This is a genomic window from Streptomyces sp. NPDC048392 (assembly GCF_043200575.1).
Lineage (GTDB): Bacteria > Actinomycetota > Actinomycetes > Streptomycetales > Streptomycetaceae > Streptomyces.
In genome coordinates, this window is record NZ_JBICYB010000001.1 from 1 (window position 1) to 53,535 (window position 53,535).

A 53,535-nucleotide genomic window follows, 5' to 3' on the forward strand; every position below is an offset into this window, starting at 1 on the left:
GCCCCTACCACAACGGCCGCACCGAGGGCGTCAACACCCGAACCAAACGGATCATGAGACAGATGCACGGCCGAGCCGGGTTCCCCCTGCTCCGCCACCGCATCCTCCTCCAATGATTACTACGCAGCGTTACCGCCGATTACGGGCCAGAGCCGTTCGTTTGACAGACCCGAAGCCGGCGGACTGGTCGAGGTGAAACGGCGAGCCCGCGTGAGTGGGCATCCAACCCCGTCGTAGAGCGGATGCAATGGCATTGGCGACATCGGAGGGCAGTACCGGGTTACCCAGGCCCCCGAGCCAGTTGCTGAGGTGAGGCTGGTTCGTGGTGACGACGAGAGTCGTCCCAGGAGCATTCGCATGCTCCACGGCGTAAGTGCACGGCGACCAGCACAGTGCCTGGCTGTAGGTGGGTCTGCGTCGCAGCCGCCAGCGGTAGGCCGTGCCGTCGACGACTATGCGCCGTGCTCCCTTGCGTCCCAGTGCCATGCCTGTCCCTTCGACCCCAGGATGCTAGCGAGCCCAACTCGACGGAGGAGCAGTGCGATTTCGGGCCGCCTCTGGGCTATCCAGGATCACCCGACTCCGGCCGCCAACGACAGAAGCCCACGGCATCCGAACTGGTCGGAGTCGTGGGCTTCTTCCGGCCCGCCGGTCAGCGGGAGCGGTGATCAGTAGACCGGCTGTCCAGGCGGTGACCGCGGCTGGTCGCAACGCGGAGCGTGTCCCGTAGAGCTCCGGTCAGGTCCTTCGTCAGGAGTCGCAGGTCGTCGGGGTCCGTCTCGGCCTGGGCGAGGATGTCTAACGCTTGGTCCAGGAGGTCGGTTGCCATGCCGAGTCGCACTGACTCGATGTTGTCTGCCAGGCGGGACATGTGGCCGCCGTTGTCGTCGGTGCTGAGGAAGCACGGCTTGCCGTCGGGGCCCGTCCAGGGGAGGAGCCGCAGTTCGTTTGACGTCGTCATGCTTCCGCGGGCCTCCCGTCGATCATGTGGTGAGTGGTGAACACAGCGTCGGCGCGGTCCCCCGGTAGCACCAGGAGGGCCGCCTCGACCACGCGTCCAGCGACGTCGGTCGTCTGGCGGGTGATGGCGAGGACTGCCAGGGCGGAGCTGATCCGGAGCGTGGATGCCTCCTCCGGTGTCGGGAGGCGGACGCTGATCTCCTCCCGGACTTCAGCCAGCGGCGGGCGAAGTTCCATCAGGCCCGTCACGATCTCCTCGTACGGGAGTGACTCGCGGAGTGCGGCGGCCGGCGCCAGGTCGCAAGGGACGTAGATGCGGGCCAGGCTGTGAGGCCCCTCGCCCTCATGGCCGAGACAGAGGATCTCCGTCAGAGGACTGCCGGTCGGCATCTTCAGCAGGGCCGCGAGATGCCCGCGGGCCCTGACTTTGGTGGTGCGGACGCTGACGCTCAGGGGCGCTAGATCCACGATGTGCGTGTCCGGTGTCCGGCCCCCTCCCACGTACGTGATCCTGCGGACCGGACGGCGAATGAAGTTCCCCTTGCCGTGGACCTTCTCGACGAGGCCTTCCGCCTGGAGCACGGCGAGGGCGTTCCGCAGTGTCGGTGTGCTCACCGTGTACTGGGCGGCCAAGTGCGCCTCAGAGGGCAGGCGGTCGCCGGGCTTGAGCCGACCGGTGACGATCCGGTCCCGGAGGTCATCGGCGATGGTGTCGCGTCGCGAGGGCATGGGCTGGATCACCGCCTCTTACTCGCACGAGCCGCAGGGCCACGAGCCGGGTCATCGTGTGGATGGTCAGCAACTCACCCGAGTCGAAGACGAGTCGCTTCGCTCCGCCGGGCAGTTGGAAGAGGTCGCTCACCCGGCACTGCTGGCCTCCGACCTGGATGATGTCGCCGCGCTGCACGCTGGCCGAGGTGATCTCGACAGGGGAAAGCACCGCGCCACCGAGTGCCGTTACCTTCACCGTGCCGCCTCCGTCGGTACGGGGCACCTGGCGATCGTGTGGCACGAGCAGTCGCAGGCTTCGTAGATCACTGGCACATCGACCGGCGCGGTGGCCGGGGACGACTCCGCGCAGGCGTGGTGCGTGCCGATCCGGCACGAGGTTGACCGGTAGGAGTCAGGCCCCGGCACGTGAGGCTGTTGGCGGGGCGGCATCAGTGGTCACCTGCCGAGGCGTACCAGGGAGCGGCGAGGGGGGCGCAGCTCACGGGCGCCGAGCGGTGCTGTGCGCGGGCCTCACTGGCCAGGACGTACGGGCGGACGAGCGCCGTTTCCTCCCCCACGAGAAGGCCCGTGTGCTCGCGGTGTCGGCGCAGGAACAGCACCGCACCGTGGGCGACTTCAGGGGAAGCGGCCACGGGCCGCACAGGCGTTGCGGAGCGGCGGTGCCGGCCCTTGTAGAGGTACCGCTCCCTGAGGTGCGAGACGGTACGGCGGATACGATTGAGCACGGTGTTCAGCTCCTATCGCTGATGGCCCGGTCCCCCGACATCGCCCGTCGCGGGGACCGTTTTGTGTAAGACCGCCCAGAGGGTGCGGTCGTTCGAACTGGTGGCGAGGAGGCCGAAGCGGTCAGCCGTAGCCACTGCCTCCAGGACCTCCCGCCATGACTCGGCGGAGAGTGGTTCCGACACCTCCGCCTCGATGGCCGTGCAGTCGTCGTGCTCCTTCACGCGCGTGGCGAGCCCGACGGCCGATAACCGGGCTGCGATGGCCTCCGCGCGCACCTTGGAAGCAGGCACAGGGCAGCCCTCCGGTTAGCGGCGATCACTTTGAGTGAAGCTAGTTAACTAGATTAGAGCTAGTGGACTAGATTTTCCATATGCCTGAGCAACCGCCCTATCTCCGCATCGCCGACGAGCTTCGGCGGCGGATCGCGGAGCACGAGTGGGAGCCGGGGGACCGACTGCCCTCCCGCGCCCAGATCGGCCAGGAGTACGGCGTCGGCGACAACGTGGTGCGCCGGGCACAGGAGTTGCTGATCTCCCAAGGGATGCTGGAAGGCCGCGCCGGTTCCGGCACCTACGTCGCCGAGCCCAGGCAACGCGTACGGGTGGTCCGGTCGTCGGCGCGCGAGCAGCCCAGCGGTTCGCCGTTCCGCGCGGACATGAAGGCCGTGGGCAGGCAAGGCGACTGGGAGAGCCGGACCGAGGCCAAGGTCCCGGCACCGGCGGAGATTGCCACGCGTCTGGGCATTGCCGAAGGTGAGCCGTGCGTCCGGACCGCGTACGAGTTCCTCGCCGACGGCAGGCCGGTGCAGCTGTCGACGAGCTGGGAGCCGTACGACCTCACCGCCGGCACGCTCGTCGTCCTCCCCGAGGGAGGGCCGCACGCCGGGACAGGGGTCGTGAACCGCATGGCGGAGATCGGCATCACCATCAGCCACGCCGTGGAGCAGCCCGAGCCCCGGCAGGCGACCGCCGAGGAGACATCACTCCTCGGCGTCCAGAAGGGCGCGCTCGTCACACACATCCGTCGGACGTACTACAGCGATGAGGGGCGGCCCGTGGAGACCGCGGACATTGTGGTGCCCGCCGCACTCTGCGAGATCGTCTACGAGATTCCGATCAACCGGTAGCCGGTGCAGCCGGCCCGCATTGCATCAGTCCGCGTCGGGTCGGCCGCCCTCATGCTTCCTGCGTGTGCGTCGCTGTCCACCAGACCGTGAGGCGATCCGCTAGCCCGTCCACGCCGTAGGGCTGACTCAGGCCGAAATGGTCGGTCAGTTCGTGATGCAGAAAGCCACGCAACTCAGCTCGGTCGGCGCCGTTCCGGAGCCGGTTGAGGAGCGGAGCGATGAGGCAGTCGTACTCGTCCTCCACCAAGTCGGCGACGCCGATCGGATCCCACTCGTTGAGCAGGTGTCGTAGCCCGTCGTGCGCGTCCGCTGCTGTCATGGCGGCAGGATGTCACGCCCGGGGCGTCATCCCTGTCGGGCCGTCTCTGGGCCGTGCGAGGGAGCCCGAGGGCACTCGACGGCGACCGACGGCGACAGGAGACGTGCTCTAGCCGTCAGCGAAAGCCCAGGTCGGAGGCCCCGGACCATACGGGTTTCCCCCAAGGGGTGGCGGTCGGGCAAGATGGGGTGTATCTGCCCACTGCCTGATCAAGCTGCCGGACGGTTTCTCTTGGCTGAGTACATTTACACCATGCGCAAGGCGCGCAAGGCGCACGGCGACAAGGTGATCCTTGACGACGTCACCCTGAGCTTCCTGCCCGGCGCGAAGATCGGTGTGGTCGGACCGAACGGCGCCGGCAAGTCGACCGTTCTGAAGATCATGGCGGGGCTGGAGCAGCCGTCGAACGGTGACGCGTTCCTGTCGCCGGGCTACACGGTGGGCATCCTGCTGCAGGAGCCCCCGCTGAACGAGGAGAAGACCGTCCTGGAGAACGTCCAGGAGGGTGTCGCCGAGGTCAAGGGCAAGCTCGACCGGTTCAACGAGATCGCCGAGCAGATGGCGACCGACTACTCGGACGCGCTCCTCGAGGAGATGGGCAAGCTCCAGGAGGAGCTGGACCACGCCAACGCCTGGGACCTCGACGCGCAGCTGGAGCAGGCCATGGACGCGCTGGGCTGCCCGCCCGGCGACTGGCCCGTCGTGAACCTCTCCGGTGGTGAGAAGCGGCGCGTCGCCCTGTGCAAACTGCTGCTCGAGGCGCCCGACCTGCTGCTGCTCGACGAGCCCACCAACCACCTCGACGCCGAGTCGGTGAACTGGCTGGAGCAGCACCTCGCCAAGTACGAGGGCACCGTCGTGGCCGTGACCCACGACCGGTACTTCCTGGACAACGTCGCCGGCTGGATCTGCGAGGTCGACCGCGGCCGCCTGCACGGCTACGAGGGCAACTACTCCAAGTACCTGGAGACCAAGGCCACCCGCCTCAAGGTCGAGGGCCAGAAGGACGCCAAGCGGCAGAAGCGCCTCAAGGACGAGCTGGACTGGGTGCGGTCCAACGCCAAGGGGCGGCAGGCCAAGTCCAAGGCCCGTCTGGCGCGGTACGAGGAGATGGCCGCCGAGGCCGACAAGATGCGCAAGCTGGACTTCGAGGAGATCCAGATCCCGCCGGGCCCGCGCCTGGGCAACGTCGTCGTCGAGGTGAACAACCTCAGCAAGGCCTTCGGCGAGAAGGTCCTCATCGACGACCTCAGCTTCACCCTGCCGCGCAACGGGATCGTCGGCGTCATCGGACCCAACGGCGCGGGCAAGACGACGCTCTTCAAGATGATCCAGGGCTTCGAGGAGCCGGACTCCGGCAGCATCAAGGTCGGCGACACCGTCAAGATCTCCTACGTCGACCAGAGCCGCGAGCACATCGACCCGAAGAAGACGCTGTGGGCCGTCGTCTCGGACGAGCTGGACTACATCAACGTCGGGCAGGTCGAGATGCCCTCCCGCGCCTACGTCTCCGCCTTCGGGTTCAAGGGGCCGGACCAGCAGAAGGCGGCCGGGGTGCTCTCCGGCGGTGAGCGCAACCGGCTGAACCTCGCGCTCACCCTCAAACAGGGCGGCAACCTGCTCCTGCTCGACGAGCCGACCAACGACCTCGACGTCGAGACGCTCGGCAGCCTCGAGAACGCGCTGCTGGAGTTCCCCGGGTGCGCCGTGGTCGTCTCCCACGACCGGTGGTTCCTCGACCGCGTCGCCACCCACATCCTCGCCTACGAGGGCGAGTCCAAGTGGTTCTGGTTCGAGGGCAACTTCGAGTCGTACGAGAAGAACAAGGTCGAGCGGCTCGGTGCGGACGCCGCCCGCCCGCACCGCGCCACCTACAAGAAGCTGACCCGGGGCTGATCTTGCGGCACATCTACCGCTGCCCACTGCGCTGGGCGGACATGGACGCGTACGGCCACGTCAACAACGTGGTCTTCCTCCGCTACCTGGAGGAGGCCCGTATCGACTTCCTGTTCCGCCCGGAGAAGGACTTCAAGCAGGGGTCCGTGGTGGCACGCCATGAGATCGACTACAAGCGGCAGCTCGTGCACCGGCACCACCCGGTCGACATCGAGCTGTGGGTCACGGAGATCAGGGCCGCCTCCTTCACACTCACCTACGAGGTCAAGGACGGCGACGAGGTCTACGTCCGCGCCTCGACGGTGATCGTGCCGTTCGACTTCGAGGCCCAGCGGCCCCGCCGGATCACCGCCGAGGAACGGGAGTTCCTCGCGGAGTACACGGACGACAAGGAGGAGGCCGTCGCCGCATGACGGTGCTCCACCTGGCCGACCGGGGGGAGGCCGCGGATCTCGCGGCCTTCCTGTCCCGCCTGCTCCACTACGACCGTTCGGCCGCGGTGCGCCTCCAGGCGGCCGGTACGGCCCTCGCCGTCTTCGGGCGGCCGCCCTCCTTCGAGGTGCTGGCCGTGCGCGCGGTACGCCTGGCCAAGCCCTACGAGAACGGGCTCGACGTCACGCTGGACGTGACCGTGTCCGCCGGTGAGCTGCTGGAGACGGTGGACGAGCGGGCGGTGACCGCCGGTGTCCCGGGTGCGGTGACCGGGCCGCCGTGGGCCGGGGTGCTGCCCCCGCGCGGTGGCTGGCGGGCCGAGCCGGGACTGCCCGCCCCGGACGCCCTGCGCGCTCTGGTCTCCGCCGCGGTGGCGGAGTTCCGTACGCGTACGGGGGAGCTGGCACCCGAGGCCCGTACCCGGGCCGAGCTGGACCGGATCGGGCGGGAGATATGGTCCCGGACGGTCGGGGACACCGGGCTGCCGGTGCGGGCCGTGCACGCGGCCCAGTCCCTCGGCTTCCTGCGGCCGCCCGGAGCGCCGGGCTCCCGCGAGGACGCGCCGAAGCTGTTCTCCTCCGGTCCGTGGCTGCGGCTGCGCACGCCTTTCGGATCCGTCGCCCTGCGGCGGGCGGGCGCCGGGGCCCTGGGCATCAGCGTGCGCTGAGCCCGCGCCTGCTGACGCCCGGGAGGGGCCCGGCCGCTCAGGGGTGCGTTTCGCTGTCGTCCGGGCGTACGGCGATGTGGTCCGACTCCAGTTCCAGGGCGACGCGGTCGCGCATGCCGAGGGCCGCGGTGTAGTCGGCGGGCAGCTGGAGCCGGCCGGCGCGGTCGAGCATGGCGTACTCGCGGGCCACCACCGTCTCGTGGCCGGTCTCGGCGTCCACCTCGCTGCGGCGCAGGACCTCCGTGGAGGTGCGGCCGTCGCGGATGGCGACGGTGCGGCGGACCTCCCCGGCCACCGCCTGGTCGTGGGTGACGATGACGATGGTGGTGCCCAGGTGCTCGTTGGCGGTGCGGAAGGCGGCGAAGATCTGTCCCGCGGTGTGGGAGTCCAGTTCGCCCGTCGGCTCGTCGGCGAGCAGGACCGAGGGGGCGCCCGCGAGGGCCACGGCGATGGCGACCCGCTGCTGCTGCCCGCCGGACATCTGCCGCGGTCGGCGGTCGCGGCAGTCGGCGACGCCCATCAGGTCCAGGAGCTCCAGCGCGCGCTCGGCACGCGCCGCCCGGCGTCCGCCGGTGCCGGCCAACTGCATGGGCAGCGCCACGTTCTGGGCGGCCGTCAGGTAGGGCATGAGGTTCCGGGACGTCTGCTGCCACACGAACCCGACCACCGCGCGGCGGTAGGCCAGACGGTCCTTCGCCGTCATCGTGAGCAGATCGCGCCCCGCGACCCGGGCCGCCCCGGCGGTCGGCGTGTCCAGGCCGGCCAGGATGTTCATCAGCGTGGACTTGCCGCTGCCCGAGGCGCCGACCAGCGCCATCAGCTCACCCTCACGGACCAGCAGGTCGAGACCCTGCAGGGCCTGCACCTCCACCCCGCCCGCGCTGAAGATCCGGACCAGGCGGTCGCAGGTGATCAGGGCGTCGTGCCCGTAGGCGGGGCGGTCCCGGGACGCGGTGGCGCGGTCTGCCAGGTCGGCGAGGGTGGGGTCGCTCGTCATCGGGGTCTCCTCCATGTCTGAGCGCGGCGGCCTTCCGCCGTGGTCGTCGTCGGCGGCTTCCGCGGCCGCCCCTCGCGGCTCACCGCGCGTCGCCCGCCCGGAGTTCCGCCACCGCCCCGCGTCGGCCCGACCACCACGCCTGGAGCGCCGCCACCCCCACCGCGAGGACCAGCACCGCCACCGCCGGGACGGCCAGCGACCACGGGTCGGTGCGCAGCTCCGCGCGCCCCACCGGGGACGTCGTCGACGACAGGGCGATGGTCGTCAGGTCGATGCCGGGAGAGAGGAGCCGGACGGCCGCCCACCCGGTCAGGACGCCGCCCAGCGTGGCGGGCAGGGCCTGGGGGAGGGACTCCAGGACGAGCAGGCGGCGGCCCTGGGCGCGGGTGAGGCCCATGGTGCGCAGCCGGGCCAGGAGGGCGGCGCGCTCGGGCGCGGTGCCCGCGAGGGACAGCAGCAGGGCCAGGGCCGCGTAACCGGCGCCGGCGGCCACGGCGGCCGCGTAGATGTGCTCCGCGCCGGACTGCAGCGGCGAGTCCACGTACCTGCCGCGCTCCACGGAGCGCAGACGGAGGGTGCCGACGCCGTCCGCGGCCCGGCGCAGCGTGCCCGCGTCCAGGTCGTCGCCGGTCAGCAGCAGTACGTTCGGGCGGGCGGCCCGGTCGGACAGCCCGGCCCGGTCCACGACGAGGAAGTCGTCGCCGTTCACGGCCGGGGTGTGGTCGCGGACCAGCACGATCCGCAGCGTGGCGACGCTGCCGTCGGCCAGGCGCAACGGGAACGCTCCGCTGCCGAACCGTTCGGCGACCGCCGGGGAGGCCAGCGCCGGCAGTACGGCGTCCGCGGAGCCGCCCTGGGCGCCGTCCGGCCGCGTCAGCCTCCCTGCGGGGAACGCGCCGAGGCCCGTCCGCGCCGCCAGCGCCGCGTAGGCACCGGGGTCCACACCCGCGACCGGCAGCGTCTGGCGGCCGTTCTCCGTCCTGGCCTGGTAGTCGACACCAACCCCGGTGATCTCCCGTACCCCGGACGCCTTCCCGAGACGGTCGGCGAGGTCGGAGGGCAGCGCGTCGGCGGCCTCCACCCGGGCGTCGGCGCCGACGGCGAACAGCGCCGCCCGGTCGCGGGCACCGGCCACGCCGCTGAGCACCGAACCGCCGAACGCCGCCACGGTGAACGCGGTCAGCAGCGCGAGCAGGGGCAGCACGGCGGAGGCGGAGGTACGGCCGGCCCGGGCCAGCGCGAGATGACCGACGGCGCCCCGCAAGCGCCGGGCCGGCCGGGCCAGCCCGCGCAGCGGCAGCGGGTACAGGCGCACCAGCACCAGCGCGGCGATCACCCCGACCAGTACCGGCGCCAGCGCCACCAGGCCGCCGGAGCCCTCCGTCGCCCCGCGTCGGCGCAGCATCTCGACGGCGCCCAGCGCGAGGACCACGACCGTCAGTTCGGCGACCGTACGGCGCCGGGACACCCGCGGCGACGCCACGTCCCGTCGGCCGTCGTGGACGCGTACGGAGCGGTGTGCGACGGCGGCCCGCAGCGGCAGCGCGAGGCAGGCCACGGCGGTCACCGCGACGGCGGCCCAGAGCGCGGGAAGGAGCCGGGCGCCGGGCAGCGCGAGCAGCGCCACGCCGAACCCGAGCCCGCCCGCGGGCACGGCCACGACCGCCGTCTCGGCCAGCAGCCGCCCCACCAGTCCCCGTACGGAGACGCCACGGGCCCGCAGCAGGGCCAGTTCGGCCCGGCGCCGGTCGGTGGCCAGGCCGCCCGCCATCAGCAGGACGACGGCGGCGACCGTGCCCGCGCCCGACGCGGCGACGACGACCAGCGGGCCGACGTCGCCGCGGAGCCGCCCGTACGTGGTGAAGACGTCGTCGAGGCCGGTCGTGACGTCCGTCAGGGGGCCGACCGTCCAGTGCAGCCGCTCAAGGCCGGGGCCGGACTCCAGGGCGGCCACGGCGGAGGCGAGTGTGTCGAGGTCGCGGCTGTGCAGCGTGTCCGGGTCGGGTGTCAGGTGCCAGTAGCGGACCACGGGGGTCGAGCCGAGCAGCGCGGGGCCCGCCCCGGGGGCGAGCAGCAGGCCGCCGACCCAGTAGGTGGGGCTGGGCGCGCCGGGCGGTCCCGGCGTGCGCCGCAGGGAGGGCGTGCGCAGCACGGAGTCGACGGACCAGTAGGCGCTGCCGGGCCGTTCGGGCGTGACGATGCCGGTGACGCGGACGGTGAGCGCGCGCTCCGCCGGCACATGGATGACCGAGCCCGCCTCGATGTGCAGCGTGCGGGCCGTCTCCTCGGTCACCGCGGCCTCCACCTCGGTGGTCGAGGTGCTCGTCCGCCCGCCGGTGACCTCGGGCAGCCGGCCGGAGCGCAGCCGGGCGTGGCCGGCGAGACCCTGCGGGGCGGCGAGGACCAGCTCCGCGGGCAGCCCGTCGGGCCGGGGCAGCCACTTGTCCGACGCGGGCAGGCTGCCGACGACGCGGACGCCGTAGGAGGACTGCTCCTCCTCGACGGCGAGCGGGCGTTCGAGGGTGTCGAGGACGGACTGGTAGGCGCTGGTGAGGCGCTCGGGCCGGACGCTGTCCTCGGCGGCCGCGAGCCCTTCCCCGGGGTCGGGACTCGCGTACACCAGGACACTGCTCTCGTCGGCCGGGGCCCGCTCGACGGCCTGGCGCAGACCGTCGTCCGTGTACCGGTCGAGCGCCCGGGGGAAGGCGGCGGCCAGGCACGAGGTCAGCGCCACCAGCACCGCCAGCGCGACGGCGGCGCCGGGGGCGGTCCGCAGCCGGGTGCGTACCCAGGGGGCGGTCACGGCCTTCACCGTCCGGCACCTCCGTGCTCCTTGAGGGTCACCGTCGTATCCGTGCGGCGCCGCGCCAGTGCCGCCGTGACCAGCAGGGGTACGACGGCCATGCCGGCCACCAGCAGGGCGATCCGGTCACCCGGCAGGGTCACGTGCACGTCCGGCACGGGCCGGGTGGCCTGCGGGGTCAGTACGGTCAGCGGGATCACCGCCCGGGTCAGGACCGCGCCCAGGGCGGCGCCGGTCAGCAGCGCCAGGCCGGTCAGCACACCCTGCTCGACGGCGACCGCGCGGGCCAGCCGGCGGCGCGAGGCGCCCAGGGCACGCAGTACGGAGAACTCGGTGCCCCGCTCGCGCAGCGATCCGGCGGCGCTCACCGCGAAGCCGACCGCCGCCAGTGCCGCCGCCACCAGGGTCGCCGCGGCGAACGCGGCGCCCGGACCGGCGCCGAACGGGTCGTCACGCAGCCGCTCGGCGGCCTCGTCGCGCACCAGCACCTGGGCCGGTGCCGTGTCCGGGAACGCCCGCAGACCCCGCGCGGCCTCCTCGGTCCTCCCCGGCTCGGGCCGCAGCCACCACTCGGTGGGCGCGACGGCGGTGCCGTACTCGCTGTCCAACACCCCGTTCACCGCCCGCAGGTCCACCAGCAGCGCCCCGCCGGACCGCGCCGGGTCGGTCTCGGGCGCGGTGCTCGGCAGCTCGCGCACGGAGTGCGTGATCCGCACCGGTACGTCGTGGCCGCCGATCAGCACCGTGACGCGCTGTCCGGTGCGGGCGCCCGCGGAGGCGAGGAAACGGTCGGTGGCGACGGCGGTCACCTGGGCGGGCCCGGGCTGCGCGACCCGCAGCCGCACGGTCAGCGTGGTGATCGCCGAGTTGTCCGAGCGGCCCGTGCGGTATACGACGGCGAGCGGCTTCCCGTCCAGTACGCGCGGCGTCGACGGGGCACCCACCGCGCCCGGTGCGAGCGATGCCGGTGCCAGCTCCGTCCCGGCCGTCCAGGCGCCGGGCAGCGGTATGCGCCCTGCGGTCCCGTCGGCGGCCGTGGCGGTCACCTGCCGTACGGTCAGGCGGTGTTCCTCCCCCCGGCCCGTGGGTTGCACCACCTTGGACTCGACGCCGGTCAGGGTGAACGGTCCGCCGGAGACGTCCGTGGCGAGGGTGTGCTCCCGGCCGTCGGCGGTCAGCGACCCGGCCGCCAGCCGGTACGGGGTGCCCCAGCGGTCCTCGACGGTGACCGCCACCTCCGCCGACCGCGCTTCGCCGGAGGACGGGCCGGGCGACGGCCCGGAGGTCGGCCCGGAGGTCGGGTCGGGGGTCGGGGCGGAGGTCGGCCCGGAGGTCGGGCCGGGGGGCGGGCCGGGGGTCGGAGTGGCGTCCGGAGCGGCGTCCGGGACGGTCAGGGTCGCCGTCAGTGCCAGCCGGGCCGTGCCCGCCGGGATCTTCGCGCCCTTCGACGACCGCCCGGGCGCCATTCCGGACAGCAGCCGGCGCGGCGACTCGTCCGCCAGGTCGGGCCGCATCAGCATCAGGCCCGCCGCGTGCGAGGTGTCCAGCGCGAGCACCGTCGCCGTGCGGTCCCCGGACAGCGAGACCGCGGACCGGGCCGCGGGGGCGACCTCCCGTACGCCGCTGACGCCCGCGATCCGGCCGGTGCGGCCCGGCTCCGCCGTGCCGGAGGCCTGCACCCGTATCGGCGCTCCCGTGCGGAAGTCGGCCTGGTCGTCCTGCGAACGGGACCAGGAGGCGCCCTGGCCGATGGCCATCGTGCCGAGCGCCACGGCGAGCACCAGCAGCAGCACGGGCCCCGCCCCGCGCATCGGACGCCGGCTCAGCTGCCAGCCGGCCAGCGCCGCGGCCAGCCCGCGCCCGCTCGCCGCCCGGCGCTCCGCGAGCCGCGCCACCAGCGGCAGCAACCGCAGCGCCAGCACCGTCCCGGCCAGCAGTGCCAGCGCGGGCGTCGCCACGAACAGCGGATCGATCCCGAGGGTGCCCGCTTCCCCGGCCTCGCCCGTCCCGTCGGCGGAGGTCTGCCGGTCCAACTGCCGGTAGGCGAGGCCGGCGACCACCAGCAGGCCCACGTCCGCGCCGGCGCGCAGCCAGCTCGGCAACGCCCGGTTCCGGACGCGCACCTCCGGTGCGAGGGTCAGCGCGGGCAGCGTCACGGCCGCCGTGCAGCCGAGGGCCGCGACCGCCGCCACCAGCCACACCGTGCCGCTGCCGCCGGCCGTCGGCTCCCAGCCCAGCCCGATCCGGGCCAGTGCCCCCTGCCCGGCCAGCAACCGGATCAGCGGCCCGGCCAGCAGCGGCGCGCAGATCAGCGCGGGCACGGCCAGCAGCAACGCCTCCAGCGCGGACCCCGCCGCCAACCGGGCCCGGGAGGCGCCACGCGCCCGCAGCAGCCGCAGCTCGCCCGCGCGCTCCACGCTGAGCAGCCGCGCCACCAGCAGCAACGCGCCGCCCGCGAGCAGGACGAGTTGCAGCGCGATGACGAGGAGGACGGAGCGGGAGACGGTCAGCGAGCGGTCGAGACGGTCCAGCACCGTGGGCAGTCCGGTCGACGCCGTGGTGGCGTCGCTGAGCGCCGGCCGCGCGCGAAGCCACGCCACACCGTCCCGCGCCGCCTCCCGCAGGGCGTCGGTCCGTCCGGTCGACAGCGACGAGTAGTCCGCCGTCACCAGCCACCCGGACGTCCCCGCGCTGACCCGGCCGCCGCTCAGCGCACCGGGCGGGGCGAGCAGCGGCCCGTAGGTCGTGAACCCGCCCTCCTTGACGCCGCGCCCGTCCAGGTCGTCGAGGCGCCAGTACGGTGACCCGCTGTCGACCGGCCGGTACAGGCCGCTCACCACGATCCGGACGGCCGGGCCGTCGAGCCGGTCGGTGAGGGTGAGCCGGTCGCCCGGACGGACGCCGAGGCGCTCGGCGGCGGCCACGGGCACCGCCACCTCGACCGTCCCACCGGCCGGTCCGTCGCGGCCGCCGTCGCCGCCGCTCCCCTCCACGTCCACGTCCACGTCCGCGTTCTCGTCCCCGTCCCCGCCCCGGGGCATTCGGCCCTCGTCGATTCGGACCCGCGACGGGTCGAGCGCCGCGAAGAACGTCAGATCGGGGTCGCCGGACCGCTCGGCCGGGGGCCGCAGGGAGCCCGGCAGCGCGTACGGACCCGAGCGCACCAGGGTCCGTACCGTGCGCGGCAGCCCGTCGAAGGTTCTCGCGGCACCCTCGCGCACGGCGGCGTCGGCGGCCGGCCGCTGGGTCGCCGGTACGTCCGCCTTCACGATCAGCGCGGCGTCCGCCCCGGTGCGCGACTCGGCGAGGGCGTGCCGCAGGGCCGCGTCGCCGATGGCGCCCGAGTAGGCGGTCAGGGTGGCCAGCACCGTGGTCGTCAGCAGGACGGTGAGCAGGGCGGCGGCCAGCAGCAGGCGGTGCGCCCGCGCACGCAGCAGCACGAACCCGACCAGCCCCCCGTACCCCGCCACACGGCCCCCGCCCTTGTTGTCCAGACCTCTCCCGGATGGTGTCAGAGGAGCAGGTACGGAAGTAAGCGCCTGGGACCTGGACTTGACCGGATCGTGACCGGAATCCGGCGTCGGATGACCGGAATGCGGCCGTCACCCTACCCGGTCATGCAGGGACGTGGAAGATCCGGTCATGGGTCGGTCCGGGTCCCCGGGTACCGGGATCAACCAGGGGTGTTGATCATCGAGGCCGCCGCGTACGTCAGGTACTTCCACAGCGTCTGCTCGTGCTCCTCGGACAGGCCCAGCTCGTCGAGGGCGACCCGCATGTGCTTCAGCCACGCGTCGTGCGCGGCCCGGTCGACGACGAAGGGGGCGTGCCGCATCCGCAGCCGCGGATGGCCGCGGTTGTCGCTGTACGTCGTCGGGCCGCCCCAGTACTGCATGAGGAACAGCGCGAAGCGGTTCTCGGCCGGTCCCAGGTCGTCCTCGGGGTACATCGGCCGCAGGATCGGGTCCTCGGCCACCCCCCGGTAGAAACGGTGGACGAGCTTGCGGAAGGTCTCCTCCCCGCCGACCTGCTCGTAGAAGGTCTGCTCCTGAAGCGTGCCGCGCCGAATCTCGTTCACGCCGTCCATGGTCTCAGACACGGGGACATAGGACTCAAGACCTAGGACCCGCCCATAACTCCCCGGGACACCCGGGACACCCGGGACACCCGGGACACCCGGGGCCGCGTCGGGCCCCCGGCCCGTCGGCCGGCGGGCCCGTACTGTGGAGGCATGGGCGGGTACGAGGACCTGGACAGCCTCGCCGCCTCCGCGCGGGCGGAGCTGGTGCGGGAGATCGAGCTGAGCGGTGCCTGGACGGCCGACCCGGTGTGGCGGGAGGCGTTCCGGGCGGTCCCGCGCCACCTCTTCGTGCCGTACTACTACGTCGGCGTCCGGGGCGGCTACGAACGCCGGTGGGGCGAGGCCCCCGACCGGGGCGCCCGCGAGCGCTGGGTGCGCGGCGCGTACGCCGACGCCCCGCTGGCGACCCGGATGCGCGACGGCGAACTGCTCTCCTCCAGCAGCCAGCCCTCGCTGATGGCGATGATGCTGGTGGCACTGGACGTGCGGGACGGCGACCGGATCCTGGAGATCGGCGCCGGCACCGGCTACAACGCCGCCCTGCTCGCCCACCGGCTCGGCGACGGCGGTCTGGTCACCACCGTCGACCTGGACCCCGAGATCACCGAGTCGGCCCGCCGGCACCTGGCCGACGCCGGGTACCACCCGGCCGTCGTCACCGGCGACGGCGCCCGCGGCGTTCCCGAACGCGCCCCCTACGACCGGATCGTCGCCACCTGCACGCTGCCCTCGGTGCCCCGCGCCTGGCTGGCCCAGTGCCGCCCCGGCGGCCGGATCCTGACCCCGCTCGCCACCGGCCTCGTCGTCCTCACCGTCCGCGACGCCGGACACGCGGAGGGGCGCTTCCTGCGCACCCCCGCGTACTTCGTACCGCTGCGGGGCGCGGCCCGCTCCGAGCCGGACACGCCGGGCCTGGGCGGAGTGCCGCGCCGGGCCCGGGAGGACGACCTGTTCCGCTTCCTGCTGGCGCTGAGCCGGGGCGGCCTCGACCCGCAGGAGGCGTACGCCCTGTGGGACCGCGAGGACGCCCCGCGCCGCGAGCGCTACGGCATCACCGTCAGCGGCGAACGGGCCTGGGCGTGGCTGGACGACCCCGAAGGCCCGTACGCCTGGCCGTTCGCCTGACGGAGACCGCCGGTCGTGCCGGTCGCGCTAGCCCCGGCGGAGCGTGATCGTCGTCCAGGCGCCCACGTGGACCCGGTCGCCGTCCTGGAGCGGCACCGGCACGAAGGGCTGGATCGGCTCCTCGCCGCCGTTGACCGTCGTGCCGTTCGTCGAGTTCTGGTCGACGACCGCCCAGCTGCCGTCCGGCTGCTGCACCAGCACCGCGTGCTGGTGCGAGACGCCCGGGTCCTCCGGCGGTACGGCCAGATCGATGTCCGGGGTGTCGCCGGTGGAGTGCCGGCGGCGGCCGATGGTGATCTGGTTCCCGGTGAGCGCGCGCTGCTGCTCGGGCGAGTACGCGGGCAGGTTCAGGCCCGCGGCCTCGGGGCCGGAGCGCTGCATCATCGCCATGAAGTACTCGCGGTCCGGACCGATGGTCGCCGACCAGGTCGTCGGCTGCCGGGGCCGCTGCGGCTGCTGCGGGAAGCCCTGGCCGGGCGGGGCCTGGGTGGCGCCGGGCTGCGGGTAGCCGTAGCCGCCGCCCTGGGCCGGACCCGGGCCGTTCGGACCGCCTGGCCCGCCCGGTCCGCCCGGTCCTCCAGGGGCTCCCGGTCCGGTCGACGACGGCGGAGAGAGCACCCAGTCGTCGTCACCGCCGCCGAAGGCCGGGCCGCCCTGCTGCGGGCGGTTGGTCTCCTGCGGGAACGCGGGCGGGGCAGGGGGACCGGACTGGTAGCCCTGCGGCGCGCCGCCGGGGCCGCCGGGCGCGGGCGGGACCGGTCCGGGCGGAGGCGGGACCGGCCGCGACGGGTCAGCGCCGAAACCGGGCCGGGCGGGGGGACCCGAGGGGTTGTTGTGACCGGAGGGGTCGTTGTGACCACCGGGGCCACCGGGGCCACCGGGACGCTCGGGGCCGCCGGGACGCTCGGGGCCGCCGGGGCCACCGAAACCGCCAGGGCCACCGGGACGCTCGGGGCTGCCGAAACCGCCAGGGCCACCGGGCCCACCGGGACCGTTCTGCCCACCGGGCCCACCTGGCCCGTTCTGCCCACCTGGCCCGTTCTGCCCACCGGGACCACCGGGACCACCGGGGTTGTAGGGACCGCCGGGACCATGCGGACCGCCGGGGCCGCCCGCAGGACCGCCGGGACCGCCAACCGGCCCGCCGGGACCCCCGGGACCACCGGGACTCCCCGGGCCACCGCGCCCCGACGGGTCGCCGCCGAAGGGCGGGCCCGGGGGGATCGGTTCGGCGGGACGGTTCACCTGGGACGGGCGCGAGCCCTGGTAGTCGTACGAGTCACCGCCGCCGTACGACGGGCCCGCCGGCGGCTGCTGGAAGTGCGGCGCCGGACCGCCGGGCGCCGGCGGGCGCGGGGCGGCGGGGGTGTACGAGGTGGCGGTGTTGGTCAGGAAGTTCCACCGGCACTCCTCGCAGAACGGCGCACCGCCCTCACGCGGCGTGCGGCACTGCGGGCACAGCTGCGGCTCGCCGCCCGGACCACCGGGGCCGCCGCCGGGACCACCCGGGCCGCCGCCGGGACCACCCGGGCCACCGGGCGGCGGGAAGCCGTAGCCGCCGGGGGGCGGTGGCGGCGGAGGGGGCGGCACGGCACCGGCCATGCGGTGACCGCAGACCTCGCACCAGTCGTCGGAACCCGACTGGTGTCCGTTCGGGCAGGTCGGCATGTCGGAGCTTCCCTCTCTTGCGGGCGTGTCGCGCGGTGGTTGTCCTGCGTCACTTCTTCACACGAACAGTCTTGGTCGACCGGGTCTCGAGAGTCATCTCGTCGGCCTCCTCGACCTTCGCTTTCAGTCGCACAGTACCCGCAGCCGCGTCCACCACGTCCACCACCTTCGCGAGCAGTTTCGCCGTATCCGCGTTCCCGGAGACCCCGGCGAGCTGAACCGCGCGGCCCAGTTTCGCCGTTGCTCCGTCGATGTCTCCCGCTTTGCGCAGATCGAGCCCCTGCTGGATGGCTTGTGCCAGTTCGGCCTGCCCGGTGTAGTGGGCGACTTGGGGGTTGATCGACGTGGAAGCGACCATGTCGTCCGTCCACACGGCCCGTACGAGACCCTGCGCGCCGAGGTCCTGGACGCTGCCCCCGGGCTCCGGGATGACCAGGCGGACGCGGGCGGCCAGCATCTCCCGGCCGAGGTCGGCGGCCGGCACCCGCACGCAGACGTGGTAGTCACGGGACTCGTCGCCCCAGGAACCGGTGGGGTAGTCCCCGGCCCGCGGTCCCGCCCCGGTGCGGCGGTCGGTCAGCTCCTCGACCGTCGGGGCGACCTGCTTGACGAACTTCACCGTGGTGCCGACCGGGGTCCACAGGCGCAGCGCGACGTCCGCGACCTCCTTGCCCATGGCCGTCTCCATCATCCGCGTGAAGTCCGAGGCCAGGCCCACCGGGTCGGCGACGATGTCGGCGGTGCCGAGCAGGGCGGAGGCGATCCCTGTGACTTCTTTCACTTCCCAGTCGGTGCCCACGCCACGGGCGTCGCAGGTGAAACGCCCGGCACAGGCGTCGAGCGCCGTCCTGAGGTCCTCGGGCGACTCGTGTTCGTTACGGCCGTCGGTGAGCAGGATGCCGTGCCGGATGGCGACGTCCGCCGACGACAGCAGCCGGTCGGCCAGCCGGAGCCAGGTGCCGATGGCGGTGCCGCCGCCCGCGCCGAGTCCGCGCAGCGCCTGCTTGGCCTGCCCCCGGGTGGTGGCGTCGGCGACCGCGAGCCGGCCGCCGCCCGGGTAGACCTCCTTGGCCACATGGGTGCCGCCGACCACGGCGAAGTGCACGCCGTCGCGCAGGGTGTCGACCGCGGCGGCCGTGGCGTCGCGGGCGTTGCGCATCTTGGTCGGCGGGTAGTCCATCGAGCCCGAGCAGTCGACCATCAACACCACGGCGGCGGACGGGCCCTGTCCCGGCGAGTACAGGTGGGGCGCGGCGACCGCGGTCCCGATCGTGCCGCCGCCGGTCGCGGTGACCGTGACGATGGCGTTGACCTCACGGCCGCCCTCGGGCAGGTACTCGTTCTGGTAGACGTCCACCGCGAACTGCGGCACGTTCGACTTCGAGAAATTGGCCATGCCGGATCGCATCCCCCTCTACGTCCCCACAGCGGTGGGGGCCCTGACTGCCGCTGCGGACCGCCCCCTGCGGTCCGCGAGACCCCGCTCCTCGTCCGTGCCCGTGCGGAGGCCTCAGGCCGATCCTGCCCCCTGCGGCGGGGCCGGGAACGGCACGAGGGCCACTGTTACGTTGTCGTGGCCCCCGCCGTCCAGGGCGTGGCCGACCAGAACGCGGGCGCTGTGCAGCGGGCGGACGGCGGCGTCCAGGGGCATGGCCCCGGCCATCTCCTCGGCGGACTCCGCGTAGTTCCACAGGCCGTCCGTGCAGACCACGACCACACCGGGCCGGTCCGGCTTGAAGGACGCGGTGTGCGGCTCCAGTTCGTAGGCGTCGGCGCCCAGCCAGCCGGTGATCGCGTGGGCGCGCTCGTCGGCATAGGCCTCGGCCTCGCTCATCAGGCCCGCGGCGACCATCTGCGCGGCCCACGAGTCGTCCTCGGTGAGCCGGACGGGCGGGGCGGCGCGGTCGGCCGGCACCCAGTAGACGCGGCTGTCGCCGACCCAGCCGACGACCAGCAGACCGGCGGTGACCACGGCGCCGACCAGGGTGCAGGCGGGCGCGTTCTGGTGCGGGGCCTGCTGGCGGACGGTGGCGGGCTCGTCGGCCAGCGCGTTGACGGCGTGGGAGGCGGCCAGGATGGCGTCGTGCATGGCCTGTTGCGGGTGCGTGCCGCGCGGCAGGGCGCCGAGGAGCGACTCGCCGGCCGCCCGGGAGGCGGCGAGGGAGGCGTCGTCGGGGCGGGTCGCGGAGGACACGCCGTCGCAGACGATCGCCACGCTCGCGGGAGCGCCGTCGGGCAGCACGGTGCAGCCGACCGAGAACGCGTCCTCGTTGCGGTGGTGGCGCAGGCCGCGGTCGCTGACGGCGGCGACCGGGCCCGATTCCTGCTCCATGTGGTCGCGTTCGCGGGGCTGGGCGTGGCCGCAGTTCTCGCAGTAGCCGTCGTCGTCGACGCGGCCCGCACGGCAGGCCACGCACACCTTCTCGACCGCGCCCGGTGCGGCGGGCGCGGCCTGTTCGGCTTCGGCGGTCAGCCGTGGGTCGGGCGCCTGCAAGGGGTACTCGTCGGGTTCGCCCGGCCGGTCGAAGCGCACGCCCGGCGCGGGTACCCCAGCCGGAGCGGCGGGAGCGGCCGGAGCCGAAGGCGGTACCGCGGGCGGGGGCGACGGGGGCAGCGGGGAACCGCCCGAGTCGGTGCCCGGCAGCTCGGCCGCCGCGTGCACCGGGGCGGGGCGGCCGTGGCCGTCCGAGTCCCGGGCCGCGGGCCAGTCCGCGCCGTCCGGCGCGGGCGCCGGGGCGGGCACCGCGCCGTTGACGGCGAGGGCCGGGCTGTCCTCGGGCCGCGCCGGCACGACGGACAGGTCGTATCCGCAGGCACCGCAGAAACGGTCACCCGAATCGAGGGGTTCCTCGCAGCTCGGGCACTTCGGCACAGCGGCCTGCTGGGGCATCTGCGACATCAACTACACCCACGTCCGGGGGCGGTAACGATTGGCACGTTCCACCAGGTCGATCCTCTCCTCGCCGCCCCGCGCCAGCCGGGCCAGCGTGCGGTACGAGCGCTCCAGGCCGAAGCGCAGGGCGCGTTCGTCCAGGCCGCTGTCGAGCAGCGTCCGTCCCCCGGCGGCGGGAGGGACGGAACCCCGACCTCCGGAGAGTACCCAGTCGAGCGCGCAACCGAGGACCTCGGCCGACAGTTGCTCGCGCCGCGCCGGATCCAGACCGTACACGTCCAGCGCCTCGACCTGTCGCGCGGCGGCGACCAGATCGTCCAGGAACGCCAGGTCGCCCGGGGCCGCGGTGCGCCGCCGCAGCCGTGCCCGTACGGCCGCCACGCGCGCACCGGTGCAGTGGACGGACGACTCCGGCACCGACTCCAGCGTCCGTACGGCACCGGTCCGGTCGCCGCCGGCCAGCTGGACCCGGGCCAGCCCGAACGCCGCGCTGACATGGCTCGGGTCGGAGGACCACACCAGCCGGTAGTACTCGGCGGCGTTGTCGAGCTGCCCCAGCACCTCCGCGCACAGGGCCAGCGCCAGCTTGGGCGCGATCTCGCCGGGGAAGGCGTCGTAGACCGCGTCGAAGGCCAGCGCGGCGTCCTCGTGGGCGCCGGTCACCAGCGCGGCGAGACCGCGGTACCAGACCACCCGCCAGTCGTCGGGGTGCTCGCCCTCCAGCGTCTGCAGGGCCGCCAGCGCGCCGGACGCGTCGCCGTTCTCCAGCCGTGCCCGGACCTGCCGCAGCCGCGTCTCGGTCGACGGCACCGGCGCGGCGGCCAGCGCGGTCAGCAGCTCACCCGGCGCCGACGCCATGAGGCCCGCCAGGAAGCCCGCGTTGGGGTCGCCCACGTCGACCCGCGGGACCGGCAGCGCGAGCGCGGCCGTGGGCGCGTCGGCGGGCTTGACCAGACCGGAGGTCCCGACGTCCAGACCGCCGACCGAGCTCACGGCACCCGGCAGCGACGCGCTCGCGCCCCCCGGCCCCGGGCCCGTGCCGAGCGGCGGGGCGTGCGCGACGGTCCCGCCCGGCGCGCCCGGGGCCGGCCCGCTCCCGCCCGGCAGCGCGGGCGCGGGGCCCGCCCCGCCCGGCAGGGCCGCACCCGAGCCGCCCCGGCCCCTTCTCGTACGGGCCGCTCTGGCCCCCAGCCGGGACACCTCGCCGTCCAGCCGCGGGAACAACTCCGTGTCCGTCACGCGGACCTCGGGCCCGAACAGGGTGGAGACGGCGGGCCGGGCGCGGCCCGTCTGGAGCGAGACCACTTCGCGCAGCACACCCGTCAGCTGCTCCGCCATCTCCTGCGCGGAGGCGAACCTGCGGGCCGGATCGGGGTCCGTGGCACGCACCAGCAGCCGGTAGAACGACTCGTAGTGCCGGAAGACGTCGATGCTGTCGGGGACCGGCAGCGAGTCGGCGTAGACGGTGGTGTAGCCCTGGAAGTCGAACGACAGCACGGCGAGCGTGCGACCGACGGTGTACAGGTCGGACGCCACCGACGGGCCGACGTCGGCGACCTCGGGGGCCTGGTAGCCCACCGTGCCGTAGATGGCCGACTCGTCGTCGTCCATGCGGCGGACCGCGCCCATGTCGATGAGCTTGAGCTGGTCCTCGGTCTGGATGGCGTTGTCGACCTTGAAGTCGCAGTACAGCAGCTTGCGGCTGTGCAGGTGGCCGAGCGCCTCCAGCGCCTCGATGCCGTACGCGCAGGCCTGTTCGACCGGCAGCGGGTCGCGTCTGCCCGCGGGGGAGCGCCGGGCGTTGGCGATCTCCTTGAGCGACTTGCCGCCGACGTACTCCATGACGATGTAGCCGTCCAGGGAGCCGGTGCGCTGGTCGAGGTGCTCGACGAAGTTGTAGATCCGCACGATGTTGGCGTGCTCGATCTCGGCGAGGAAGCGCCGTTCGGAGATCGCCGCCGCCATCGCGTCCTGGTCGCCGGTGTCGAGCAGGCCCTTGAGGACCACCCAGCGGTCCGAGACCGCCTTGTCGACCGCGAGGTAGACCCAGCCGAGCCCGCCGTGCGCGAGACAGCCCACCACCTCGTACTGGCCGTGCACGACGTCACCGGCCGTCAGCTTGGGCACGAACGAGTAGGGGTGGCCGCACTTGGTGCAGAAGCCCTCCGTGCGGCCCGGCCGCTCCCCGCGCGCCCGCCCGACCGGTGCCCCGCAGTCCGAGCGCGAGCAGAACCGCTTGCGCTCGGGCACCTCGGGGTGGTCCATGACCATCTCCCGCGGGTCGGGCCGAGGCACCGCCGGTACCTCGACGAGACCGACGCCGAGGCGCCCGCGCCCGGTCGAACCTGCGCCCGAACCGGAGCTGCGCACCGACACCGAACGCCCCGTGGAACGGCCCGACACCGCCCGCGAGAGCCGCCCCGACACGGAGCGCCGGGACCTCGACGAGCGCGACGACCGCGAGGACGTACCCGCACTGCGGCCGCCGGAGTGGGCGCTCCCGCCGCGCGACGCACCGAGCGAACCGCGCGACCCGCGCCCGCGCGAACCCCGGCCCCCGGCTCCGGTGACGCCGGTCGGTGCCGAGCCGAGCGCGCCGCCCGCGGCGACGACCGGCGCGAGACCGCACGTGTCGCAGTACAGCTCGCCGCCGCCCATGTCCTCGTAGGTCCCGCCGCAGCCGGGGCGCTGACACGTCCGCCCTGCCTCGCTCATGACGCTGCCTCCCCCTTGTCGCTCATGCGCCGGGCCCCGTCCGGTCCACCGGCCCGCCCTGCCCGGGCACGCGCCGCGCGGTGCCGAGCAGTTCGGCCGCCGCGTGCTGGTAGCGCAGCACGGCCTGCTCGGCGACGCGCAGGTCGCAGGGCGCGCTCCACAGCATGCGGCGCGCCCTCTCGTACTTCTCGGCCAGCTCCGGGTCCTCGGCGTGACCCAGCCGGGCCATTTTCGCCTTGTACGCGTCGAGCCGGCCGCGCAGCTCGGCACGGACCGCGAGCGGCGCGGTGACCGCCGTCAACGACTCCCGGGCGCGCAGCAGTTCGTCCTCGGCCTTCTCCTCCAGGGACTCCAGAAGCGGCGACAGCCGGTGCCACTGGGCGTGCCTGCGGTACTCGGCGGCCGCCGCCAGCTGCTCCTGGAGCACGATCGGCGGTCCGCCGACGACCGGCACCTCCGTCGCGGCGATCTTCGCCAGCACCTCGCCCCGCGCGGTGCGGGCCTCGGCCAGCGTGCGGTCCGCACGGGAGAGCACGTCCCGCAGCCGCACGATCCGCTGCTCGGCGTCCTGGCGCACGGCCAGCACCGCGTCGATCTCGCGGCGCACCTCCTCCAGGGCACGCGCCTCCCGGTCGTACACCGTGGTGTCGGGACGGCCGCCGCCCGGTGCCGAACTGCCCTTGGCGGGCGACCAGAAGGCCAGCGGGTCGGACACCACCCGCTCGCGCAGCCGGGTCAGGGTGCGGGTGATCCGCTCCAGGTCGTCGCCTGCCGGGTGCTCGCCGGGGCGCACCCCCACCGAGTGCGCCAGCTCGCGGGTGCGCCGGAGCTCGGCGGCCAGTAAATCGATCCGGGCGGGCAGCGCCGACCACACCGCGTCGGCGGCGACCACCATGTCCAGCGAGGTGGCGTACAGCTCGTTCATCCGGTCCACCAGCGTCACCAGTGAGTACCGCTGGCTGAGCCGGCCCGGTCCGCCGTGCGCGGTGGACGCGCCGGCGGCGGCGCCGGCCACCGTGACGGCGTCGCCGCGCAGCAGCTCCGTCAGCTCCGCCAGGTCCTCGCGGCTCGACCAGCGGCGCCGGGAGCGGATCTCCCTGGCGGTGCGCAGCGCGCCCGTGTACGCGTCGAAGAAGGTCCACAGCAGCGTGATCGACGCCTCCGCTACCGCCCAGCGCTCGACGGTGACGCCCGTCAGCTCGGCGCCCTCGAGGAGTCTGCGGCCCGCGTGGTCCTGGAGGGCGAGGAGCGAGGTCTCGATCGCCTCGTGCTCCGCTCCGAGCCGCGCCAGCGCACGGTCCACCTCGTCCCGGTCCATCACCGGCCCGGTGGGTCCCGTGTCGCCCATCGATCACCTCTCGCTGTCGCGGACTTGCCTGTGCTCTTCACGTGCGGTGCGGCCGCCGGTCAGCTCCCGCGCAGGTACCGCGGGGTCGGTGGCCGCGACTTCGCCGCGTCGTCCATGGTCCTCGACAGCCACACGTCGTACGAGTGCTGCCACCCCTCGGCCGGGTCCGCCCGCCACTCCTCCAGGATCCGGTTGACCCGGCGTACCAGATCGTCGGCGTCCTTCTTCATCGCCACGCCGTAGTACTCGGTGGTGAAGGCGTCGCCCTTCAGCTCCACCGTCGGGTCCTGCGCTGCCTGGCTCGCGGCGAGGGCGCCGTCGGTGACCACCGCGTCGACCTCGCCGAGCTGGAGCCTTACCAGGCAGTCCAGTTGGCTGGGCACCGTGGTGCGGAGGTCGGCGCCGGCGGCGAGCGTGCCGTCCTCGCGGTCCCGCTCCAGCGTGCTCAGCGCCGTCGAACCCGCCGCCGTGCAGATCTTCTTGCCCGCCAGTGTGCCGTCGTACCCGGTGATGTCCGAGGACTTGGGCGCCAGCACCTGCTGGCCGGTCCTGAAGTAGGGCGCGGAGAACGCGACGTCCCGCAGCCGGTCGCAGTTGACGGTCATCGTGCGGACCACCATGTCGACCCGGCCGTCCTGGATCGCGGGGACCCGCTGGTCGGTCGGTATCGCCTTGAACTGCACGGCGTCCTCGTCGCCGAGGATGTCCTTCGCGATCCGGTGCGCCAGGTCGATGTCGAAGCCCTCCAGCGCGGCGCCACCGCCGCTGTTCGGGTCGCGGTAGCCCCAGCGGTAGCTGTTCTGGTCGACCCCGACGATCAGCTTGCGCTTCTCGCCCTCGCGGGCGCGGATCTCGTCGATGGCGGGGCCGTCGTCCCCGGACGGGGAGAGGGTCTGCTTCTCCGGGTCCGTGCAGTCCCGCGCGGCCCGCGCCTGGCCGCCGTGGGCGACGCCGTGGGCGCCGTCGTCCGTACCGCCGCCGCCCTCGCCGTGGGAGTGGACCACCGGCAGGAGCAGGGCCGACAGCACCGCGAGTACGCAGGCGAACGCCATCGCCCCGACACCGCCCCAGCCCCTCAGACCGGTCCGCAACCGTCCCGCACGCATCCTCACGTCCCCTTCCACGGGTACCGCCCCTTCCCACCGGCCCGCCGGGCCCGTACCCCGCATCACCGGTACTCCGACAGCCTGCGGCCGATGCCCACCAGCGCTCCGGCGGCCCCCAGCGCGGCGAGCACACCGGCGCCCTGCGGCAGGTACGCCATCGCGCCCAGGCCGTCGTCCGCCGCCCGCTCGAACTCCTCCTCCTCGTGTCCGAGCGCGGTGGCGAGCGCGTCGTCGACGCCGTCGAAGCACTCGACCGTGGCGCCGTCGCCGCCGATCACCAGGTCGAGCGCCTGCTGGTAGTTGCCGTTCTCGTCCTGCTCACGGGCCGAGGTGTGACGCCTCTTCCACTCCGTCATGTTGCCGTTCGCCGTGCCGACCGGCTGCTCGCCCGCCCGGTCGTCGGCGAGCCGCCCCGCCTCGGCCAGGGCCTTGCCGAGGGCGTCCATGTTCTTCCCGAAGGCCAGGTCGTAGGAGTCGTACGTCTTGTCGTCCACCTTGGTGGTCTCCGCGCCGCGGGAGACCAGGGTGAGGTTCTCGTTGCCCCGGGCCTTGAGGGAGGCGATGCGGGCCTCGTTCAGCGCGTTGAGGGAGCGCACGCCGTGCTCGTAGGAGTCGGTCAGGTTCGACCGCGCGACGCTGTGGCCGACGACCAGCCAGAGCAGCACGATCGCTGAGGCGGTCGTCGCGGCGACCAGACCGTGGTTCAGGACGCGGTTGGTGCGCCGGTAGTTGCGGTGCTGGGCCCAGGCCAGCGCGGCGAGCAGGGCGACGCCGAGGGCGATGGCGGCCCAGGGGTAGGGCTTGGCGTCGCCGTAGTCGGCGCTCAGCCGCTGGTTCTCCTTCTTGTAGAGGTCCTCCGCCGCCGGGAGCATCTCCTTCTGCATCTTCTCGTTGGCGTAGCGCAGATAGGCGCCGCCGACGGGGAAGCCCTGCCGGTTGTAGGTGCGGGCCCGCTCGACCAGGCCCTTGTACTCCGGCAGCAGGCGGTTGAGCCTGGTGATGGTCGTCGCCGCCGGCGACCTGGGCTCGGAGTTGGCGGCGGCCGTCACGAGCCCCTCGGCGGCCGCGCGGATACCGTGGTCGTACCGCGCGCGGGAGTTCTCCGTCTCCTGGCCGCCGGCGAGGAAGCCGCTGGAGGCCGCGGTGTTGGCCTCGGCGAGGGAGCGGTAGATGTCGGCCGCGGCGGAGCTGAGCGGCTGGCTGCGGGTCAGCACGTCGTCGGCCGCCACGGACCGCTCGTTCATCTGCCAGGCGGTGACCGTGCCGAAGGCGACGACGAGCACGGCGAGCAGCGCGCCGATGATGCGCAGCCGCCCCGGCTCGGTGCCCGCCGCCGCGCGCACCCGGTCCACGCCCTCGGCGAAGGCGGTGCGGCGCGGCGCCGGGGGCACGGGCGTGGGAGTGGGCGGCGGGGGAGCGGCGAGCGCGCCGGCCGAGCGCTGCCCCGGCAGCGGCCCGGAGCGCGCCGGTACGGCGGGCGGGGCGGGCACGCCCGTGCCCGGCGGCGGCCCCGCGCTGCCTTTCGGCGGTTGAGTCACTGCTGACCTCCCCCATGGTCATCCGTCGCCGCAAGTATCGCTGCCCGCACCGACCTTCGCACCGGCCTTCCCCCGATCTCGGTGCGTCCCCCGGCGCCACGCACCACCCCTGCCCATGAATACGCCAGGGGATGCGGTCCGGTTCCCCCGCCCGCACCCGGGCCGCCCGCACCCCGGACGCTACGGGTGGCGCGGGGCACGGGCGGCACGGGGGCGCGGGCGACATGGAGGGACGGATGGTACGGGCGCCTGGGACGCCTGTGCCTGGGGCGCCTGGGACGCCTGTGCCTGGGGCGCCTGGGACGCCTGTGCCTGGGACGCCTGGGACGCCTGTGCCTGGGGCGCCTGGGGCGCCTGGGACGGCTCAGCCGGTGAAGTGCTCCCGCGCTCGCGCATGGGCCCCCGGGGCCGCGTCCACGTGGTCGAGACCCAGCAGCACCGCGCCCAGTACGGGCCGGGCCGTCACCACCCGGGGGACCGCCTTGGGGGCACGGGCCGCCAGCAGTTCCCGTATCCGGTCGTCGAGCCGCGGGTGCCGTGCCGCCAGCACGCTGCCGCCCAGCAGGACCGGCGCGGGTTCGGCCAGCAGGTCGAGGCGGGTCAGCGCGACGGTGGCCATGGCCACCACCTCGTCGGCCTGCCGGTCCACGATCGACCGCGCGAGCGGGTCGCCGCCGGCCGCCGTGGCGAACAGCACGGGGGTCAGCTCGTGCCGCCGTACGGGCTCGACGTGCCGCAGGTGCAGGGCCGCGATGAGGGCGTACATCGAGTCGAGGCCGAAGTGGGCCGGCAGGGTGCGGGCCAGTTCCGTGGGCCCGCCGCGGCCGTCCTCCGCCCGTGCCGCGTGCCACAGCGCCTCCTCGGCCAGCCCCCAGCCGCCGCCCCAGTCGCCGGAGATGCGGCCGACGGCCGGGAAACGGGCGGTGCGGCCGTCGGGACGCATGCCCACGCAGTTGACGCCCGCCCCGCACACGACGGCGACGCCGAGCGGCTCGGAGACGCCGGCCCGCAGGATCGCGAACGTGTCGTTGCGTACGTCGACACTCGCCCCCCACGCGCGCGCGTGCAGCGAGGCGGCCAGCTGCTCCTCCTCCACGGGCAGGTCGGCGTTGGCCAGGCACGCCGACACGTGGTCGACGGAGGTGACGCCCGCCGCCCCGAAGGCCCGCGTCACCGCCTCCGCCAGGGCGTCCACGGCCCGCTCGACGCCGACGGCCGGCGGGCGGAAGGCGCCGCCCCGGGCCGTGGCGAGGACCTCCCCGTCGGCCGCCACCACGGCCACGTCGGTCTTGCTGTTGCCCGCGTCGACGGCGAGCAGGCTTGCGGTCAGGCCCACGCCAGGTGCTCCCGGTTGTGTGCGATCAGCCGGTCGGTGAGCTGCTCCGCGTACGTGTACTGGCCGACCAGGGGGTGGGCGAGCAGCGCCCGCAGCACCCGGTCCCGGCCACCGCGCAGGGCCGCGTCCAGGGCCAGGTCCTCGTACGCCGTCACGTTCGCCATGAGCCCCGCGTACAGCGGGTCCACGGTCGCCACCGGCAGCGGGGCGGCGCCCCTGCCGCCCACCGCCGCGGGCACCTCGATCACCGCGTCGTCCGGGAGGAAGGGCAGCGTGCCCCGGTTGGAGGTGTTCACCACCTGGTACGGGGAGCCCGCGCCGCCGAGCAGGGCGGCGGCGAGGTCCACGGCCGCCTCCGAGTAGTAGGCGCCGCCGCGCTCGGCGAGCAGCGCGGGCTTCTCGTCCAGGGCCGGGTCGCCGTACATCTCCAGCAGTCGCCGCTCCATCCCGGCCACCTCGGCGGCCCGGGACGGCTTGGTGCGCAGTTCGTCGACGACCTCGTCGTGGGCGTAGTAGTAGCGCAGGTAGTAGGACGGGACGACGCCCAGGCGGTCCAGGAGGGGCCGGGGCAGGCGGAGGTCGGCGGCGACCGTGTCGCCGTGCTCGGCCAGCAGGCGGGGCAGGACGTCCTCGCCACCGGGGCCGCCGAGCCGGACGCCGGTCTCCCAGGTGAGGTGGTTGAGGCCCACGTGGTCCAGGTGGACGTCGGCGGGCGCCACCCCGAGCAGCGCGGCGAACTTGCGCTGCAGCCCGATCGCCACGTTGCACAGTCCGACCGCCCGGTGCCCGGCCTGGAGCAGGGCACGGGTCACGATGCCGACCGGGTTGGTGAAGTCGACGATCCAGGCGTCCGGGTTGGCGCGGCGGACCCGCTCGGCGATGTCCAGCACCACCGGCACCGTGCGCAGCGCCTTGGCGAGACCGCCCGCGCCGGTCGTCTCCTGGCCGACGCAGCCGCACTCCAGCGGCCAGGTCTCGTCCCGCTGCCTGGCGGCCTGGCCGCCGACGCGCAGCTGGAGCAGGACCGCGTCGGCGCCGTCGACGGCCGCGTCCAGGTCGGAGGTGGTGACGATCCGGCCGTCGTGCCCCTGCCTGGCGAAGATGCGGCGGGCGAGGCCGCCCACCAACTCCAGCCGGTCCGCCGCCGGATCGACCAGGACCAGCTCCTCGACGGGCAGCGTGTCCCGCAGCCGGGCGAATCCGTCGATCAGTTCGGGCGTGTAGGTCGAACCGCCGCCGACCACGGTGAGTTTCATGCAGTCATCAACCCTTTACTCCGGTCAGTGTGACGCCCTCGACGAACGCCTTCTGCGCGAAGAAGAACACGAGGATCACAGGGGCCATGACCAGCACGGTCGCGGCCATGGTCAGGTTCCAGTCGGTGTGGTGGGCGCCCTTGAAGGACTCCAGGCCGTAGGAGAGCGTCCAGGCGGCGGGGTTCTCGGAGGCGTAGACCTGGGGGCCGAAGTAGTCGTTCCAGGCGTAGAAGAACTGGAAGAGGGCCACCGCCGCGATGCCCGGCCTGGCCATCGGCAGAACGACCTTCAGCAGGGTGCGCAGCTCCCCGCAGCCGTCGACCCTCGCCGCGTCCAGGTACTCGTCCGGGATGGTGAGCAGGAACTGGCGCAGCAGGAAGATGGAGAACGCGTCGCCGAAGGCCATCGGGATGATCAGCGGCCACAGGGTGCCCGACAGGTCGAGCTGCTTCGCCCAGAAGAGGTACATCGGGATGATGATCACCTGTGGGGGCAGCATCATCGTCGAGATCACCAGCATCAGGGACAGATGCCGGCCCCGGAAGCGGAACTTCGCCAGCGCGTACGCCACCGGGATCGACGAGGCCACGGTCAGGACGGTGCCCAGACCGGCGTAGAGCAGTGTGTTCTTCCACCAGGTCAGGAAGCCGGGTGTGTCCAGGACCGCCCGGTAGTTGCCCCACTCCCAGGTGTGCGGCCACAGGTCGCGGGTGAGGGCCTGCTGGTCGCTCATCAGCGAGGTGAGGACGACGAACACGAACGGCAGCGTGAAGAAGAGGGCGGCGGCCACGCCCAGGGAGTGGACGGCGATCCACTCCAGCAGGACGCGCCGGCGGGCGGTGCGCTCCTCGGTGGGCGGTGTGCCGGCCGCCACGGGCCGGTCCAGTACCCGGGTCATCGGTCACCTGCCTGGATCAGACCGCCCCGGCGGCGCATCAGCAGCGCCGTGAACGCCATGGCCAGCGCGAACAGCACGAGGGCGACCACACAGGCGGAGCCGTAGTCGAAGCGCTGGAAGCCGAGGTTGTAGACGAGTTGGGGGAGGGTGAGGGTTGACTTGTCGGGATAGCCCGGTTCGAAGGACTGACCGGAGCCGCCGATGATCCCGGAGGCGACCTTCCCGGCGACCAGCGGCTGCGTGTAGTACTGCATGGTCTGGATCACGCCTGTGACCACGGCGAACAGCACGATGGGCGAGATGTTCGGCAGCGTCACGAACCGGAACCGCTGCCAGGCCGACGCCCCGTCCAGCTCGGCCGCCTCGTACTGCTCCTTCGGCACGTCGAGCAGGGCGGCCATGAAGATCACCATCAGGTCGCCCACGCCCCACACCGCGAGCGCGGTCAGCGCCGGCTTGGACCAGGCGGAGTCCGTGAACCAGCCGGGCGCCGGTGCGCCCAGGCCCTCCAGGACGGAGTTGACCGGTCCGGTGCCGGGATTGAGGAGGAAGACGAAGGCCAGCGTCGCGGCGACGGGCGGGGCGAGACAGGGCAGGTAGAACAGCGTGCGGAAGACTCCGGCCCCCGTCCTGATCTTCGTGATGAGCAGGCCGATCCCGAGTCCGAACACCACCCGGCAGGTCACCATCACGCCGACCAGCCACAGGGTGTTGCGCAGGGCCGGCCAGAACAGCGGGTAGTCCTGGAAGACGTACGTCCAGTTCTCCGGGCCCCGGAACTCCGGGACACCGAAGCCGTCGTACTTCATCAGTGAGAAGTACACGGTGGACACCAGGGGGTAGGCGAAGAAGACGCCGAACCCGACGAGCCACGGTGACATGAAGGCCACCGTCCGAAGCGCCGAGGACCGGCGCTTCGCGCGGAGCGTGTTGGTGCTCATGGCTGCCATGGACCTCATCGACCGCTACTTCGCCTGCTCGATGTCGCGGTCGATCTGCTCGGCGGTCTCGCGCAGACCGGCCTCGAGGTCCGTCGCCTTGCCCGACTCGTACCGGTAGCCGAAGTCCTGGAGCGTCAGCTGGTACGTGGCGCCGTTGACGGAGGCCGGCGGGGAGTTCGACTCGGGATGCCGGGCGATGTCCAGGAAGGTCTTGAACGCCGGGTCGGTCTTCAGGCCGGGCGACTTGAGGGCGGGGAAGGTGGAGGGCACGTTGTGGATGGCGTTGGCGAAGGCGACGACGGCCTCGGTGTCGGTCGTCATGTACTTCACCAGTTCCCACGCGGCGTTCCGCTTCTTGCTCTGCGGGGCGATGCCCATGACCGTGCCCGACAGGAAGCCCTTGCCGTACTCGGCGACCTCGTCGTCGGCGACGGGCATCGGCGCGGTGCCGATCTCGAAGTCCGCACCGGCGTCCTTCGCCATGCCGAGCCGCCATTCGCCGTCCAGCTGCATGGCCACCTGGCCGGTCTGGAAGGGGTGCTCGGCGCCCCACTCGTCGCCGAAGGTGTTGCGGTACTTCTCCAGCTTCGCGAAGCCGCCGAGGTCGTCGACCAGCTTCTTCTGGTACGTGAACATCTCCGCGAACGCCGGGTCCTCGGCGACGGCGGACTTGCCGTCCGCGTCGAAGTAGGCGTGGTCCCACTGGGACATGTAGTGGTCGACGACCGTCTCGTAGCCGTGGTAGTTCGGCATGAAGCCGAGCTGCTGGTACCCGTCGCCCCTGGGTTTCGTCAGCTTCTTCGCCACCTCGGCGAACCGGGACCAGGTCTTGGGCGGCGCCTCGATGCCCGCCGCCTCGAAGGCGTCCTTGTTGTAGTAGAGGCCGTAGGCGTCACCGAGCAGGGGCAGGGCGCAGCGCGTCCCGTCGAACTGCGTGTACTCCAGCATCGGCTTCGGGATGAGCGCGTCCAGGTCGAGCCTCGACTTCTCGATGAACGGCTTCAGGTCGAGGAAGGCGCCCGAGGAGCAGAACTTGCCGATGTTGGAGGTGGTGAACGAGGACACCACGTCGGGGCCGTTCGAACCGCCCGCGCGCAGGGCCTGGTTGAGCTTGTCGTCGTTGATGTTGCCGACGACCTTGACCTCGATGTTGGGGTGCGCCTTCTCGAAACGGTCCACGTTGGCCTGGACGGCCTCGACCTCGGCGGGCGCGCTCCAGCCGTGCCAGAAGGTGATGGTCGTCTCGGCGTTCGGGTCGTCGGAGGCGCCGGTCTCGGACTGACCGGTGCAGGCGGTGGCGAGCAGGGCGAGGGAGGCGGAGGTGGCGACCGCGAGGACCGCGTTTCTGGACATTCCGGGCATGTCGAAGCTCCCAGGGGCAGGGCGGGGACAGGTCGGTGGGACGAGCGGGGGTGGGACGAGTGGGGGCGGGGCGAGTGGGGGGTGGGCGCGGTCAGCGCGAGGTGTCGAAGACCTCGTCGCGGGTGGTCGCGAGCGCGCTCTCCAGTGCGCCGCGCAGGACGGGGTGGTCGGTCACGTCACCGACGGCGAGCCGGGGCCGGGAGGCGGCCAGTTCCTCCAGCTCGTCCTGGACCAGGTCGCGCAGGGCCGCCCCGCCGGAGGTGAGGGAGGTGCCGCTCAGGACCACCAGCTCGGGGTCCAGCACCGAGACGAGGGAGGCCAGGCCGGTGGCCAGGCGGGTGGCGTAGGTCTGGAGCAGCCGGCGGTGCGGCTCGTCCCCGGCCCGTGCCGCCCGGGCGACCAGGGCGGCGGCGACCTCGGGGTACCGCCCCGAGGGCACGTCGGTGACGCCCAGCTCCCGGGCCAGTCCCGGCAGGGCCTGGGAACCGGCCAGCTCCTGGAAGCCGCCGCTGCCCGTCCGGCTGACCTTGCGGACCAGCGGGGCGCCCGGCACCGGCAGGAACCCGACCTCGCCCGCGCCGCCGGTCCAGCCGCGGTGCAGGCGGCCACCGAGGACCAGGGCGGCGCCCAGGCCCTCCTGGTTCCACAGCAGGACGAAGTCCCCGTGTCCCCGGGCCGCGCCGAGGCGCTGCTCGGCCACGGCGGCGAGGTTCACGTCGTTCTCGTACTCGACCGGCATCGGCAGGGCGGCGGCGAGTGCGTCCAGGAGGCTGGGGGAGTGCCAGCCGGGCAGGTGGGAGGCGTAACGCAGCCGCCCGGTGCCCGGGTCGAAGGCGCCCGGGGTGCCGATGACCAGGCGGTGGACGTCGGTCCGGGCGAGTCCGGCCGCCTTCACCGCGCCGTCGAGGGCGTCGGTGACCTGCTGGACGACGGGTGCGGCGGGGCGCCGGCCCGGGGTGGGCAGCTCGTGCCGGCCGACCGTGCGGCCCGTGACGTCGGCGACCGCGGCCAGGACGCGGTCGGGGGTGACGTCGAGTCCGGCGGCGTACGCGGCGGCCGGGTTGACCTCGTAGAGCCGGGCGCCGGGGCCCGGGCGGCCCTCCGTCGTGCCGCCCGCCAGCACCAGCCCCGCCGCCTCCAGGCGGGCCAGCAGCTGGGAGGCGGTCGGCTTGGACAGGCCGGTCAGCTTGCCGATCCGGGTCCGCGACAGCGGCCCGTGCTCCAGCAGGAGGTCCAGGGCGGCCCGGTCGTTCATGGCGCGCAGGACGCGCGGGGTGCCCGGCGTACCGGCGGTTCCTGCCATGCGTGTCCACACCTGCCTCTCGACCGCTCAGCTTTTCAGGGGGCGGTGGGAGAAGTCCACCGCGCGGATCAGGAAGGAAATCTGTTAGGAAAGTTTCCTGTTGGCTGAGAAACGTAGGCCCGCCCGGGAGGGGCCGTCAAGAGACCGACCCGAGGCAGCGCGGTCGTCGCCTCGGGTCGGCAAGGACGTGGGATCGGCGCCTGGGGGTGGCGCGCGGACCCGGGTGACGGGTTCGTTCGGGTGGCGGGCTCGGTAGGGGGCTTGGCAGTGGGACCGGGAGGCCGCCGGCCGGCTACTTGCCGGTGCCGGGCGGCGGGATCGGGGATGCCGCGATGGACTGCGGCGACACCGTGCTCGCGTACGCGGACGGTGCCGCCACACCCGCGGCCGGGTCGGCGGCGGCCCAAGCGCCCTCCGACGGGACAGTGGCCCCGCCGACGATCGCGATGCCGGCCTCGTCGAAGGCGCGCTTGATGCGCCAGCGCAGTTCACGCTCGACGGTGAGGGCCTTGCCGGGCATGGTCTTCGCGGAGACCCGCACCACCATGGAGTCGAGCAGTACGGACTCCAGGCCGAGGACCTCGATGGGGCCCCAGAGCATCTCGTTCCAGGGCTCCTCCTTGCTCATCCGCTCGCCGACGGCCTTGAGGGTTTCCTTCACCCCGTCCAGGTTCTCGTCGGAGCGGACGGTCACGTCCACGCCGGCCGTGGACCAGCCCTGGGAGAGGTTGCCGATCCGCTTGATCTCGCCGTTGCGGACGTACCAGATCTCGCCGTCGGCGCCGCGCAGCTTGGTCACCCGCAGCCCGACCTCGACGACCTCCCCGGAGGCCACGCCCGCGTCGATGCTGTCGCCGACGCCGTACTGGTCCTCCAGGATCATGAACACGCCGGACAGGAAGTCGGTGACCAGGTTGCGGGCCCCGAAGCCGATCGCCACGCCGGCGACACCGGCGGACGCCAGCAGCGGGGCCAGGTTGATCTGGAAGGTGCCGAGCACCATCAGGGCGGCGGTGCCGAGGACGAGGAAGCTGGCCACCGAGCGCAGTACCGATCCGATGGCCTCCGACCGCTGCCGGCGCCGCTCGGCGTTGACCAGCAGGCCGCTCAGCGCGGTGCCGCCGGACGTGCCGCTCCTGCGGTTCATCCGGTCTATCAGCTTGGTGATCGCCCGCCGCACCATCGCGCGCAGTACCGCCGCTATCACCACGATCAGCAGCACCCGCAGTCCGATCGCGAGCCACGTCGACCAGTTCTCCTCGACCCAGCCCGCGGCGTTCGTCGCGCTTTCGTGGGCGTCCCGCAGCGAGGGCACCGCCGGGGCCGTCGGGGACGGTGACGGCGAGGGCGACGAACCGGCGGCCGGCGGGACGGCGGCGGACAGGGACACGACGGATACCTCCAGGTGCGGCGGCCCGTCCTGCGCGGTCCGGTCCGAGGGTCCGGTCCAAGGTCACGGAAAGGTCACCGGACGGGGCAGGAGCACCACACTAACGGGGCACCGGACGCGGTTCGGCCCGAAATGGGCGGGAGGAACGGTGCCCGCCCGCGCTTGAACTGGTCACGCCGGTGGCGCCGCGACCCGTGTGGTCGAAAACACTCCCAGCCCGTTACCGGGACATGGTGGCGCTTCGACCAGCCATGAGGGGAGACTGAACCAGATCGTCCCGGCGCGAGCCACGCGCCGCCGACGCCCAAGGAGGCACCCGTGCCGCATGTCCTGGTCCTCAACGCGTCGTACGAGCCACTCGGCGTCGTACCGCTCCGCCGCGCGCTCGTCCTCGTCCTGGAGAACAAGGCCGTGTGCCTCGAGGAGTCCGGCGCCTATCTGCACAGCGCGACCGTCACCGTGCCCGCACCCAGCGTGGTCCGGCTCAAGCGATTCGTGCGTGTTCCCTACCGGGGGCCCGTACCGCTGACTCGGCGGGCCCTGTTCGCCCGCGACGGCGGCCGCTGCATGTACTGCGGCGCCGTCGCGACCAGTGTCGACCACGTCGTCCCGCGCAGCCGCGGGGGCCTGCACGCGTGGGACAACGTGGTGGCGTCCTGCCGCCGCTGCAACCACGTCAAGGCCGACCGCCACCTGGTCGAGCTGGGCTGGCGCCTGCGCCACAAACCGGCCCCGCCCACCGGTCTGGCCTGGCGCATCATCGGCACGGGCCACAGGGACCCGCGCTGGATGCCGTACTTGCAGCCGTACGGTGCGGAGGACGCCATGGCCCGGATCGACGGCATTCCCGCCTGACGCTCCGGGCCCGTGTCTGCCGCGGGCCGGCGCACCGGGTTCCCCGGCGGCTCGGTGTCCAGGGCGGGCCCGGCCGGCTCGGGCAGCGCGACCTCCTTGCCGGAGGGCGGGTCTGCACGGGCTCGTCCCGCCCGCCGTCCGGCCGGCTGCGCGCCTCGGCCTCGCGGGTGTCCCGGCCGGCCGCCGTCGGGCCGGGCCTCCCGGCCGGGACCTCGCGGGTGTCCCGGCCGGCCGCCGTCGGGCCACGCCTCGCGGCCGAGGCGTCCGCCGAGGAACTCCACCTGTGCGGCTTCCCTCGCCGGGCCACCACCACTGCGGCGGTGGCCCGGTCCCACTCGGCGTACACGGTCTCGCCGACGCTTCGCGGCTCCGGCCCCGCCGCGTGGCCGGCGCCCTCACCAGTGGGAGTCCGCGCCCGCACTGTTCGTCGGCGTCCGCGACCGCGACCGGGAGTGGGCGCGGCGCCCACCGCGCGGGCCGCCCACCACGGCCCCGTGGAGTCCAGCCGCAGCAGCACCTCCGGCTGGCGGAGGGTCACGGCCTCCGCAGGCCCGCACAGCGCCCCGAAACGGTGAGCACTCGTGCCCCCGCTGTCCTCAAGCCGCTCCTTTGAGCGCCCAAGTGACACTTACCCGCACACTGCTCACGCTTTCCAGCAAGACCCCCGCCCCCGCTCCCGCCAGGACTGAGGTGGCCGCGGGGCGGGCGGCGGTTCGCGCGGGAGTGCGGTTTAGACGGTGTGGTCGGTCCGTCAGAGGCACCGCGGCTTCTTCCGGCCGTACCGAGCGGCCCAACGGCGGCAGGGCCGGCCTGAGTGCGGGCCGGGGCCGGGCCACTCCCTTCTGGGTCTGAGATCGGTTCCGGTTTGGGCGATCGGGGAGAGGGCCAGGTGATTTTTTGGCCGGTTTCATGGGTATTCGAGAGGATGTGCGTGTGACCAGGAGCACGTTGTCAGGGTTGGGGCGTCTGTCCTCGCGCGAACTGGGTAGGGGCTGCCGTGACTCGCCACAAGCGTGTCGACACGAACCCGACCCAGAGCCTGATCCAAAGGAGACCCCCGTGGCTGCACTGGCACCCCTTCTGCTGCCGGCCCCCTCCAAACCCGTGGCGGAGCCGTCCACACCCTGGGCGGAGTCCTCCGCCGCCTCCGGCACCCCGCACTACTGCCTCTTCGGCGCCACCCACAGCAGCGCCGAGACCCCGCTGACCAGCGAACCGCCGCTGCCCGACGCCGAGCCCCTCACCAGCGAGTCGCCGTTCGCCGACGCCGTACCGCTGACCAGCGAGTCCTCGCCCGAACTCACGGCCGACGTGCCGGAGCAGGGCGGCCCCTCCTTCGCCGTCCCGGAACCCACGAGGTCGTAGAGGAAGCAGATGCCCGCAGCGCAACCGGCCGAGCCGTCCACCGAGGACCTTCCCGAGGATCTGACCAGGCTCGCCGCCCTGCACGGCGTCGCCACCTCCTACCGCCCCTCCCCGGACCGCGCCGTCCCGGCCTCGGCCACCGCCGTCACCCTCGCGCTGGCCGCCCTGGGCGTGGACACCAGCAGCCCCGGAGCCGTACGGGCCGCACTCGCCGCCCGTGAGGCCGAGCTGCGCGAACGCCTGCTGCCGCCCACCGTCGTCCGCTGGGCCGACGGCGGCACACCGGCGGCCCTGGCCGCCCTGCCCCGGGGCACCCGGCTGCGCGTCGACACCGAGCAGGGCGAGACCCGCACCGAAGCCGGACAGCTCCCGCCCGGGGTCCACCGGCTGACCGCCACCGCGCCCGACGGCCGGACCGCCGACGCCCACCTGGTCGTCGCGCCCGCCCGGCTGCCCACCCCCGCCGCGCGTTCCCACGGCCTCCTCGTCCAGCTCTACTCCCTCCTCTCCCGCCACTCCTGGGGCATGGGCGACCTCGGCGACCTCGGCGAACTGGCCGCCTGGGCCGGACGCTCCCTCGGCGCCGGGTTCGTCCAGGTCAACCCGCTGCACGCGGCCGTGCCCGGAGCCCCCACCGACCCCTCCCCCTACCGGCCCTCCTCGCGCCGCTTCCCCGACCCCGTCCACCTGCGGATCGAGGACGTGCCCGAGTACCCGTACATCACCGACCACGAGCGCGCCCGAACCCTGCGGCAACGGGCCGGTCGGCTGCGCGCGGCCGTACTGGAGCAGGACGCGCTCATCGACCGGGACGCCGTGTGGGAGCTGAAACGCGACGCCCTCGAACTGCTCCACGAGGTCCCCCTCGGACCCGGCCGCCGCGCCGCCTACTGCGACTACCTCGCCGAACAGGGCACCGCGCTTGAGGACCACGCCACCTGGTGCGCGCTCGCCGAGATCCACGGCCCCGACTGGCACCGGTGGCCCGAGGGTCTGCGCGACCCCCGCTCCGCCGCCACGGACCGCGCCCGCACCGAGCTGATGGACCGGGTCGACTTCCACTCCCGCCTCACCTGGCTCACCGACACCCAGCTCACCGCCGCCCAGCGCATCGCCCGCGAGGCGGGCATGCCGGTCGGGATCGTCCACGACCTCGCCGTCGGGGTGCACCCGCGGGGCGCCGACTCCTGGGCCCAGCAGGAGTACTTCGCCGCCGGCATGTCGGTGGGCGCACCGCCGGACGCCTTCAACTCCCTCGGCCAGGACTGGGGCCTGCCGCCCTGGCGCCCCGACCGTCTGGCCGCGGACGGCTACGCACCCTTCCGGCGCCTGCTGCGCGGTCTGTTCCGGCACGCCGGAGCCCTGCGCATCGACCACGTCATGGGCCTGTTCCGGCTCTGGTGGGTCCCCGAGGGCCACCCGCCCACCGAGGGCACCTACGTCCACTACGACGCCGAGGCCATGCTCGCCGTCCTGGTCCTGGAGGCCACCCGGGCCGGCGCCGTGGTCATCGGCGAGGACCTGGGCACCGTCGAGCCCGGCGTGCGCGAGGCCCTGCGCGAACGCGGCGTGCTGGGCACCTCGGTGCTGTGGTTCGAGCGGGACTGGACCGGCGACGGCCGTCCCCTGCCCCCCGAGCGGTGGCGCGCCGACTGCCTGGCCACCGCCACCACGCACGACCTGCCCTCCACCGCCGCCCGCCTCACCGGCGAGCACGTCGAACTCCGCGACCGGCTCGGCCTGCTCACCCGGCCGCTGGAGGAGGAGCGCGCCGAGGCCGCGGCGGACACCGCGGAGTGGCTGGACGTCCTGGCCGGGCTCGGGCTGCTGCACGGCACCGGCGGCGACCCCGGGATCCCCGCCGAGGAGGCGGAGATCCAGGCCGTGCACCGCTTCCTGCTGCGCACCCCCGCCCGCATGGTCGGCATCTGGCTCCCGGACGCCGTCGGCGACCGCCGCCCGCAGAACCTCCCCGGCACCTGGGACCAGTACCCGAACTGGCGACTGCCCGTCGCCGACGCCGGGGGCCGCCCGGTGACCCTGGAGGACCTGGCTGCCTCGCCCCGCCTGCACGCCCTGACCGACGTCGTACGGGAACGCGGCGGCGGCTGAGCGGGGCGGCCCCGGTCCCGTACGGGCACCCCGGGCGCGCGGTCGCCGCGGCCGTTCGCTAACTTGGCACCGTGGACAAGAAGAACGCCCTGCGCGCCGGCGCCCTGGCAGCCGGTACGACGCTGATGATGCTGCTCATGTCGTCCCCCGCGCTCGCGCTGACCCGCGACGACGGCGACGACCCCGGCACCGGCCTGAGCGTCGTCGAGACGCTGGGCCTCTACGTCCTGGCTCCGATCGCGCTGTTCGCGATCATCGCGGGCCTGGTCCTGGTCCTGGACCGCTCCAAGGAGGAGCACCGGGTGACCTCCCGCAACATCAAGACCCGTCCCAAGGCCGACGCCAAGGCCTGACGGTCCGACCCGGCCGTACCGAGGGCGCCGGTTCCCCCGCACACGCGCATCAGCCGTGTGCGGGCGGAACCGGCGCCCTTCGGCGTCGGCAGGGCGGGAATATCAGGGGATCGGCGCCGTCAGGCAGCGCGGGGGCCGGCCAGGCGCACGACCTTCTCGCGGTGAAGCGCCACCGCAGCCGGAAAGCGCAGCACGCGGCACGTACCGGGTGAGGGCCGGCCCGGGCGCCCTGCGTCGCGAGGCCGACCGCGACGGCCGCCGCGAACCGCCCTTCCTTGTTGCCGCGGTGGGTACCGCTGCCCCGCCCCCGCGGCTGCCACCGGCTGACCGGCACCCGTGCGCCCGACGTGGCGCTGACCGGCGGCGGCCGGCCGTACGAGGCGCTGCGCGGCGGACGGTTCGTGCTGATCGGCCCGGCGGCGGGCCGGGAAAGCACGGTCCCGGGACCGGACGTGAGGACCGGCCGGCCGTGGCGCACTGGACGAGCGGACGCCCTACGACGGTGCTGCGGCCTGACGGTCACGTGCCCTGGGCGGCGGAGGACACCGCCGCGGCACGCACCGGGGCGGCCCTCGCCGCGCACCTGGGCCGAGCGGCCCGCCGCGGGGGGTCCTCGACCGCGTCTACTTCTCGGTGCCGGCGAGGAGATCCCGCAGCAGGCCGGCCAGTTGGCCGGAGCTCTCCGGGTCGAGTGAGGCCAGCGCCCGGGTCTGGACGTCGAGGCCCGCGCCGACCGCCTCGTCGATCAGCTCCAGCCCGCGGTCGGTGAGGGTGACCTGAAGCCCGCGGCGGTCGTGCGGGTCGGGGGAGCGGCGCAGCAGTCCGGCCCGTTCGAGTTTGTCGAGGCGGCCGGTCATGCCGCCGGTGGTGAGCATCAGGGTGGCCGAGAGCTCCCGGGGAGAGAGCGTGTAGGGCTCCCCGGAGCGGCGCAGGACGGCGAGGGCGTCGAACTCACCGCGCGAGATGCCGAAGCGCGCGTACGCCTTCTCCATCCGGTCGCCCATCGCGCGCGCCAGCCGGAAGACCCGGCCGAACACCTCCATGGCGGCCGTGTCCAGCTCCGGCCGCACCGCCGCCCACTGGGCGACGATCGCGTCGACGGGGTCCTCGCGCGGCTCGGACCGCTGCTCGGGGCGTTCAGTCATGGGACGAGTATCGGTGCCGTTCCGCTCGACCGCAAGAAAGTAGCTTGACGGAAACTTGCTTAACGGTAAGCTACGTACGTCGAGCTTGCCGCCCTTCCAGCTTGCTGTCGAGTTCGCCGCCGAACTCCCCAGCCCTCCCGAAGGGTGCCCTCGTGGCCGCCACCGTCGCGACCGCGCTCACGGCCCTGCGCGCGGCAGCGCACGCACGCCCCCTGAGCACGCCACCGTGTTCACGGCACCGCGTACGCCCGGCGTACGCACGCCCCTGAGCGCCCGCCAGGGGCGTCCGGTGCCGGCACACGCCACCGGACGCCCCTGGCGGCGGAGGCCCCCGGCGGAACCGTGCCTACTCGGTGGCCGCCGCGTCCGCCGCCTGCGCCCGCAGTGCGCGCTCGACGCCCGAGCGGGACTCCGAGACCAGCCGCCGCAGGGCCGCGTTCGGTTCGGCGGAGGCCAGCCACGCGTCCGTGCGGTCCAGCGTCTCCCGCGACACCTGCACCGCCGGGTACAGGCCGACCGCGATCTGCTGGGCCATCTCGTGCGAACGCGCCCCCCAGACATCCTTCAGCACCTCGAAGTACCGCTCCGTGTACGGAGCCAGCAGCTCGCGCTGGTCGGTCTGGACGAAACCGGCGATGACCGCCTCCTGGACGGCGTTCGGCAGCTTGTCGGACTCCACGACCGACTCCCAGGCCTCCGCCTTCGCCGCCTCGGTCGGGCGGGCGGCACGCGCGGTGGCGGCGTGGCGCTCACCTGCGGCCGTCCTGTCCCGCTCGTACTCGCTCTGGATCTCCGAGCCGCCGAACCGGCCCACGGCCGCCAGCCGCTGCACGAACGCCCAGCGCAGCTCGGTGTCGACGGCCAGGCCCTCGATCGTCTGCGTACCGTCGAGCAGCGCGTCCAGCACGTCCAGCTGCTCCGGCGTCCTGGCCGTCGCCGCGAACGCCCGCGCCCACGCCAGCTGGTGGTCGCTGCCCGCCTCGGCGGCCCGCAGGTGGGCCAGCGTGGCCTCGGTCCAGCGGGTGAGCAGCGCCTCGCGGGTGGTGGGAGCGGCGTACTGGTCGATGGCCAGCTTCACCTGGCGGTGCAGCGACTGCACCACACCGATGTCGGACTCCTTGCCGATACCGGACAGCACCAGCGACAGGTAGTCGCGGGTCGCCAGCTCCGCGTCCCGGGTCATGTCCCAGGCCGACGCCCAGCACAGGGCGCGCGGCAGCGACGCGGCGAAGTCGCCGAGATGCTCGGTGACGACGGCCAGCGACCGCTCGTCGAGGCGGACCTTGGCGTATGACAGGTCGTCGTCGTTCAGGAGCAGCACCGCCGGGCGTGGCCTGCCCACCAGCTGCGGTACGGCCGTCAGCTCCCCGTCCACGTCCAGCTCGACGCGCTCGCCGCGCACCAGCTTGCCGCTCGCGTCGAGGTCGTAGGCGCCGATCGCGATGCGGTGCGGGCGCAGCGTCGGCTCGCCCTTGGCGCCGGCGGGCAGGGCCGGGGCCTCCTGGCGGATCGCGAAGGAGGTGACGACGCCGGTCCCGTTCTCACCGTCCGTCTCGATCTCCGGGCGCAGGACGTTGATGCCGGCCGTCTCCAGCCACGCCTTCGACCAGGTCTTCAGATCGCGGCCGGAGGTCTCCTCCAGCGCGCCCAGCAGGTCGGACAGGCGGGTGTTGCCGAACGCGTGCCGCTTGAAGTACGCCTGCACGCCCCGGAAGAACGCGTCCTCACCGACGTACGCGACGAGCTGTTTGAGGACGCTCGCGCCCTTGGCGTACGTGATGCCGTCGAAGTTGACGAGCACGTCGTCCAGGTCGCTGATGTCCGCCATGATCGGGTGGGTGGACGGCAGCTGGTCCTGCCGGTACGCCCAGGTCTTCATCTGGTTGGCGAACGTCGTCCACGAGTGGGGCCACTTGGAGCCCGGCGCGTCGGCCTGGCAGGCGGCCTCGGCGTAGGTGGCGAACGACTCGTTCAGCCACAGGTCGTTCCACCACTCCATGGTGACCAGGTCGCCGAACCACATGTGCGCCAGCTCGTGCAGGATCGTCGCCGCACGCACCTCGTACGCGGCGTCCGTCACTTTGGAGCGGAACACGTACTGGTCGCGGATGGTGACCGCGCCCGCGTTCTCCATCGCGCCCGCGTTGAACTCCGGCACGAAGAGCTGGTCGTACTTCTTGAACGGGTACGCGTAGTCGAACTTCTCCTGGAACCACTCGAAGCCCTGCCGGGTCACCTCGAAGATGGCGTCCGCGTCGAGGTGCTCGGCCAGCGAGGGCCGGCAGTAGATGCCGAGCGGCACCGACTGGCCGTCCTTCTCGTACACGCTGTGCACGGAGTGGTACGGACCGACGATCAGCGCCGTGACGTACGACGAGATGCGCGGCGTCGGTTCGAAGACCCAGACGTTCTCCTGGGGTTCGGGGGTCGGCGAGTTGGAGATGACCGTCCAGCCGACGGGCGCCTTCACGGTGAACTGGAAGGTCGCCTTCAGGTCCGGCTGCTCGAAGCTCGCGAAGACCCGCCGCGCGTCCGGCACCTCGAACTGGGTGTAGAGGTACGCCTGGTCGTCCACCGGGTCGACGAACCGGTGCAGGCCCTCGCCGGTGTTGGTGTACGCGCAGTCGGCGACCACGCGCAGGATGTTGCGCCCCGGCAGCAGCCCGGTGAGGGCGATGCGGGAGTCCTGGAACACTTCGGCGGGGTCGAGGGAGTCGCCGTTGAGCGTCACCTCGTGGACCGTCGGTGCGACCAGGTCGATGAAGGACTCGCCGGCGCCCTCGCCGCCGGTCTCCGCGACGTCGAAGCGCACCGTGGTCACGGACCGGTAGGTGCCGCCCTCCTGCGCTCCGGTGAGGTCGAGATCGATCTCGTACGAGTCAACGGTCAGCAGCGTCGCCCGCTGCCGCGCCTCTTCGCGAGTCAGGTTTGTGCCAGGCACGCGGTCATCTCCTCGTGATGTGTGGGTCGCGCCATCCTTCCACGTGACCCGCGCCCGACGCGATGTCCGTTTTCCGCCGGTGGACGGGCCGGGAGCGCGCGAGCCTGGACCGCATGAACGGCTGCACCGCACACGCCATCCCTCCGGCCGCCCTCAAGGAGCTGCGCGCCACCGACGACGCGGGCCGCGTCCCCGCACCGCTGACCGACGACGAGGGCGGCGCGCCCCTGCGCTGCTGTCTGCGCCGCAGCCGCCCCGGAGACCGCGTCGCCCTGGTCTCCTACGCCCCACTGCGCCGCTGGGCCGCACGGACGGGCGCCGATCCGGGCGCGTACGACGAGCAGGGGCCCGTCTTCGTCCACGCCGAGGAATGCGCGGGCCCCGGCACGCAGGGCGGCTTCCCCTTCACCGACTCGCACCGCACCGTCCGCCGCTACTCCGCCGAGGGGCGCATCCTGGGCGGCCGCCTGGCCGGACCCGACGCCCTCGCGTCCGCCCTCCGGGAGGCGTTCGACGACCCGGTCGTGGAGTTCGTCCACGTCCGGGCCGTCGAGTACGGCTGCTTCCTCTACGAGGTCACCAGGGGTTGGCCGGGGCTCAGCCCTTCAGCTCCGCCGCCACCAGCTCCGCGATCTGCACCGCGTTAAGGGCCGCGCCCTTGCGCAGGTTGTCGTTGGAGACGAAGAGGGCGAGACCGTGGTCCACGGTCTCGTCCTGGCGGATGCGGCCCACGTACGACGGGTCCTGACCGGCCGCCTCCAGCGGGGTAGGCACCTCGGTGAGGGCCACGCCGGGGGCGCCGGCCAGCAGCTCCTTGGCGCGCTCCACGCTGATCGGGCGGGCGAAACGGGCGTTGATCTGGAGGGAGTGGCCGCTGAAGACGGGCACCCGCACACAGGTGCCGGAGACCTTCAGCTCCGGGATCTCGAGGATCTTGCGGGACTCGTGGCGGAGCTTCTGCTCCTCGTCCGTCTCGTGCAGACCGTCGTCGACGATGGAACCGGCCAGCGGCAGCACGTTGTACGCGATCGGCGCCACGTACTTCTCCGGCTTCGGGAACTCCACGGCGGAGCCGTCGTGGGTGAGCTTGGGAGCGTCCGCGCCCACCTTCTGGACCTGCTCGAACAGCTCGTCCACGCCGGCCAGGCCGGAGCCGGACACCGCCTGGTAGGTGGCGACGACGACGGCCTCGAGACCGGCCTCCGCGTGCAGCGGACGCAGGACCGGCATCGCGGCCATCGTCGTGCAGTTCGGGTTGGCGATGATGCCCTTGGGGCGGTCGGCGATCGCGTGCGGGTTCACCTCGGAGACCACCAGGGGGACCTCGGGGTCACGGCGCCAGGCGGAGGAGTTGTCGATCACGACCGGTCCCTGGGAGGCGACCTTTTCGGCCAGTGCCCTGGAGGTGGCGCCGCCCGCGGAGAACAGCACGATGTCCAGGCCGGAGTAGTCGGCGGTGGCGGCGTCCTCCACCGTCACACCGTCCAGCTCCTTGCCGGCGCTGCGGGCCGAGGCGAACAGGCGCAGTTCGGTGACCGGGAAGTCGCGCTCCGTGAGGATCCTGCGCATGACCGTGCCGACCTGACCGGTGGCTCCGACGATTCCGACCCTCACGGTGGCTCCTTCTCCGTTTGTACGCGTGTGTTCACGCGCGCTTTGCTCGGCCGAGACTTTTCCATCATGGGGCGAAGCCCGGCCCGCCTGTCCAATCCTTTGCGCGGTGTGCCCGCACGCCGGGACGCGGTGACTCGGACAGCGGACGCGGTCCTTCGGTGAAAGGCCGCGCCGACCTGCAGAAATTCACCCGGTCGGGCCCCGCGCCGCAAGCTGTGCTGTTCCGCCCCTGCCCATCCCTTCACACCCCACACGACGATGTGACGTACGCCTCGCGCCGGAACGCGGCCGCGCGGGCGCACGATTCGACCCCCGCGCGTCCTGGGGAAAACGTGGCCGGGGAGGGGGCGGCCTGTGCTGCGCGGAAGGGCCCGCCGCGGCCGGGAGGACGCCGTACGCGACGATCCCCTGGACGCGGCACGGGAACGCCGGGTGCGGGCGGTGCTCGCGCTGGGGGGTGCTCGCGCTGGGCGGGGCGCCGCGGGCGGACCCGCCGGACCCGGCCGAGGGACCGGGCGGGCGGTGGCAGCCCCCGGACACGGCGATCCCGGGTGGCATGGACGTGGTCCGTGCCACCCGGTCCATGAGGAGGGGGCCGCCGTGCCCCGCGGCCCCTCCTCTCACCTCCTTGCGACCGCCCCGGTCCGTCACTACCGGGGCAGCACCACGACGTACGCGGCGGGTTCCCTGTCCTCGGCGGCCATCAGCGCCGTACGCACGACCGCCGCCTGGTGCTCCGGGCAGTCCCGCAGCTTGCGCGGGGTCAGGTGCACGACCGTGATCCCCAGGCGTTCCAGGTGCTCGCGCTTGCGGGCGTTCTCCGCCCGGGCGGCGTCGTCCTCCTGCTGCCGGTGGGTCCGGGTGTCCAGCTCCACCGCCACAGCCTGACCGGGCCAGAAGGCGTCCACCCCGCCCAGGCCGGGGCCGCCGGGCAGACGCAGGTCGACGTTCCAGACCGGCTCCGGCAGCGCGTGCTCGCGCACCATCCGGTACAGGCGCTGTTCGGCCAGTGCCCGCCCCTCGGCGACCAGCGAGTCCACGGCGTCCACCACGTGCGGGCGGCTGAGCAGCCGGGCCCGGTTCAACTCCCGTACCACCGCGGCCGGCTCGCAGTGCCCGCCGCGCACCGCCTCCGTCAGCAGCCGGCGGACGGCGCCCGGGTCGGTCGGCTCCGCCACCGCGTCCGCCAGGGCCCGCGCCACCGGCGCCACCGGAACGCCGGTCAGCTCCACGGCGGTCGGCAGCGCGGTCGTGCGGACGATGCGCGCGCAGCCCGTCGTCCGCAACCGGCGCAGCCGCGGGACCAGGACGTCGATGAGGTCCAGGGACGGCAGCGGGGGAGCCGCGGAGAAACCGTGCAGCGTCAGCGCGGCCAGGCCCGTGATCATCGCCTCCGCGTAGGCGGGAACGGGCGGGTGCCCGCCGCCCGGCTGGACCGGCACCGAGGCGGTCACGCCGGGTGCCGCGCCCGGGGTGCGTTCCCGCGCCGCGTAGAGCAGCACCGCGTGCAGGCGCTCGTCGCTGGTCGGCGGGCCCGGGTGCAGCAGGACGACGTTCGGGAGGAGCTGCTGCCAGGGCCCGCCGGGCCGGCACTGCTCGCTGGTCTCCGCGGCGGAGACGCCGTGCGCCCGCAGCTGGGCGGCCGTCATCAGCCGGCGCCGGCCGTCGGCCAGTTCCCGGAGCGGGCGGGGGCGGGGGGAGAGCGGGGTGTTGTGCGTCATGACCGGGGACCTTCCCGCGACCGATCCGCCCCTTAACCGCTGTTACACGCCCATGGCCGAACCCGGACAAGCTCGCCCTAAAGGACGGGTGTTCGGATGCCGAAAACCCCTGGTCCGTCACAGTGCGGACCAGGGGTTACGGCTGCCGTCGGCCGGATTCCGTAACGATGACGGAGCGCCCAATCATTGGCCAAAGGCCGGGGGTCTCTCCGGGAAGCTACCGGCCGGCCGCCGCCGCGTCGCACGCCTGCCCGCGCAACGCCCGCGCCAGGTCGTCCCGCGCCTCCAGCACCAGCCGGCGCAGCGCCGGGGCCGCGTCCTCGCGCGCGGACAGCCACGCGTCGGTCGCGTCCAGCGTGTCCTGGGAGTCCCGCAGCGACGGGAACAGGCCCCGGACCACGTCCATCCCGATCTGGATGGACCGCTCGGCCCACACCCGCTCGATCGCCGCGAAGTACTTCTCGGCGTACGGCGCGAGCAGGGCTCGCTGCGAGGACCGCGCGAAGCCCGCGATGGTGGCCTCCACCAGCGCGTTCGACAGCGCGTCGGACTCCACGACCTGCGCCCAGGCCTGCGCCTTCACCGCCGCCGACGGCCGCGAGGCCAGGCAGCGCACCTGGTGGCGCTTGCCGGAGGCCGTGTCGTCGCGGGCCAGCTCGGCGGCCAGCGCCTCCTCGTCCACGGCACCGTGGGCCGCGAGCGGCGCGAGGAACGCCCAGCGCAGCTCCTGGTCCACGTCCAGCCCGTCGATCTTCTCGGTGCCCTCCAGCAGGCCCCGGAGCAGCAGCAGGTCCGCCTCGTCGGACGCCACCGACGCGAAGAACCGTGCCCACGCCAGCTGCTGCTCGCCGCCCGGCGCCGCGCCCCGCAGCTCGCGCAGCGCGCCCCGGCCCAGCAGCCGGCTGCAGGCCTCGCGCCCGTCGGGGGCCACGTAGTGCACCAGCGCGGAGTCGGCCCAGGCGTGCAGCATCTGCAGGACGCCGATGTCGGACTCGCGCCCCGCGAACCGCAGCACCAGGCCGACGAAGTCCCGTGCCGGCAGCAGCGCGTCCCGCGTCATGTTCCACAGCGCCGACCAGCACAGCGCACGGGCCAGCGGATCGGTCAGGGCACCCAGGTGCTCCCGCAGGGTCGCCAGCGAGGTGTCGTCGAAGCGGGTCTTGCAGTACGTCAGGTCGTCGTCGTTGACCAGGACCAGCTCGGGCGCCTCGGCACCGGCCAGCTCCGTCACCACCGTGCGCGGACCGTCGACGTCCACCTCGGCGCGCGCGTACCGCTCCAGCGCCCCTCCGGCCGTACGCCGGTACAGGCCCACCGCGACCCGGTGCGGGCGCAGTTCGGGGTGGGACTCCGCCGCCTCCTGCACCACGGCCAGCTCGTCGACCGTGCCCGCCGCACTCAGCAGCACCTGCGGGGTGAGCGAGTTGACGCCCGCCGTCTGGAGCCAGGAGCGCGACCAGGCCGCCATGTCCCGCCCGCTGGTCTCCTCAAGCACCGACAGCAGGTCGCCGAGGCGCGTGTTGCCGTACGCGTGCCGCTTGAAGTAACGCCGCGCGCCCTCCAGGAACGCGTCCTGTCCGACGTACGCCACCAGCTGCTTGAGCGCGGAGGCGCCCTTGGCGTAGGTGATGCCGTCGAAGTTGAGCTTGGCGTCCTCCAGGTCACGGATGTCGGCCGTGATCGGGTGGGTCGACGGCAACTGGTCCGCCCGGTACGCCCAGGCCTTGCGACGGTTGGCGAAGGTGATCCAGGCGTCCTTGAAGCGGGTCGCGCCGACGTTCGCGAACGCGCCCATGAAGTCGGCGAAGGACTCCTTCAGCCACAGGTCGTCCCACCACTCCATGGTGACCAGGTCGCCGAACCACATGTGCGCCATCTCGTGCAGGATCGTGTTGGCGCGGCCCTCGTACGACGCCCGCGTCACCCTCCCGCGGAAGATGTACTCCTCCCGGAAGGTCACCATCCCCGGGTTCTCCATCGCGCCGAGGTTGTACTCGGGCACGAACGCCTGGTCGTACTTCCCGAAGGGGTACGGGAAGTCGAAGTGGTCGTGGAAGAAGTCCAGGCCCTGCTTGGTGATGAGGAAGACGTCGTCGGCGTCGAAGTGCGGGGCCAGGCCCTTGCGGCACAGGGCGCCGAGCGGGATCTCCAGCCGTGTGCCGTCCTCGAGGGTCCGCTCGTAGGAGTCCGTCACGTAATGGTAGGGACCGGCCACGACGCATGTGATGTACGTCGAGACCGGCTTCGTCTCCGCGAACCGCCACACGCCGTCGGCGCGCTCACCCGCGCCGTTCGACCACACCGTCCACTCCTCGGGCGCCCGCACCTCGAAGCGGAAGGGCGCCTTGAGGTCCGGCTGCTCGAAACCCGCGAAGACCCGGCGCGAGTCGGCCGGCTCGTACTGCGTGTACAGGTACACCTCGCCGTCCTCGGGGTCGACGAAGCGGTGCAGGCCCTCGCCGGTGCGGGAGTAGGCGCACTGGGCGTCGACCACCAGCTCGTTGTCGGCGGCCAGCTCCTCCAGGGCGATCCGGGAGCCGTCGAAGACCTCGCTCGGGTCGAGGTCGCGGCCGTTGAGGGAGACCGCGGTGACGCTCGGCGCGACCAGGTCGGCGAAGCTGCTCGCGCCGGGCTCGCTGCAGCGGAAGCGGATCGTGGTGACGGACCGGAAGGTGCGCGGACCCTCGCCCCGCGCGTCACCGACGGCCGAGCGCACGTCGAGGGACACCTCGTACCCGTCGGCGGACAGCAGGGCGGCCCGCTCCCGGGCCTCGTCGCGGGACAGATTCTCACCGGGCACGGGCGGCACTCCCTCAGGTGGTGTTCAGTATGCGGACAGCACCGATCCTGCCATGCGCTCCTGACGCGCGGCAGCCGGGAATGGGCGGGCCGGCCGGTCGGTTGCCCGGAGAGACTCGCCAGCACCGCCTCATGAGGAGAGACATGTCGGAGAAGACGCCCGTCGACTTCTGGTTCGACCCGCTGTGCCCCTGGGCCTGGATGACCTCCCGCTGGGTCCTGGAGGTGGAGAAGGTCCGCGACATCGAGGTCCGCTGGCATGTCATGAGCCTCGCCGTCCTCAACGAGGACAAGCTCGACGAGCTGCCCGAGGACTACCGCGAGATGCTCTCGACCAAGGCGTGGGGCCCGGTCCGCGTCGTCATCGCGGCCCAGCAGGAGCACGGCCGCGAGGTGCTCGGCGACCTCTACACGGCGCTCGGCACCCGCATCCACAACCAGGAGGAGGGCCCGGGCAGGGAGACGGTCGCCGCCGCCCTGAAGGACGCCGGTCTGCCCGAGTCCCTCATGGACCACTGGGACTCCACCCCTTACGAGCCCCAGCTGCGCGCCTCCCACAAGGAGGGCATCGACAAGGTCGGCCAGGAGGTCGGCACCCCGGTCATCGCCGTACCCGGCGCCGACGGCGGGCAGCTCGCCTTCTTCGGCCCGGTCGTCACCCCGGCCCCCAAGGGCGAGGACGCCGCCAAACTCTGGGACGGCACCCTCGCCGTGGCCTCCGTGCCGGGCTTCTACGAGATCAAGCGGACTCGCACCAAGGGCCCGGACTTCAGCAACCTGTAGGCGACCCATACGCCCAGGAAGCCCCCGCGAGTCACGTCCTCGCGGGGGCTTCCCTCATTCCGCCTGCCGGTGAAGGTTGAGAAGACGATCACGAGCAGGACGTCGGTGCGACCGGCGCCGTCACGGCGCGAGCAGCAGCGTGTCGGTGCGGGACCCGGCGGCCGCGTAGCGCCTGGCCACGTCCTGCCAGTTGACGACCGCCCACATGGCGTCGATGAAGTCGACCTTCTGGTTCCTGTACTGCAGGTAGAAGGCGTGCTCCCAGGCGTCGAAGACCAGGATCGGGGTGGCGCCCTGGCCGACGTTGCCCTGGTGGTCGTAGACCTGCTCGACGATCAGGCGGCCGCTCAGCGGCTCGTACGCCAGCACGCCCCAGCCCGAGCCCTGGGTGGTCGCGGCGGCCTTGGTGAGCTGCGCCTTGAAACCGGCGAAGGAGCCGAAGGACTCGGCGATCGCGTCGGCCAGCTCGCCCACGCCGTCCTTGTCCAGGGGCTCGCCGCCGCCGTCACCGGTCATGTTGTGCCAGTAGATCGAGTGCAGGATGTGGCCGGAGAGGTGGAAGGCCAGGTTCTTCTCCAGGCCGTTGACCGCGCCCCACGTCTCCTTGTCCCGTGCCTCGGCGAGCTGCTCCAGCGTGTCGTTGGCGCCCTTGACGTACGCGGCGTGGTGCTTGTCGTGGTGCAGCTCGATGATCTCGGGGCTGATCACGGGAGCCAGCGCGGAGTAGTCGTACGGCAGTTCAGGAAGCGTGTAGACGGACATGGCGGATCCCCTCCGACCTCTTATTGCAAAAGGCTTGCAAGTGCACGCTAGCAGCAAGAGGGTTCGGAGGTGTGGAGGGGCGGGTGGGTGGGAGAGGCGTGGCGGCGCACCCCGAAGGGCCCCGCACGCGTCGGGGCGAGGCCCTCGCAGACGTGGCGGGGTGCCGGCTGACCGCGCCGCCGCTGCCGGGCACGGACGACGGCCGCCAGGACCAGCGTCATGCCGCCCGGCGAGTACAGCTGCGCCCGGGTGTCCGCGCTCGCGGGCCGTCAGCACGAACACCGCGGCCATGCCCGTCAGCGCCGTCCAGGCCAGCCACGGGAAACCCCGCATGCGCACGACCGGCTTCCCGGGCGCCTCCCGTTCCGGACGGCGACGCGGCCGCAGCCGCGAGACCGCGACGAGGGCCCGGACGGCCAGGACGACCGCGCCGATCATGTTCAGCGCCCAGGAGAAGACGTCGTCCGGCCGCCGGTGGCTGAGCAGCACGCAGCCGAAGCCGAAGAGAAGGGAGACCGGCACCGCGATCCGCGGCACCCCGCCCGATCGTCCGTATGCGCCGGTCCGCTGGCCCGTGACGCCCGCCTCACCCCCTCGGTGACCGGTGTCACGCGCGACGAGGTGTATCCCGCGCCCTTTGTCGGGAGCCCACCAAGCCGGTGAGCGGGCCTTTGTCGAACGCTGCTGGTGATCGGTCCCGGCCGCTGGGATAGCGTCGCGGTGTCCCGACATGTCCACACCACCGCGGAGTCCCCCATGAGCACCGCTGCCGTATCCGCCCGCACCGGGCAGGTCCTCGCCGACCTCCTCCCCTCCTCCCGAGTCCGGGACGCCGCGCTCGTGGCGGGCGGCGCCGTGCTCACCGGCGTCGCGGCCCAGATCGCGGTGCCCGTGCCCGGCTCGCCGGTGCCGGTGACCGGCCAGACCTTCGCGGCGCTGCTCGTCGGCACCTCGCTCGGCGCCGGCCGCGGCCTCCTCTCGCTCGCGCTGTACGCCCTGGTCGGCATGGCGGGCGTGCCGTGGTTCGCGCAGGGCGGCTCCGGCACCGGCGCCCCGTCCCTCGGCTACGTCTTCGGCATGCTGCTCGCCGTCACGGTGGTGGGCGCCCTGGCCCGCCGCGGTGCCGACCGCTCGATGCTGCGCACGGCCGGCACCATGCTGCTCGGCGAGGCGGTCATCTACGCCGTCGGCGTGCCGTACCTGGCCCTCGCCGCCGACATGTCCCTCACCGCCGCGATCGCGGCCGGCCTCACGCCGTTCCTGATTGGCGACGCGCTGAAGGCCGCGCTGGCGATGGGCGTGCTGCCCACCGCGTGGAAGCTGGTCGACAAGCGGTAGGTACGCTCCGGGCCCACGAAAGAGGGGGGGGGGGGGCCCGGCCCGAGGCGCGCCGGGGGCGAAGGTGGGGGCCGGGAGCACCCGCCGGCGCCGCGGGACAGCCGGAGGCGCGGGGGGGCGGGGGGGGCC

At 73.4% G+C, this 53,535-nt stretch carries 43 protein-coding genes and 2 pseudogenes; 13 read left to right on the forward strand and 32 right to left on the reverse strand.

The genetic code is table 11. The features are described 5' to 3' along the window. Window positions 1-129: 129 nt before the first annotated feature. The 6 genes from ACGFYH_RS00005 to ACGFYH_RS00030 form a co-directional block, all read right to left on the reverse strand. The gene (locus tag ACGFYH_RS00005) at window positions 130-486 is read right to left on the reverse strand and encodes a hypothetical protein (RefSeq protein ID WP_393800831.1); all 357 of its coding nucleotides are present in this window, start codon (window positions 484-486) and stop codon (window positions 130-132) included. A 166-nt stretch (window positions 487-652) separates the two neighbouring features. Further along, a complete protein-coding gene (locus ACGFYH_RS00010; protein WP_393800832.1) occupies window positions 653-961 on the reverse strand; it encodes a hypothetical protein in 309 nt (102 codons plus the stop codon). Beyond that, window positions 958-1,689 (reverse strand): GntR family transcriptional regulator, encoded by a 732-nt coding sequence (locus tag ACGFYH_RS00015; RefSeq protein WP_393800833.1) that lies wholly within the window; start codon window positions 1,687-1,689, stop codon window positions 958-960. The genes ACGFYH_RS00010 and ACGFYH_RS00015 overlap by 4 nt, the downstream gene beginning before the upstream one ends. Continuing rightward, window positions 1,658-1,927, reverse strand: coding sequence for a hypothetical protein (locus ACGFYH_RS00020; RefSeq protein ID WP_163089021.1), 270 nt, complete (start codon window positions 1,925-1,927; stop codon window positions 1,658-1,660). Before ACGFYH_RS00020 ends, ACGFYH_RS00015 begins: the two co-directional genes overlap by 32 nt. 193 nt (window positions 1,928-2,120) lie before the next feature. Continuing rightward, window positions 2,121-2,417, reverse strand: coding sequence for a hypothetical protein (locus ACGFYH_RS00025; RefSeq protein WP_393800834.1), 297 nt, complete (start codon window positions 2,415-2,417; stop codon window positions 2,121-2,123). A gap of 12 nt (window positions 2,418-2,429) precedes the next feature. After that, window positions 2,430-2,708, reverse strand: a complete 279-nt coding sequence (locus ACGFYH_RS00030; protein ID WP_393800835.1) for a hypothetical protein — start codon at window positions 2,706-2,708, stop codon at window positions 2,430-2,432. A gap of 80 nt (window positions 2,709-2,788) precedes the next feature. Between ACGFYH_RS00030 and ACGFYH_RS00035 the strand changes: the two genes are divergently transcribed. Beyond that, complete coding sequence (locus ACGFYH_RS00035; protein WP_393800836.1) at window positions 2,789-3,544, forward strand: GntR family transcriptional regulator; 756 nt, start codon at window positions 2,789-2,791, stop codon at window positions 3,542-3,544. Between the two features lie 49 nt (window positions 3,545-3,593). Here ACGFYH_RS00035 and ACGFYH_RS00040 read toward each other — a convergent pair whose 3' ends face one another. Next, window positions 3,594-3,863, reverse strand: coding sequence for a hypothetical protein (locus tag ACGFYH_RS00040; RefSeq protein ID WP_393800837.1), 270 nt, complete (start codon window positions 3,861-3,863; stop codon window positions 3,594-3,596). 231 nt (window positions 3,864-4,094) lie between these two features. On the opposite strand from ACGFYH_RS00040, the gene ettA reads away from it, so the two are divergent. From ettA to ACGFYH_RS00055, 3 genes are read left to right on the forward strand one after another with little or no spacing between them, the layout of a single operon-like run. Continuing rightward, window positions 4,095-5,759 carry an energy-dependent translational throttle protein EttA gene (ettA, locus tag ACGFYH_RS00045; RefSeq protein WP_393800838.1) on the forward strand — a complete coding sequence of 555 codons (1,665 nt, stop codon included), beginning with the start codon at window positions 4,095-4,097 and terminating at the stop codon, window positions 5,757-5,759. A 2-nt stretch (window positions 5,760-5,761) separates the two neighbouring features. Continuing rightward, on the forward strand, window positions 5,762-6,172 hold the full coding sequence (locus tag ACGFYH_RS00050; RefSeq protein ID WP_393800839.1) for an acyl-CoA thioesterase: 411 nt from the start codon (window positions 5,762-5,764) through the stop codon (window positions 6,170-6,172). After that, window positions 6,169-6,858 (forward strand): hypothetical protein, encoded by a 690-nt coding sequence (locus tag ACGFYH_RS00055; protein WP_393800840.1) that lies wholly within the window; start codon window positions 6,169-6,171, stop codon window positions 6,856-6,858. Before ACGFYH_RS00050 ends, ACGFYH_RS00055 begins: the two co-directional genes overlap by 4 nt. A gap of 37 nt (window positions 6,859-6,895) precedes the next feature. On the opposite strand, the gene ACGFYH_RS00060 is transcribed toward ACGFYH_RS00055, so the two are convergent. The 4 genes from ACGFYH_RS00060 to ACGFYH_RS00075 all read right to left on the reverse strand — a co-directional run bounded on the left by ACGFYH_RS00060 (window position 6,896) and on the right by ACGFYH_RS00075 (window position 14,745). After that, complete coding sequence (locus ACGFYH_RS00060) at window positions 6,896-7,855, reverse strand: ABC transporter ATP-binding protein (RefSeq protein ID WP_393800841.1); 960 nt, start codon at window positions 7,853-7,855, stop codon at window positions 6,896-6,898. Between the two features lie 79 nt (window positions 7,856-7,934). Next, complete coding sequence (locus tag ACGFYH_RS00065; RefSeq protein WP_393800842.1) at window positions 7,935-10,658, reverse strand: FtsX-like permease family protein; 2,724 nt, start codon at window positions 10,656-10,658, stop codon at window positions 7,935-7,937. 5 nt (window positions 10,659-10,663) lie between these two features. Next, window positions 10,664-14,128 carry an FtsX-like permease family protein gene (locus tag ACGFYH_RS00070; RefSeq protein ID WP_393800843.1) on the reverse strand — a complete coding sequence of 1,155 codons (3,465 nt, stop codon included), beginning with the start codon at window positions 14,126-14,128 and terminating at the stop codon, window positions 10,664-10,666. 203 nt (window positions 14,129-14,331) lie between these two features. After that, window positions 14,332-14,745: a globin gene (locus ACGFYH_RS00075; protein WP_393801494.1), complete on the reverse strand. Its 414-nt coding sequence runs from the start codon at window positions 14,743-14,745 to the stop codon at window positions 14,332-14,334. A 144-nt stretch (window positions 14,746-14,889) separates the two neighbouring features. On the opposite strand from ACGFYH_RS00075, the gene ACGFYH_RS00080 reads away from it, so the two are divergent. Continuing rightward, a complete protein-coding gene (locus ACGFYH_RS00080) occupies window positions 14,890-15,864 on the forward strand; it encodes a methyltransferase domain-containing protein (RefSeq protein WP_393800844.1) in 975 nt (324 codons plus the stop codon). 27 nt (window positions 15,865-15,891) lie between these two features. Here the strand turns inward: ACGFYH_RS00080 and ACGFYH_RS00085 are convergent, their stop codons facing one another. The 14 genes from ACGFYH_RS00085 to ACGFYH_RS00150 form a co-directional block, all read right to left on the reverse strand. Then, window positions 15,892-17,532, reverse strand: a complete 1,641-nt coding sequence (locus tag ACGFYH_RS00085) for an FHA domain-containing protein (RefSeq protein ID WP_393800845.1) — start codon at window positions 17,530-17,532, stop codon at window positions 15,892-15,894. A 49-nt stretch (window positions 17,533-17,581) separates the two neighbouring features. Further along, window positions 17,582-18,928, reverse strand: coding sequence for a VWA domain-containing protein (locus tag ACGFYH_RS00090; RefSeq protein ID WP_393800846.1), 1,347 nt, complete (start codon window positions 18,926-18,928; stop codon window positions 17,582-17,584). A 114-nt stretch (window positions 18,929-19,042) separates the two neighbouring features. Then, window positions 19,043-20,431 carry a PP2C family serine/threonine-protein phosphatase gene (locus tag ACGFYH_RS00095; RefSeq protein ID WP_393800847.1) on the reverse strand — a complete coding sequence of 463 codons (1,389 nt, stop codon included), beginning with the start codon at window positions 20,429-20,431 and terminating at the stop codon, window positions 19,043-19,045. Window positions 20,432-20,434: 3 nt separating this feature from the next. Further along, a complete protein-coding gene (locus tag ACGFYH_RS00100; RefSeq protein ID WP_393800848.1) occupies window positions 20,435-23,140 on the reverse strand; it encodes a tetratricopeptide repeat protein in 2,706 nt (901 codons plus the stop codon). Between the two features lie 22 nt (window positions 23,141-23,162). Beyond that, a complete protein-coding gene (locus ACGFYH_RS00105) occupies window positions 23,163-24,488 on the reverse strand; it encodes a hypothetical protein (RefSeq protein WP_393800849.1) in 1,326 nt (441 codons plus the stop codon). Window positions 24,489-24,547: 59 nt separating this feature from the next. Further along, window positions 24,548-25,594 carry a glutamate ABC transporter substrate-binding protein gene (locus tag ACGFYH_RS00110; protein WP_393801495.1) on the reverse strand — a complete coding sequence of 349 codons (1,047 nt, stop codon included), beginning with the start codon at window positions 25,592-25,594 and terminating at the stop codon, window positions 24,548-24,550. 62 nt (window positions 25,595-25,656) lie between these two features. Further along, window positions 25,657-27,132: a hypothetical protein gene (locus ACGFYH_RS00115; RefSeq protein WP_393800850.1), complete on the reverse strand. Its 1,476-nt coding sequence runs from the start codon at window positions 27,130-27,132 to the stop codon at window positions 25,657-25,659. Window positions 27,133-27,496: 364 nt separating this feature from the next. Continuing rightward, on the reverse strand, window positions 27,497-28,468 hold the full coding sequence (locus ACGFYH_RS00120; RefSeq protein ID WP_393800851.1) for an N-acetylglucosamine kinase: 972 nt from the start codon (window positions 28,466-28,468) through the stop codon (window positions 27,497-27,499). After that, the gene (locus ACGFYH_RS00125; protein WP_393800852.1) at window positions 28,459-29,724 is read right to left on the reverse strand and encodes a 6-phospho-beta-glucosidase; all 1,266 of its coding nucleotides are present in this window, start codon (window positions 29,722-29,724) and stop codon (window positions 28,459-28,461) included. Before ACGFYH_RS00125 ends, ACGFYH_RS00120 begins: the two co-directional genes overlap by 10 nt. A 7-nt stretch (window positions 29,725-29,731) precedes the next feature. Then, window positions 29,732-30,622, reverse strand: coding sequence for a carbohydrate ABC transporter permease (locus ACGFYH_RS00130; RefSeq protein ID WP_393800853.1), 891 nt, complete (start codon window positions 30,620-30,622; stop codon window positions 29,732-29,734). Next, entirely contained in the window at window positions 30,619-31,563 is a 945-nt protein-coding gene (locus ACGFYH_RS00135; RefSeq protein ID WP_393800854.1) for a carbohydrate ABC transporter permease, read from the reverse strand. Before ACGFYH_RS00135 ends, ACGFYH_RS00130 begins: the two co-directional genes overlap by 4 nt. Window positions 31,564-31,587: 24 nt before the next feature. After that, window positions 31,588-32,925: an ABC transporter substrate-binding protein gene (locus ACGFYH_RS00140; protein ID WP_393800855.1), complete on the reverse strand. Its 1,338-nt coding sequence runs from the start codon at window positions 32,923-32,925 to the stop codon at window positions 31,588-31,590. A gap of 91 nt (window positions 32,926-33,016) precedes the next feature. Then, window positions 33,017-34,228, reverse strand: coding sequence for an ROK family protein (locus ACGFYH_RS00145; protein ID WP_393800856.1), 1,212 nt, complete (start codon window positions 34,226-34,228; stop codon window positions 33,017-33,019). A 292-nt stretch (window positions 34,229-34,520) separates the two neighbouring features. Further along, window positions 34,521-35,618, reverse strand: a complete 1,098-nt coding sequence (locus ACGFYH_RS00150; RefSeq protein ID WP_393800857.1) for a mechanosensitive ion channel family protein — start codon at window positions 35,616-35,618, stop codon at window positions 34,521-34,523. A 318-nt stretch (window positions 35,619-35,936) separates the two neighbouring features. Between ACGFYH_RS00150 and ACGFYH_RS00155 the strand changes: the two genes are divergently transcribed. The 4 genes from ACGFYH_RS00155 to ACGFYH_RS00170 all read left to right on the forward strand — a co-directional run bounded on the left by ACGFYH_RS00155 (window position 35,937) and on the right by ACGFYH_RS00170 (window position 40,303). After that, window positions 35,937-36,473, forward strand: a complete 537-nt coding sequence (locus tag ACGFYH_RS00155) for an HNH endonuclease (RefSeq protein ID WP_393800858.1) — start codon at window positions 35,937-35,939, stop codon at window positions 36,471-36,473. A 1,059-nt stretch (window positions 36,474-37,532) separates the two neighbouring features. After that, complete coding sequence (locus ACGFYH_RS00160) at window positions 37,533-37,838, forward strand: hypothetical protein (protein ID WP_393800859.1); 306 nt, start codon at window positions 37,533-37,535, stop codon at window positions 37,836-37,838. A 9-nt stretch (window positions 37,839-37,847) separates the two neighbouring features. Next, window positions 37,848-39,950: a 4-alpha-glucanotransferase gene (gene malQ, locus ACGFYH_RS00165; RefSeq protein WP_393800860.1), complete on the forward strand. Its 2,103-nt coding sequence runs from the start codon at window positions 37,848-37,850 to the stop codon at window positions 39,948-39,950. Between the two features lie 71 nt (window positions 39,951-40,021). Continuing rightward, window positions 40,022-40,303, forward strand: coding sequence for a hypothetical protein (locus ACGFYH_RS00170; protein ID WP_393800861.1), 282 nt, complete (start codon window positions 40,022-40,024; stop codon window positions 40,301-40,303). Window positions 40,304-40,926: 623 nt separating this feature from the next. Here ACGFYH_RS00170 and ACGFYH_RS00175 read toward each other — a convergent pair. Both ACGFYH_RS00175 and pepN (ACGFYH_RS00180) read right to left on the reverse strand, forming a co-directional pair. Then, window positions 40,927-41,448 (reverse strand): MarR family winged helix-turn-helix transcriptional regulator, encoded by a 522-nt coding sequence (locus ACGFYH_RS00175; RefSeq protein ID WP_393800862.1) that lies wholly within the window; start codon window positions 41,446-41,448, stop codon window positions 40,927-40,929. A 346-nt stretch (window positions 41,449-41,794) separates the two neighbouring features. After that, window positions 41,795-44,389, reverse strand: a complete 2,595-nt coding sequence (gene pepN / locus ACGFYH_RS00180; protein WP_393800863.1) for an aminopeptidase N — start codon at window positions 44,387-44,389, stop codon at window positions 41,795-41,797. A 113-nt stretch (window positions 44,390-44,502) separates the two neighbouring features. Between pepN (ACGFYH_RS00180) and ACGFYH_RS00185 the strand changes: the two genes are divergently transcribed. Beyond that, complete coding sequence (locus tag ACGFYH_RS00185; protein ID WP_393800864.1) at window positions 44,503-45,036, forward strand: DUF1203 domain-containing protein; 534 nt, start codon at window positions 44,503-44,505, stop codon at window positions 45,034-45,036. On the opposite strand, the gene ACGFYH_RS00190 is transcribed toward ACGFYH_RS00185, so the two are convergent. Beyond that, window positions 44,987-46,003: an aspartate-semialdehyde dehydrogenase gene (locus tag ACGFYH_RS00190; RefSeq protein WP_393800865.1), complete on the reverse strand. Its 1,017-nt coding sequence runs from the start codon at window positions 46,001-46,003 to the stop codon at window positions 44,987-44,989. The genes ACGFYH_RS00185 and ACGFYH_RS00190 overlap by 50 nt on opposite strands. A 354-nt stretch (window positions 46,004-46,357) precedes the next feature. On the opposite strand from ACGFYH_RS00190, the pseudogene ACGFYH_RS00195 reads away from it, so the two are divergent. Further along, window positions 46,358-46,462 (forward strand): annotated as a pseudogene (locus ACGFYH_RS00195) (RNA polymerase subunit sigma-70); the annotation flags it as partial. 191 nt (window positions 46,463-46,653) lie between these two features. Here the strand turns inward: ACGFYH_RS00195 and ACGFYH_RS00200 are convergent. Together ACGFYH_RS00200 and pepN (ACGFYH_RS00205) are read right to left on the reverse strand one after the other, a co-directional pair. Beyond that, window positions 46,654-47,724, reverse strand: a complete 1,071-nt coding sequence (locus ACGFYH_RS00200) for a hypothetical protein (RefSeq protein ID WP_393800866.1) — start codon at window positions 47,722-47,724, stop codon at window positions 46,654-46,656. A gap of 217 nt (window positions 47,725-47,941) precedes the next feature. Next, window positions 47,942-50,524 (reverse strand): aminopeptidase N, encoded by a 2,583-nt coding sequence (gene pepN, locus ACGFYH_RS00205; protein ID WP_393800867.1) that lies wholly within the window; start codon window positions 50,522-50,524, stop codon window positions 47,942-47,944. A gap of 143 nt (window positions 50,525-50,667) precedes the next feature. On the opposite strand from pepN (ACGFYH_RS00205), the gene ACGFYH_RS00210 reads away from it, so the two are divergent. Further along, on the forward strand, window positions 50,668-51,306 hold the full coding sequence (locus tag ACGFYH_RS00210) for a DsbA family protein (protein WP_393800868.1): 639 nt from the start codon (window positions 50,668-50,670) through the stop codon (window positions 51,304-51,306). Between the two features lie 120 nt (window positions 51,307-51,426). Here the strand turns inward: ACGFYH_RS00210 and ACGFYH_RS00215 are convergent, their stop codons facing one another. Together ACGFYH_RS00215 and ACGFYH_RS00220 are read right to left on the reverse strand one after the other, a co-directional pair. Beyond that, window positions 51,427-52,068, reverse strand: a complete 642-nt coding sequence (locus ACGFYH_RS00215) for a superoxide dismutase (RefSeq protein WP_393801496.1) — start codon at window positions 52,066-52,068, stop codon at window positions 51,427-51,429. 327 nt (window positions 52,069-52,395) lie between these two features. Continuing rightward, window positions 52,396-52,800 (reverse strand): annotated as a pseudogene (locus tag ACGFYH_RS00220) (hypothetical protein); the annotation flags it as partial. 24 nt (window positions 52,801-52,824) lie between these two features. Here ACGFYH_RS00220 and ACGFYH_RS00225 point away from each other — a divergent pair. Next, window positions 52,825-53,406 carry a biotin transporter BioY gene (locus ACGFYH_RS00225; protein ID WP_393800869.1) on the forward strand — a complete coding sequence of 194 codons (582 nt, stop codon included), beginning with the start codon at window positions 52,825-52,827 and terminating at the stop codon, window positions 53,404-53,406. Window positions 53,407-53,535: the final 129 nt, after the last annotated feature.

What these genes read in the sequence shown, in the direction of transcription:
- ACGFYH_RS00135 (WP_393800854.1), bottom strand. Translation starts at nt 31,563, where the DNA reads ATGAGCACCAACACGCTCCGCGCGAAGCGCCGGTCCTCGGCGCTTCGG.
- ACGFYH_RS00125 (WP_393800852.1), bottom strand. Translation starts at nt 29,724, where the DNA reads ATGAAACTCACCGTGGTCGGCGGCGGTTCGACCTACACGCCCGAACTG.
- ACGFYH_RS00225 (WP_393800869.1), top strand. Translation starts at nt 52,825, where the DNA reads ATGAGCACCGCTGCCGTATCCGCCCGCACCGGGCAGGTCCTCGCCGAC.
- ACGFYH_RS00100 (WP_393800848.1), bottom strand. Translation starts at nt 23,140, where the DNA reads ATGAGCGAGGCAGGGCGGACGTGTCAGCGCCCCGGCTGCGGCGGGACC.
- ACGFYH_RS00075 (WP_393801494.1), bottom strand. Translation starts at nt 14,745, where the DNA reads ATGGACGGCGTGAACGAGATTCGGCGCGGCACGCTTCAGGAGCAGACC.
- ACGFYH_RS00080 (WP_393800844.1), top strand. Translation starts at nt 14,890, where the DNA reads ATGGGCGGGTACGAGGACCTGGACAGCCTCGCCGCCTCCGCGCGGGCG.
- ACGFYH_RS00185 (WP_393800864.1), top strand. Translation starts at nt 44,503, where the DNA reads ATGAACGGCTGCACCGCACACGCCATCCCTCCGGCCGCCCTCAAGGAG.
- ACGFYH_RS00130 (WP_393800853.1), bottom strand. Translation starts at nt 30,622, where the DNA reads ATGACCCGGGTACTGGACCGGCCCGTGGCGGCCGGCACACCGCCCACC.
- ACGFYH_RS00015 (WP_393800833.1), bottom strand. Translation starts at nt 1,689, where the DNA reads ATGCCCTCGCGACGCGACACCATCGCCGATGACCTCCGGGACCGGATC.
- ACGFYH_RS00085 (WP_393800845.1), bottom strand. Translation starts at nt 17,532, where the DNA reads ATGCCGACCTGCCCGAACGGACACCAGTCGGGTTCCGACGACTGGTGC.
- ACGFYH_RS00060 (WP_393800841.1), bottom strand. Translation starts at nt 7,855, where the DNA reads ATGACGAGCGACCCCACCCTCGCCGACCTGGCAGACCGCGCCACCGCG.
- ACGFYH_RS00010 (WP_393800832.1), bottom strand. Translation starts at nt 961, where the DNA reads ATGACGACGTCAAACGAACTGCGGCTCCTCCCCTGGACGGGCCCCGAC.
- ACGFYH_RS00055 (WP_393800840.1), top strand. Translation starts at nt 6,169, where the DNA reads ATGACGGTGCTCCACCTGGCCGACCGGGGGGAGGCCGCGGATCTCGCG.
- ACGFYH_RS00110 (WP_393801495.1), bottom strand. Translation starts at nt 25,594, where the DNA reads ATGCGTGCGGGACGGTTGCGGACCGGTCTGAGGGGCTGGGGCGGTGTC.
- ACGFYH_RS00215 (WP_393801496.1), bottom strand. Translation starts at nt 52,068, where the DNA reads ATGTCCGTCTACACGCTTCCTGAACTGCCGTACGACTACTCCGCGCTG.
- ACGFYH_RS00005 (WP_393800831.1), bottom strand. Translation starts at nt 486, where the DNA reads ATGGCACTGGGACGCAAGGGAGCACGGCGCATAGTCGTCGACGGCACG.
- ACGFYH_RS00200 (WP_393800866.1), bottom strand. Translation starts at nt 47,724, where the DNA reads ATGACGCACAACACCCCGCTCTCCCCCCGCCCCCGCCCGCTCCGGGAA.
- ACGFYH_RS00090 (WP_393800846.1), bottom strand. Translation starts at nt 18,928, where the DNA reads ATGGCCAATTTCTCGAAGTCGAACGTGCCGCAGTTCGCGGTGGACGTC.
- ACGFYH_RS00105 (WP_393800849.1), bottom strand. Translation starts at nt 24,488, where the DNA reads ATGGGCGACACGGGACCCACCGGGCCGGTGATGGACCGGGACGAGGTG.
- ACGFYH_RS00210 (WP_393800868.1), top strand. Translation starts at nt 50,668, where the DNA reads ATGTCGGAGAAGACGCCCGTCGACTTCTGGTTCGACCCGCTGTGCCCC.
- ACGFYH_RS00145 (WP_393800856.1), bottom strand. Translation starts at nt 34,228, where the DNA reads ATGGCAGGAACCGCCGGTACGCCGGGCACCCCGCGCGTCCTGCGCGCC.
- ACGFYH_RS00035 (WP_393800836.1), top strand. Translation starts at nt 2,789, where the DNA reads ATGCCTGAGCAACCGCCCTATCTCCGCATCGCCGACGAGCTTCGGCGG.
- ACGFYH_RS00095 (WP_393800847.1), bottom strand. Translation starts at nt 20,431, where the DNA reads ATGTCGCAGATGCCCCAGCAGGCCGCTGTGCCGAAGTGCCCGAGCTGC.
- ACGFYH_RS00040 (WP_393800837.1), bottom strand. Translation starts at nt 3,863, where the DNA reads ATGACAGCAGCGGACGCGCACGACGGGCTACGACACCTGCTCAACGAG.
- ACGFYH_RS00140 (WP_393800855.1), bottom strand. Translation starts at nt 32,925, where the DNA reads ATGCCCGGAATGTCCAGAAACGCGGTCCTCGCGGTCGCCACCTCCGCC.
- malQ (WP_393800860.1), top strand. Translation starts at nt 37,848, where the DNA reads ATGCCCGCAGCGCAACCGGCCGAGCCGTCCACCGAGGACCTTCCCGAG.
- ACGFYH_RS00175 (WP_393800862.1), bottom strand. Translation starts at nt 41,448, where the DNA reads ATGACTGAACGCCCCGAGCAGCGGTCCGAGCCGCGCGAGGACCCCGTC.